This window comes from Rhodococcus sp. OK302, assembly GCF_002245895.1.
Lineage (GTDB): Bacteria > Actinomycetota > Actinomycetes > Mycobacteriales > Mycobacteriaceae > Rhodococcus_F.
In genome coordinates this window covers 3,594,912-3,652,582 of sequence record NZ_NPJZ01000001.1, presented here as the reverse complement: position 1 = coordinate 3,652,582, position 57,671 = coordinate 3,594,912, and the positions used below count along the sequence as shown (strand labels likewise).

Genomic DNA, 57,671 nt, shown 5'->3' with positions numbered 1-57,671 from the left:
TACAATCCCCCCACCAATGTCGGGATGAAGATGATCGAAGGACCGTGGTTTCTCGAGAATCTAGCTGCCGGATGGCGCTTCGTACCGGTGGACGGCGACAACAACAGGACTGTGGCGACCTGGCGTTACAGCTTCACCTGCCGACCGGCGTGGCTCGCTCCCATCGCCGAACGGATTGGAGTGCACATTCTCGGCCGCGATATCGAAAGGCGTATCAGCGGATTCGCGAAAGGATGCTCGAATCCCGAAGTGCTGGCTGCACTCGAACGCTAACGTAGCGAACACCCTCGACTTCAGACGATTCCCGCCAGACGTAGCAAGGCCGTCAGTGCTGCCGCACCCACGACAACTACCACGAAAGGCGCACGGCGCCAGATCAATACACCGGCCACCGCTACGCCGAGAACCCGCGCCCACCCGGCAAAGCCCTCGCCCGAGTACACCGTTTGAGTTGCGGCCAACGAGACCAGTAGCGCAGTAGCACCCAACCCGAGCATTCGCACCGACCGTGGACTGAGATGTATCCGCTCACGCAACAACGGACCGGCGACGCGAAAACCGAACGTGCCCAAAGCAATCAGACCGATAATCCACCAACTCACCGGCCACGTCCCGCTGCGATCAGGCCCAGCAATCCGGCGATGACGCCGAGTCCGGCCGGCAGTACGGGCGTGGCTACCACCGCGACGGCTGCCCCCAGCAACGCAACACGGCGATCCACCCGAGTGCGCCACGCCCCTGCTGTGAGTGCGAGGAGTGCTGCGGGAAAGGCCGCGTCGATACCGAGCGCGTTGGGATCACCGAGAAAATTCCCTCCCACTGCACCTATCGCGGTGCCGACATTCCAGGCCAGGAACAGCGTTATCCCGGCCGCGAAGAACGTCTTTCGGGCGCGGGCAACGTCACCATGGGACGCAAGTTCTGCTGTGGTGAAGGCGGTGGCCTCATCGGTCATCAGGTGTGCGCCGAAAATACGTGAGGGCCAGCTGCCTCGCAGAACGTCGGCGAGCACCAGACCGTACGGCAGGTGGCGGGCATTGAGAAGTAGCCCACCGAAGACAACGGCGGCGGGGGCTGCCCCTGCAACCACCGCCGCCACTACCAGAAACTGAGCTCCGCCCGCGTACACGACAACGGAGAGAGCGAGAACCTGCGGCAGCGACACCCCCGCCGCGACCGCAACCGCTCCGAACGACGCACCGACCAATGCCATCGCCAACCCCAACGGAAGTAGAGCAGCTAGGGATTGACGATCAGGCACCGAGACAGATTACCGCCTCGGGAAAATCACCAGCCGCGCTCAGCGAGACGGTGACCAACCGGCAGCTCGTCGACGTTGATGCCGACCATGGCTTCGCCCAGTCCGCGGGAAACCTTGGCAAGCACGTCCGGGTCGTCGAAGAAGGTGGTGGCCTTGACGATTGCCTCGGCGCGCTGCTGCGGGTTACCCGACTTGAAGATTCCCGAGCCGACGAAAACGCCTTCGGCGCCGAGCTGCATCATCATCGCAGCGTCGGCGGGGGTGGCGATGCCACCGGCGGTGAACATGGTGACGGGGAGCTTTCCGGCCTTGGCAACCTCGACGACCAACTCGTACGGAGCCTGCAGTTCCTTTGCCGCAACGTACAGTTCGTCTTCGCTCATCGAGGTGAGACGACGGATCTCGCCGCGGATGGTCCGCATGTGAGTGGTGGCGTTGGAGACGTCGCCGGTGCCGGCCTCACCCTTGGAGCGGATCATGGCCGCGCCTTCGTTGATACGACGCAGTGCTTCACCCAAGTTGGTGGCGCCACAAACGAAGGGAGCGGTGAACTTCCACTTGTCGATGTGGTTGGCATAGTCGGCCGGGGTGAGAACCTCGGACTCGTCGATGTAGTCGACGCCGAGGCTCTGCAGGATCTGCGCTTCGACGAAGTGACCGATACGTGCCTTGGCCATGACCGGGATACTGACGGTGGCAATGATGCTGTCGATCATGTCGGGGTCACTCATGCGCGAGACGCCGCCCTGAGCACGGATGTCTGCGGGGACCCGCTCGAGTGCCATGACGGCAACGGCGCCGGCGTCTTCGGCGATCTTGGCCTGCTCAGCGGTGACCACGTCCATGATCACACCGCCCTTGAGCATTTCAGCCATGCCGCGCTTGACGCGCGCAGTGCCGACGGCAGTTACGGGGGCAGAACTGGGGGTGCTCACAGCAAACTCCTGCAGTAGTGGCGTGATGATCGAACGCCAAAACTCTAGAACGAACCGGACCTTAAATCCGTAGCCAATTTCGCTTTGCTGGCCTTAAATCGCCGGAGCGGTGAGATCAACGAATAGAACGTACGGCCGGGTCTTCGGTTCCGTCTGCAATAGTCGCAGCTTCTGCAAGCAGATTTGCCAGGTCAAGCGGGTAAACAGGTTCCCCGGATTTGGAAAGTTCCCGGATGTCATCGGCGCTGCACCAACGGAAGCCGGAAATTGCTCGCTGCTCCAACTCGGTGTGGCCCTTGAATACGGGTGTGAAACCGTGTGTGCGCGTGGTGAAGAAGAGTTCTTCGCTCCGGATCAGCTCCCCGTCGAACGGGAAGATCGCAACACGGCGCCACAGTGGACCCCGGAGGTCCTCCCCCGTCACAACCAATCCGGTTTCCTCGGCGATCTCACGAACTGCGGCCGCGCGGAGGTGCTCACCACGCTCCAATCCCCCGCCGACTGTGAACCAGAAATGCGAGTTCGGGATCTGCGGATCGTGTCCGCGAAGCAGCAGCACCCGATCCTGCTCGTCGAGCAGAACGACGCGCGCCGACGTTCGTGACGTGTCGACGGTAATTCCCTCAGGCACCGCAGCCGCCGTCGTCCGCTCGGAGATCTCGAAATACTGTGGCAGCGGTGCTGTTCCACCAAGGTGGAGCCAGCGGACGAGCCTGCGGGTTCGAAGCGCGAGAGTATCGCGGACGGCATCGTTGTGGAATCGACGTGCAATCAGTACCCGAGCCTCGGCGTCGGCCAACTCAGCAACAAGCTGGGGCCGCAGAGACGTAGTTCCATAGGCAGCCAGAGCGTTGGAGAGCTTGTTCTCGGCCAACTCTCGGTCAGGTCGATCAGCCCGCTCGGCGGCATCAGCCAAGGTCACGAACCTTCGGGCGTCATCAGCGCTCATGTCGACAGCTGCGGCACGAACCACGGCGGCACGCCGCGACAATGCCGCGTCGAGCGCCAGCCACGACTGGTCCGAGCGAACGTGCAGTCGGTCCAGCCGGTTAGCCGTCCCGTAGGCCCACAGCCCGATGACCAGAACAATGGAGGCAACGAGTCCGAGGACAAAAATTGTGAGTGCAGAGAAAGTCACGATCCCACCACACGCACGCCGCTGCCGCCCACTGTCACTGTCTCGTACACACGAAGAATCTGCTCCGCAACAACCGGCCAGTCATATTCGGCTACAACAGCGGTCGCCGTATTGACCAATGCCCGCCGCCGGTCCGGATCACCGAGAACCGAGTCGATCGCCTCAGCCAGGGCATCGGAATTCCCGATCGGAACCAACAACCCGGCTTGGCCGTCACGCAGTACCCGGCGGAATGCGTCGAGTTCGCTGGCTACTACGGCAGTACCGGCGGCCATTGCCTCGACCAACACAATTCCGAAGCTCTCCCCACCCAGGTTCGGTGCGCAGTACACATCGGCGCTACGTAGCGCCGACGCCTTCTCCTCGTCACTGACCTGGCCGAGGAGACGCAAATGCTTGAAGTACTTACCCGCATCCTTGCGGAGTTTTTCCTCGTCCCCGCGCCCCACCACAATGACTTCGAGGCCGGGATAGCGCTCGACCAGCGCCGGCAATGCGCCGAGCAGCACGTCCATCCCCTTGCGTGGTTCGTCGTAGCGACCCAGAAACAGGACCGTCCCACCCTCGCGCGGATAACCCGGTAGGAGTGCCGCGTCGGCAAACGCGGAAACGTCGACACCGTTCGGGATCTCCACCGCGTCGGATCCGAGAGATTCGACCTGCCACCGACGCGCCAACTCCGAGACTGCGATGCGTCCGCTGATCTTTTCCAGATACGGCGCCAGAACACCTTGAAAGGTACTCAGGGCCAATGATTTTGTCGTCGACGTGTGGAACGTGGCGACGATGGGCCCTTCGGCGATACGCAACGCCAGCATCGACAAGCTGGGTGCGTTCGGTTCATGAATGTGCAGGACGTCGAAGTCACCGTCGGCAATGAACTTACGCAGGCGCGCATTGGCTGTAGGACCGAAGGACAAACGAGCGACCGAACCGTTGTACGGAATCGCGACGGCCTTACCGGCGGAGACGACGAAGTCCGGCAGTTCGTCGTCGTCCGACGACGGCGCCAGGACGCTCACCTTGTGGCCACGTTCGATCAGAACCTCGGCCAGGTCCACCACGTGCGCCTGCACCCCACCGGGCACGTCGAACGAATACGGGCAGATCATGCCGATTTTCATTCACCCTCCATGCGGGCGAGCCGCGATTCGGAGAGGTCGGAACGCCAGAGCGGTTGCAGCATGTGCCAATCCGCCGGGTGGGCCGCAATATTGATCGCAAACTGGTCTGCGAGCGCCTGAGTAGCCGGGCCGACTCCGCCGGACACGTCGATGGGCGGATCGACCTTGAATCCCCAACCGTCGGGCGTGAACCAGCAGTGCACGGGAAGTAGATGGGCACCGGTGTCGATGGCCAATTTTGCCGGACCCGCCGGCATCCGGGTCGGTTCACCGAAGAAATTGACGGGCACACCGTGCTTCGCCAGGTCCCGCTCACCGAGCAGGCAGACGATCCGATTGTCCCGCAACCGCTTCGAGAGCTCCACAATCGGCGGCTGCTCGCCACCACTGAGCGGAAACACCTCGAAACCGAGACTCTCGCGGTAATCGACAAATCGTTGATACAGCGATTCCGGCTTCAAACGTTCTGCGACGGTAGAGAAACCGTTCCAGTGCTGGGCGCACCACACCCCCGCCATGTCCCAGTTTCCGCTGTGCGGCAAGGCCAGAATGGCGCCGTTGCCGGCGGCCATCGCGGCGTCAAGGTATTCCTGCCCCTCGATGAGCGAATCCAGTGCCTTACCCGTCTCCACCAAATCCATCGAGGGTAGACGGAAAGCCTCACGCCAATACCGTGCGTACGAGCGCATCGAGTCCTTGATCAACTGATCCGGGACATTCTCGGGAGTTGTGCCGAGCACGCGCGCCAAGTTACGACGCAACTGTTCCGGTCCACCCTTGCGGACCGCAAAATCAGCGCCGGCGTCAAAAAGCTTGACTGCCACCGACTCCGGAAGACTGCGAACCAGACGCCAACCGGCGGCGTAACCCAGATCAGTAGCGCGCTCGGCAACACTCACTTGTCGGACTCACCTTCAGTCTTGGGTGTCGGCGGTGTGATCGGCAGAAGCTCCCGAGCTCCCGGCGAATTTCGCACCGCGAGCACCCGTTGGAAAACTGTCACGATACTGCCCGCAGCGAGAACCCACATGGCGATGTGGATTGCCCAGGGCAATCCGAGTCCCGTGAGACCGGCACCCGCGAGCACGATGACCAGCCGGTCCGGACGCTCGATCCAGCCGCCGTCGGCGGTCAGTCCACTCGCTTCGGCGCGAGCCTTCGCGTAGGAAATGACCTGCGACGTGACGAGGCAGATGAGCGTCGCCACCAACAGCCATTTGTTGTTTTCGTGGTACACCGCCCACCACGCCAAGCCAGCGAAGATCGCGCCATCGGCAACTCGGTCACACGTGGCGTCGAGAACCGCGCCGTAACGCGTTCCGCCGCCACGCGCACGGGCCATCGCACCGTCCAACATGTCGAACATGACAAAGAACCAGATGAAGATAGTTCCCCAGAACAAGTGCCCGGACGGGAACAGCGTCACCGCACCGGCAACCGTCGCGACCGTTCCGATGATTGTCACGGCATCGGGAGTCAAACCGGTCTTGATCAGCGCTTGACCCATCGGTGCCGTTACCTTGGACACCGATGCGCGTCCGAAGATACTCAGCACCGAACAACCCCTTCTTGCGACAAATTGTCAGTCATTCCAGGCCCGCGCCAGTAGCCCTCGGGTGTCACGCAACAGCTGCGGCATGACCTTCACACCACTCAGAACGGTGATGAAGTTGGCGTCGCCGCCCCAGCGAGGAACCACATGCTGATGCAGATGCTCGGCCAGCGAGCCACCGGCCGCGGCACCGAGGTTGAGGCCGACGTTGAAACCATGCGGGTTGGACACCCGCTTGATCACACGCAGCGCCTGCTGGGTGAAGGCCATCAACTCGGCGCTTTCCTCCGGCGTCAAATCCTCGAGTGCTGCGACCTTGCGGTACGGAACCACCATCAGGTGGCCGGGGTTGTACGGGTACAGGTTCAGTACCGCATACACGTATTCGCCTCGCGCGACGATCAAACCCTCTTCGTCGGCCATCTTGGGAATCTCGATGAACGGCTCGTTGGGTACGCCCGGCGTCTTAGGCGCCTCCGCGATGTAAGACATGCGGTGCGGCGACCAAATGCGCTGCAGATGATCGGGATCGCCGACGCCGTGGTCGATCAACGAACCCGGGCCATCGTCATCCGGCGTTGTCATGGCGCCACACTTGGCTGCACCAGTTCGGCAGTCGGAGAAGCATTTTCGCGGCGCGCGATCCATTCGGTGATGATTCGAACTGCGTCGTCGACGGGGATGCCGTTGATCTGGGTGCCGTCGCGGAAACGGAAGCTGACAGCGCCGGCTTCCACGTCACGCTCGCCCGCGAGGAGCATGAACGGAACCTTCTGCGTGGTGTGGTTGCGGATCTTCTTCTGCATCCGGTCGTCGCTGAAATCGACCTCGGCGCGCACGCCGGCCGACTTGAGCTTCTTGGTGACGTCGAAAAGATGATCGGCGAAGGCCTCGGCCACCGGGATTCCGACAACCTGAACGGGAGCCAGCCATGCTGGGAAAGCACCGGCGTAATGCTCGGTCAGCACACCGAAGAACCGCTCGATCGAGCCGAACAGCGCACGGTGAATCATGACCGGACGGGTCTTGACGCCGTCATTGCCGGTGTATTCGAGGTCGAATCGCTCCGGCAAGTTGAAGTCGAGCTGAATGGTGGACATCTGCCAGGTGCGTCCGAGCGCGTCCTTGACCTGAACCGAGATCTTGGGGCCGTAGAACGCAGCTCCGCCCGGGTCCGGAACCAACGTCAAACCGGAAGCCTCGCCGACCTCGGCCAGTGTCGCGGTTGCTTCTTCCCAAACCTCGTCGCTGCCGACGAACTTGTCCGGGTTCTTGGTGGACAGCTCGAGGTAGAAGTCGTCGAGACCGTAGTCCTTGAGCAGTGCGAGAACGAACTGCAGTGTGGTGGTGAGCTCGTCGCGCATCTGCTCACGGGTGCAGTAGATGTGGGCGTCGTCCTGAGTCATGCCGCGCACGCGAGTCAGACCGTGAATGACACCGGACTTCTCGTAGCGGTACACGGAACCGAATTCGAAGAGCCGCAACGGCAATTCGCGGTACGAGCGGCCACGCGCACGGAAGATCAGGTTGTGCATCGGGCAGTTCATCGGCTTGAGGTAGTAATCCTGGCCCGGCTTGCGCACGGTGCCGTCCTCGTTCAATTCCTCGTCGACGTGCATCGCCGGGAACATTCCGTCCTTGTACCAGTCCAGGTGACCGGAAACCTCGTACAGGTGTCCCTTGGTGATGTGCGGGGTGTTGACGAACTCGTAGCCGGCCTCGATATGGCGGCTACGTGAGTAGTTCTCCATCTCGGTGCGGATGATGCCGCCCTTGGGGTGGAAGACCGGTAGGCCGGAACCCAACTCGTCAGGGAAGCTGAAGAGATCAAGCTCGGTACCGAGCTTGCGGTGGTCACGACGCTCGGCCTCGGCGAGGAGCTCGAGGTACTGATCCTGCGCCTCGGTGGACTCCCAGGCGGTGCCGTAGACACGCTGGAGATCAGCGTTGTCCTGGTTGCCGCGCCAGTAGGCAGCGGAACTGCGGGTCAGCTTGAAAGCCGGGATGTGCTTGGTGGTCGGGATGTGCGGACCACGGCACAGATCGGACCAGATGGTGTCACCGGTACGCGGATCGAGGTTGTCGTAAATGGTCAGCTCGTTGCCGCCCACCTCCATGACCTCGGGATCGTCGATGCCGGACTTGTCGTTGATGAGCTCGAGCTTGAACGGCTCGTTCGCCAGCTCGGCCTGCGCGTCCTCGATCGAGTCGACAACACGACGCGAGAATCGCTGCGATCCCTTGATGATCTGCTTCATCCGCTTTTCGAGCTTGGTCAGATCTTCCGGGGTGAACGGACGCTCGACTGCGAAGTCGTAGTAGAAGCCGTCGGTGATCGGCGGGCCGATGCCCAGCTTCGCATCGGGGAATTCCTTCTGCACTGCCTGTGCCAGAACGTGAGCAGCCGAGTGGCGGATAACGCTGCGGCCGTCCTCGGTGGACGCGGCAACCGGTTCGACCAGGGCATCGACGTCAGGAGTCCACGAAAGGTCCTTGAGCGTGCCTTCGCTGTCACGAACAACAACGATGACGTCCGGGCCCTTGGTGGGGAATCCTGCTTCACGTACCGCTGTCCCGGCGGTCGTCCCCGCGGGCACCCGAAGTGGGGCGGCTGAGTGCTCTGGCGCGGGACTGGTCACGGCGATGTGCTCCTAATGTATTTGCGGCAAGTAAGACGTGCGTATCGCTCGATGAGGACGCACGCACGATCATGTTATCGGCCCCGCCGTACCGGCGAGTCAACCGAGTGAAGTTAACAAGCGACTTTCACATCAGAGAGGTGACTCGAGCCACGAGTAGTCCAGACCGACCCACGTTCCGAGCAGGTGGAAGGTGCCGAGAACCCACAGAGTCGCCATCACGACCACGGTGGTGAACAAAACACCCAGACCCTTGACGATCAACGACTGCGTGCCGAACCACGTCATGAATCGGTCGTAGCGCGCTTTGGCGAAATGCAGGAGCCTGTGGGCCCAGGCGAACTCCGACGCGAGTATTCCGAGGCCGGCAAAGACTATGAGCCAGCCCGGCCCCGGGTACGGAATGGTGACGACGCCGACGGCGAGCACGATCAGGCCGATGACTCCCACGCCGATTCGGTACGGGAGGTTCAAACTGGGACGAGCTGCGATATGCGCTCGCCACCGATGCCAGCGAGACTCGGCTTCCCGGAACGGCGACAGATCGGAATCGTCGACGTGAGTGTCGACCTCTTCGGTACTCAACGTCCCTCACCTATTTCCGTCACGTATGTGTGTGTCAGCAACCAGGCTACCGAAACGTCCACCGCGGCTCGCAGTCGAAAGAACACCCGGAGACGACTGAAGGCGTCCCCGTAATCGGGAACGCCTTCAGTGTCTTCCTGTGGTCCCGGCTGGGATCGAACCAGCGACCTTCCCGGTGTGAACGGGACGCTCTTCCACTGAGCCACGGGACCTTTTGAAGCATCCGAACGCATGCGCTCGAACGAGTTGGAACATTAACACGACCCAGCGATGAATACGAATCACCGGGTTGTCATTCACTTCGGCGGCATTCCGGCTCAAATTCTCCGATTCAAGACTTCGACATTCGGGCTCTGCGGCACGTTCAGGACAGCATTTTGCTTCATTTCGTACTCAAAATTGCCTCTGAACTGGTGATTTGTATGTTTCGGATGCCGTCGGCTAATGTTTTCAACGCACCGAGGAGAGCAACCCGCTCCCCAAGCAACACGGTGCAATGCGGACGTGGCGCAGCTGGTAGCGCACAACCTTGCCAAGGTTGGGGTCGCGGGTTCGAATCCCGTCGTCCGCTCGAGAGGTGTGACTCAACCTTTTACGGTGGAGTGGCCGAGTGGTGAGGCAACGGCCTGCAAAGCCGTGCACACGGGTTCGATTCCCGTCTCCACCTCGCGCGATTAGCTCAGCGGGAGAGCGCTTCCCTGACACGGAAGAGGTCACTGGTTCAATCCCAGTATCGCGCACCACGTCAGGCCCTCGGGCCTGATGGTAAAAACCCGCTTGCGGGTCTGATAGGTTAGACAAGCACTGAGCGCCGGTAACGGAGTTCATTGCAAATGCGGACGTGGCGCAGCTGGTAGCGCACAACCTTGCCAAGGTTGGGGTCGCGGGTTCGAATCCCGTCGTCCGCTCCATTTTTCTCTCAAGATCCCGCGCGATTAGCTCAGCGGGAGAGCGCTTCCCTGACACGGAAGAGGTCACTGGTTCAATCCCAGTATCGCGCACCAAGGCAGTACAAAAGTCCGGAATCCCATTGGGGTTCCGGACTTTTGCGTTGCCTGTCAAGAATTGCGCAACGAGATTGAGGCGGGACCCCTCTCGGGATCCCGCCTCAACGTATCTGGATGTTCCGGTATCTCAGTGGGAGAAGCGGTTCGCAGCCGACGTCATCGCCCGGAGCGAGGATTCTGTCGCGGACTCACCGATGCCCATAGCCCAGCTGCGACGGCCGCTGCACTCGGTGAAGATGAATGTGGCCGTACGGTGGCCGATCTGGTGTTGATGGAACGACAGGATTTCCAGGGAGATTCCCGCGTCGTACAGCATCGACGTCATAGCCGAGATCGCGCCGGTTGCGGTGGCGGAGGCTTTGGCAATGCGCTCCCCCAGGCCGAGAGTCGCCTCGAACGTCCAACGGCCGGGTGCAATCTTCTCGGTTGACCACGCGCCGAGACGGATCGGGCCGTTCATTGCGGCGTACGTGGATTCGAATTCATTCCACGACATCGCGGAGCATTCGGAACGCAGGCCGGCCGGCAAGGATTTTCCGTGGCGCGCCGCAAATGGATCGGCAGCGAAGGCGGTCGAAGAATCAGAAGCGAAAGCAAAGTTGAAAGTCATGATCGTGGTCTTCCTGGAATGAAGCGGAGGACCAACTGGTAGCACAACGACCCGCAGCGGGGGGTCGGTCCGATTCAGACCCCGCTACGGCGGTGTACTACGAGAATGCGCTTCATGAGAGTCGAGGCTAGGCGGCCGGGCCACAGAACGCAACCCGGCCGCCTCCGTCGGCAAACTAGACCCGCGCCGCCTTGTGAGCTGAGATCAACTCGCGATACCACTCGAACGAGTCTTTCGGCGTCCGCTTCTGCGTCTCGAAATCAACGTGGACCAGGCCGAACCGCTCCTTGTAGCCGGCCGCCCATTCGAAGTTGTCGAGCATCGACCACACAAAGTAACCCTGCACGTCGACGCCGTCGTCCATGGCGGATCGCAGCGAACGCAGATGCGCGTCGTGGTAGTCGATGCGAGCGGGATCGTGGACCTCGCCGGCCTCATTCGGAGCGTCGTGGAACGAGCACCCGCTTTCGGTGATGTAGATCGGGGGCAGCGCGTCACCGAATCGGGACTTGAAGGTTCGCAGAATCTCACCGAGACCCTCGGGAATGATCGGCCAGCCGAAATCTGTTGTCGGATAACCGGTTATCGCAACCGGAGCGAACGGCAATCCCGGCGGCAGATCGATCTCGAGAACACCCGCGGTGCCCTCACCCTCGACCGGTGCCGCAATCATCGTGGGCTCGTAATAGTTGATCCCGTACCAGTCCAGTGGCGCGGCAATGATTTTCAGATCCTCGTCGATCGGCCCACTGAGAAGCTGAGCGAACTCGTCGGCCGGGTATTTTCCGACCAGCACCGGATCCGCGAACATCCAGTTGACGACGTGGTCGTAAATGTCGGCTGCCATGACGTCTTCGGGTGACTCCGACGCGGCACGCACCGGAGCGTGATTCGACGCGATGCCGATGTTGGAGCAACCGGCCGAACGCAGCGCGTTGACCGCGAGTCCGTGTCCGAGCAGTTGGTGGTGTGCAGCTTGGAACGCCTCGAATCCGAGTGCAAGGCCGGGAGCGTGAACGCCGAGTGCATGCCCGTACAGGGTGTGAACCACCGGTTCGTTGAGCGGCATCCACATTCCGACGCGATCCGCGAACTTCTCGCCCACGATCTGCGCGTACTCCCCCAACCGAAAAGCCGTGTCACGGTTCATCCAACCGCCCTGCTCTTGCAGCGCCGACGGCAGATCCCAGTGATAAAGCGTGACCGCGGGTGTAATTCCGGCGTCGCACAGTCGATCGATAATCCGGTCGTAGAAGTCGAGACCCTTGACGTTCACCTGACCCGTTCCGGTCGGAAGGATCCGCGACCAGGACAGGGACAGTCGATACGCGTCGAGGCCGAGTGTGGCCATCAGGTCTACATCGGATTCCCAGCGGTGATAGTGATCAGCGGCGACGACGCCGGTCTCACCACCGATAATCGCTCCGGGACGGTCACAGAAGTCGTCCCAAATCGAGCGTCCGCGACCGTCTTCGGCCACAGCTCCCTCGATTTGGTACGCCGCAGTGGCGGTCCCCCATACGAAAGCGGGCGGAAATTCTGGTACAGGTTGCAAACTCATGTGGGTCAGTTAATCAAAGAACGCTGCAAAACTCTCACCTTTGTTGGACACTCGACCAGTACGACGATCAAGTACCGTTCAGCCATCCCGACCGAACGAGACAGACGAGACAAAGGCCGCGCTTCATGACGGATCTTCCCCGCACCCTGACCAGGGCACGGATCGCCACATCAGTGGCGTTCGCACTCCAAGGATTTCTGCTCGCCACGATCTTGACGCAGCTTCCCAAATTTCGGGATCTTCTCGAACTCAGCGACAGCCTCGTCGTTGTCGCTGTCGTTATCGTGTCGGTCATCGCAGGCCTCGGCAGTGTCCTCGCCGAAGTGATCGCAGTACGGACATCGAGCAAGACGACACTGCGCGCGGGCCTCGCCGTCATCGCGATCTTCGGCGGAGCTATCGGAATTGCCCCGAACCAGATTGCCTTCTTCGTCTTCCTCGCGATCTACGGCATCGGACTCGGTATGGTCGATGCTGCCGCGAACATGCAAGCCGTCTCGATCCAACACGCCAAGGGACGCTTCATTCTGAGCTCGTTCCACGCCTCGTGGAGTGTCGGCGCCATTGTCGGAGCCCTGTTCGTCTCTGCCGCATCAGAACTCGATCTTTCGGTACGAACAATCCAGTTGTGCGCGGGAATCCTTGTCGGACTTCTACTTCTGGCCTTCGGCCCGCAGTTCCTCAATCGTTCCGAAACCAAGTCCGTCGACGCCGGCACATCCGGCAAGATCGACCTCACGGTTCCGATGCGAGTCTTCATCCTTCTCGGCGTCGCGATGGCCCTCTTCTATGCCGTCGACTTCAGCGTGGGCAACTGGTCCACCATGTTCCTCGAAGACGACCTGCTGGCAGACACCAGCACTGCTGCACTCTCGGTCGCGGCGTACCAGATTGCCGCACTCGTCGCCCGATTGACGGGCGACTACTGGGTGAGCAAATTCGGGGAAATCACCGTCGTTCGAATCGGTTCGCTGATCGGTGTCGCCGGCATGGCCGTTGTCGTGACTTCGCAGTCCCCCGTCGTTGCCATCATCGGCTTCACGATCGTCGGTATCGGTGTCCCGGTCATCGCCCCGATCTGCTTCAGCGCCGCCGGACGTATGGCTGCGCCCGGTCAGGTCGACGCCGTCATCGCACGCATCAACCTCTTCAACTATGTCGGAACGGTAGTCGGCGGCGGAATTGTCGGAGCCGTGGCCGCAGTCAGCGACTTGCGGGTCGGATTCCTGATTCCGCTGGTCTTCTGCGGAATTCTGATCGCCTTGGCCCCCGTCTTCGCCGTGAAGCAATTGACAGCCGAGGTACCCGAGAAAGCCTGACAGTCGTGTGCGGTGCGGCAAGTGATGTACTTGTCGCACCAATGCACGTGCACGAAGGGCAGAATTTACGTGACGATCACCGTTGACCGAGCTGGAATCTGGGACTCCGAAGCCATCGCCGATGTGGCGGCGGTGACATTCCCCCTCGCCTGTCCACCAGACGCTTCCGACGATGACATCAGTGCATTCATCGACAACGTTCTGTCCGTCGACAAGTTCTCCGAATACCTGACGGACCCGACGCGCACTGTCCTCAAGGTCATCTCCGGCGACGCCATCGTCGGATACGCGATGCTGATCGACGATGAGCCCACCGATCCAGATGTGCAGGCCGCGCTGACCCTGCGACCGACCACCGAACTGAGCAAGCTGTACGTTCTGCCCGGAAATCACGGAAGCGGTGCTGCCGCAGCGCTTATGGACGCGGCTATTTCACACGCACAGAAGTGTGGCAGCGCGGGAATCTGGCTCGGAGTGAACCAGGAGAACGTGCGCGCGCAGAAGTTCTACACAAAAAGGGGTTCACGCAGGTCGGTACCAAGACGTTTGTCGTCGGCGCCCAACTCCATCACGATTTCGTGATGGAGCGAGCGGTCTAACTAGTTGGCTGCAACCTCGAAGCGCGACAGAGCGAGCAGACGCGACGTCGCACGGAGGTACTTCTTCTTGTAACCGCCGGCCAGCATCTCCGGGGTGAAGATTTCGTCGAGACGTGCACCGGAAACGGTGACCGGGATGCTCGCGTCGTAGAGGCGGTCGGCAAGAACCACGAAACGCAGAGCCACCGACTGGTCTGTTGCGGGGTGAACGCCGTCGATGAAGACAGCGCGAACGCCCTCGACCAGCTTGTTGTACCGCGACGGATGCAACGTGCTGAGGTGCTTGCACAGCTCGTCGAAGTTATCGAGTGTTGCGCCGTCGATGGACGCCGCACGCGTCACCAGCTCATCCGAGGAAATCGGATCGGGGGCCGGCGGCAGGTCGCGGTGACGGTAGTCGGGACCGTCGACACGAATGGTCTCGAAGATCGATCCGAGCTTCTTGATCTCGCGCAAGAAGTCCTGCGCTGCGAAACGGCCCTCACCCAACTGGCCCGGCAACGTGTTGGATGTCGCGATGATCGACACGCCGCGTGCCGAAAGCTCCGAGAGCAACCGCGAGACGAGCATGGTGTCGCCCGGATCGTCGAGCTCGAATTCGTCGATGCACAGAACGCTGTGCTCGGAGAACGCCTCGACGGCCTTGTTGAAGCCGAGCGCGCCCACAACATGGGTCAACTCGACGAAGGTGCCGAAGGCTTTGGGCGAAGGAACACTGTGGAAAATCGACGCCAGAAGGTGCGTCTTACCGACACCGAAACCGCCGTCGAGGTACAGACCAGCACCGGTCGACGGAGTCTTCTTGCCGAACAATCCGCGACGTCCACCGCCACGAATCTTGGCTACGCGCTTGGAGAATTCCTCGGCCTTGGCGACAGCAGCCGACTGGCTCGGTTCCTTGGGATCAGGAATGTAGGAAGCGAAACTCACCTCGTCGAACATTGCGGGTGGGACCATTTGAGCTACCAATTGATCGGCGGGTACCACCGGGCTGCGATCGACAAGACGTTCATGCATCCCTCAAGCGTATCTACGTGGTGTGATCTCTCCTATGCACCGTACGCATATTGCGACCTACTTCACACCGGAGGATCCGGACGGCCTCCGTGCGCTCTACGCCTACCCGGAAAATCTCACGCACCCCTGGCTGCGCGTGAATTTTGTATCGAGCATCGACGGGGCCGTCTCCGTCAGCGGCGTGAGCGGTGGCCTGGGCACCCCGGCTGACAAGACTGTGTTCGGAATTTTGCGGGAACTCTGCGACGTCGTGGTTGTCGGAGCCGGTACTGCTCGCTCCGAAAATTACGGCGGAGCTGTGATGAGCGACGACGCTCAGGAACGCCGCGTCGACGCGGGCCTGGCACCCGTGCCGCCAATTCTGATCGTCTCGGCACGTGCATCGGTCGACCCGGACAGTCGATTGTTCCGAGACACCACGGTTCCTCCGATCCTCCTCGTCGGCCGCGACGCAGACCCCGTCGCCGTCGCGAACCTTCGCGCAGCCGGTGCCGACATTCACCGGAGCGACAATCCCGCGGTGCGGAGCATCGATATCGAGAAGGCAGTCTCCCAGTTGAATCTGCCTCGAATCCTTTGTGAGGGTGGACCTTCCCTGTTCGGCCAACTGATCGCAGACGACGCGGTCGACGAACTGTGCATCACCACCTCACCGCAACTCGTCGGCGGCGCGGCCGGACGAATTGCAACCTCCCCCCACGCCCTACCCACCCCGATGACACCCGCACACATCCTCACCGACGCCGACGGCACGATTCTCTCGCGGTGGGTTCGTCGCCGCCCGCGGCACTGAACCTGGCACTCTGGTCGGCATGCGCAGAGCGGCTTTGATTGCAGTAGTCCTGGCGACGTGTTGTGCCTGCGGAGCGGGCCCCTCACTTCGCCCTGTCGTAGCGGTCGAAGGTCACACCGGTGGAACCCCGGCCACAACCGACGCGTCGGGCACCGTGAGTCCGCCTGTCCCCGAACCTGCTGTCCCGAGCAACGACCTCCCCTGGCGCGACTGCAGCGGAACATCGCTGAGCGATCGGGCGTTGACCGCTGCAACCGCCGGCGTCATCCTCGAATGCGCCGAGTTCAGCGCGCCCATCGATGTCAGCGGCCAGATCGACGGAACATTCACGGCCGCCGCCACCCGCGCCCGAACGTCCTCGACGCCGGCTGACGCCTATCCCGTCGTATTTACATCCGGAACCGATCGCTCGTCCGGAAGCACCCTGGCGATGCTGGGATCGTCCGGTCTGACAGCCGTACTTGCCGCCCACCCGGTCGTCGCACTCGATCGCCGCGGAATCGACCGCTCGACGCCCATCGAATGCATGGAACCGGACATCCGCCGCGGGCTCGCCGACCTCGGTCAATTCGAACCGAGCACTTCGGGCGATGCCGCCGACGCCGTCTCCGAACTCGGCCACGACGCCACCATTGCGTGCACCGACTACCTGGAACCGCAGGAACTGAAGTTCGGCGCCGACGCGGCCGCCCAAGACATCGAGGCACTGCGCTCGCGCTGGGGCGTCGACACGATTGCACTCTGGGCCGCCGGTTCCGGATCCGACATTGCGTTGAGCTACGCCGCAGCCCATCCCGACAACCTTGCCCGGCTGATACTCGACTCACCGGCCCCGGTTGCCACTGACGCGGCTACCGAGGCCGAAAGCCACGTCCGAGGACAGGAAGCCGCTCTCACAGCGTTCGCCACGCGTTGCGCCGCACTCTCGTGCTCCCTCGGGCCCGATCCACACGCCGCCGTCGTCACACTGATGGAACGAGCCCGGAAGGGAGAGTTCCGCCCGTTGTCGGCGTCGTCGCTCGCGAACGCCATCTCCGCGAGCCTCGGGATCTCCGGACAGAACCGGCAGCTCGACACCACGGCCCTCGCCGACGCCCTGAGCGCGCTCGGTACCGGGAATCCGGTGCCGATGCGTGAACGCGCCGCCGCGGCCGAGAAGGATCTGGGCAGCGACGGTCAGTTTGTCGGACGCTGCACCGACGGTGGGCAGTGGCCGGGCGTCGGACGTGCACGCGAATTGCAGCAGACGTGGGGCGGCGCCTATCCGGTGTTCGGGAACGAAGCCGCCCTTGGGCTGTTGGCGTGCGCCAGCTGGCCGACCACCACCCCGACTCCCCTACCGACCACTCTGAAACCGACGGTCCTCGTGTTGAGCGGCCAGGCAGATCCCGCCGTCGGCAACAGCGGACTGGCCAGCGTCACCGGAGTGGTCACCAATGCGGGAACCCGGTTCGCCACCCTCGACTGGCAAGGCGCCGGTCACCCCGCGATGCAATCCAACTGCGCACAGAAGGCCGCCGTGTCCTACCTCGACAATCAAGCCTTGCCGTCCAACGGAAGTGTCTGCCCCGCCTGACACGTTGCGACGCTCCCCACTTCGCAAATTAGGGTGCATCCCCTATTACGGTCACCCTTCGGTGTACCGTTCCGAAGTGTTCCTTAGACAGCTCGAGCCTCGTACAGGGCGGACAACCCAACAAGTCGTCAACTACGTTTTGTGGCCGATCGCCGTGATGACCGTGATCAATCGCGTCGTCGTCAAAGCCGTCAACGGGGCGATCACCGATGACTTCCGGCCGGTTTACAACGCAGCTCTGGCGTTCTGGAACGGCCGACCGGTGTACACCGCCGACTTCAATTCGGTAGATCCGCATTACCTCTACCCACCATCCGGTTCGCTGTTGATGGCACCACTCTCCATCCTGGATCCGGAACGGTCCCGCTGGCTTTTCATCGGTGTCAACGCAGTTGCCGTCCTGGTCGCGTTGTATCTACTGCTGCGCCTGTTCGATCTGAAGATCAGCTCCATCGCCGCACCGATCGTCGTTCTGGCTGCGTTCACGTCGGAGACGGTCACCAACACTCTGATCTTCACCAATATCAACGGCATCGTGCTACTCAGCGAAATGGCATTCCTGCTGTTCCTGATGCGCCGAAAAGACCTGTGGGCAGGCGCCGCAATCGGTATCACCCTCGCCATCAAGCCCACACTGGCCCCACTTCTGTTGCTGCCGTTGGTCCGTGGGCAGTGGAAGGTATTTGTCACCGCACTCGGAATCCCGTTCATCCTCACCGTCGTCGCAGTACCGCTTTCTGCCGATCCGATGGCGTTTGTCGAACGCACCGTCCCGTATCTGCTGGAATCTCGCGACTACTTCAACAGTTCGATCGTGGGGAACGGCGCCTACTTCGGCCTGCCCGAGTGGCTGATCCTGTCGCTCCGAGCGATGTTCGCCGTCATGGTCCTCGTATCGCTGTGGCTGCTGTACCGCTACTACCGCAACGACGAACTGTTCTTCCTCACCACCACAACCGGCTTGATCATGACGGCGTCGTTCCTGCTGCCGTCACTGGGCCAGATGTACTACTCGATGATGCTGTTCCCGCTCCTCATGTCGGTGATGCTCAAGAACTCGGTGATGCGAAACTGGCCGGCCTGGCTTGCCGTCTACGGTTGCATGACCTTCGACGACTGGTGGTCACTGCGATGGCCCGCCTTCGGCCGAGCAGCCGAGTACATGAAGAGCACTCTCGGCTGGAGTTTGCTCCTGATCGTGATCTTCTGCGTCTTGGGCTACCGGTACCTCGTTGCACGACGGGAAGGCCGACTGGACCGCGGAATCGACCCCGCCTATCTACTGGATCCACCACTCGAAGCGCCTTCACCTGCGCGCGAAGCCGAACCTGCAGTGAAGGATTAGCGTAGAGATATGAGTTCTCCAGACAGCGTCCCCGAAGTCACCCTCACCGAGAGCGAGTGGCGAGAGAAACTGACCCCGGCCGAGTACGCGGTCCTGCGTCAAGCGGGTACCGAGCGACCCAATGTCGGTGAGTACACCAACACCACTACTGAAGGTGTGTACTCCTGTCGGGCTTGCGGCGCCGAACTGTTCCGCAGCACCGAGAAGTTCGAATCGCACTGCGGTTGGCCGTCATTCTTCGATCCGGCCAACTCCGACGCCGTGATCCTCAAAGAAGATGTGAGCCTGGGCATGCGCCGCGTCGAGGTTGTGTGCAAAAAATGCCACAGCCACCTCGGCCACGTCTTCGAAGGCGAGGGGTACCCCACCCCGACAGATCAGCGGTACTGCATCAACTCGATTTCCCTGGTTTTGCATCCCGCGCAGTAACCGATCATGAGTTGATTGTGAAGAATTCTGTTCGCTGAGCGAGCTGAATCCTTCACAATCAGCGGTCCTAGCCGGGTAATTTTGTCCACAACTCGATGCGATGTGCGGGATCCCGTCGAAATAGCGAACTAATGTGCACTCAGGCACGGCTCAGGTCACTCCGCGCAGAAGAACGCGTCCGATCGCCACATACAGTGCAGCGGCCATTCGATTCGGCGGCACAACCCGGGCAGACGGTCACGTCCTCACCGTAATCCCTGGTAAGCCGTCTCATTCAGAAATTCCAGTTCAGAAGGTTCGACGTCACACCCACCGCAGCAAGATCGTCGGTGCGGGCAATCAATCCGTCTTTCACCGATCCCGTTGCTCCACCGACGGCGCCGGACGTGATGTCCGTGATTGAGGCATCACCGCCGGTGACCTCCTTGGTGACGACGGCGGCGGATGCTCCGCTCACTGCGTCATCCATCCCGTTACGGGCGATCCGCTGATAGGGAGTTGTGGCCGCGCCTGTAACGGGATGGGCAACATTGCTGGTGGCCGAGGTGGTTTTCAGGACGCCATTCGCGGCTCCTTTCACAAACGCGTCGCGCCCCTCGGTTACGACCTTCCCGACGTCGACGGACTGCCGATGATCCATCGTCATCTGCCCCAATTGAATGACAAGGCCGGAAAAGACGGCCGACGCAGCTTCTACGGCAGCGGCCTCGAGTACCCGGATCAGTAATTGTCGCAACAACATTCGAACAGTCAGCGCAGTCGCCACTTCAGCGGCAGCGGCTCCCACGGTGCTCAGACCCAAAGTCGGTATCGCGGCGGCGGCCATACTCGCAAGCTCAATTGCGAGGGCAATCAAAGCCGCAATGATCGACAGCTTGGTGTATTCGATGTCGGTTGCAGTCGAGTCACAGGATTCCCCCAGTTCTTTTGCCGCTGAGATCAACCGATCAAAGACGTCTGCAACGCCACCGGAATCGCCCCAGAATGCGGCCAGTGAATCATGCATCTCGCCGTCGATCGCAGAAAGCGCTCCCCGAGCGGCCGCATCACCAAATTCAGAGGCGGTTCCCAACGCCGCTGCCATCTCCGCCCAGGCATCCCCCAGACGCCACAAGGACGTCTCATCGCCGTCGGGCCAGTCGCTGCCCACCGCTACGCTCGCAACTGCTTGCAGATATCCCGGAATCTCGATTCCCATCAGAGCCCACCCGCCAGATTGTCGGCTAGTCGTGCGTCGATGCTCTCGAAGTTCGCTGTTGTCCGAAATAACGCGTCGGTGAGATTGCGCAATGCACCGGCCGTCATCGTGACACCGGCAAGGACCGATTCAGAACCCGGCAGGTAAGCAGAAGCGAAGGTGACCCCGAAAGTGTCGGTGCCCCAACTCGGCCCCTCGGCAGCCATCACTTCTTCGATTTTGAGCCGAGCTTCCTCGAGGTCCCGTGAAATGCTCGCGAATCTCGGCGCAACCGAACGCATCTCCTCGACATCAATCCAGAATTCAGGCATTGCCGGCGCTCCTCAGAACAGTACGGTTCCAGATCGATCGGTCGTCAACCGTGACCGCCGGCGCCTCATCACGCAAACTCGGCGCTCCCGGAATCAGATCCGGCAGATCCACCTGTGCTGCGGCTATGAACGGCCTCAGTATCTCGGCGTTCTGTCGGCGCATGTCCGCCGCGGCCAATCCTGCGGTCGCCAGAACGGCAGCGGCGAGTTTCCGCGGTGTCGTCCGGGAGAACGCGTCAGGAGAAAATTTGACGCCGACAACCGCGCCCGAAGCATTGACGACAATCTCCACGGAACCGTCCGCAGATCGGGCATGCGCCGTGGAGAGAGCGATCGCCTCTTGAGCTTCGGCCAGCCGCGCAGTCCGGGTTCGCAGATCATCCATCATCGAATCGATCTGTCCCCGAAGGACTTCGGATCTCCCCCGCACCGAATCCATGTCAGCTGTACTCACGATGGCCCCCACCTCGCTCGACGTACTCGCCTGAAATTCAGGCGCTCACCAAGTTCGACGCGATCAGTGGCCGATCGGTTCCGCTAGTAGTTGATTGTGGTAGCCGCGCCGGGGAATCCTGTGACAGGCTCGAAGAGATCTCGTCGCCAAGACGACGACGGGCGACCCAGCGACACACCACACTGCGGGAGCTTGGCATGGGACTCATTCACATCGACCTGTTCACCACACTCGACGGCGTCGCGCAAGCGCCCGGCGGTCCGGACGAGGACACCGACAGCGGGTTTACGTTCGGCGGCTGGCAGGCGCCTCTCCTCGACGAGGTCGTCGGTGAGCAGGTCGAGTCCGGTATGGCCGGGATGGACGCACTGCTGCTCGGCCGTCGGACCTACGACATCTTCGCCGCCTACTGGCCAGACGCGGGGGGCGACATCGCGCGACGGTTCAACAGCGTCCCGAAATACGTGGCTTCGCGCCGCGCGCAGACTCTCGAATGGGCCGACTCCACACTGCTGGTTCGGGATACCGCGGCCGCTGTCCGCGAGCTTCGCAACCGCCACTCGAACACCCACGTCATCGGCAGTCTCGACTTCGTTCAGACCCTGTTCGCGGAGCGACTCTTCGATCGGCTGACCCTGTGGGTGTACCCGATCCTGCTCGGCGATGGAAAGAAGGTCTTCGCCGACGGGGTTGTTCCGACGAATCTCACCCTCGTCGAACCTGCCGTCACCTCACCGAAGGGCGTGGTGCGTGCGCGCTACATGCTCGCCGACGGGACGCCCGGCGTCGGTGACATGTCGGTCAGCGCGTAAGCAGGACCGGAGGATCGAACGCGCGGATCGGCGGAAGGTCCCCGTCGAACTTCTCGATCTGCACCAGCACATGCTGACCGGTGCAACCGTGGGACAGCGAGGACGTACCGACATCCGGCGTCAGAACATTCGGGTTTCCGTGAACACACATTGCGTCGGGATCAGCGGGGTCGAGAGGGTCGTACCAAGCGCCGGTGGAAAGCTGAACGACATCGGGATGCATCCCCGAATCGATCACCACACCCGCCAGACACGCACCGCGGTCGTTGAACACTCGCACGACATCGCGCGCGACGAGACCTCGCTCGGCCGCCGCAGCGGGGTGCAGACGAATCGGTTCACGACCGAAAATCTTCGACGCCTGACTTACGGCGCCATGGTCGAGCTGACCGTGGAGGCGTGTCTTGGGCTGGTTGGCGATGAGGTGGAGCGGAAACTGCTCCGCGCGTTGACCGTTCAACCACTCTTCGGGTTCGTACCAACGAGGGTGCCCTTGGCAGTCGTCGTAGCCGAACGATTCGATGGTCTCGGAGAAGATCTCGATCTTCCCGCTGGGTGTCCCCAGCGGATTCTCCTCGGGGTCCTCGCGGAACTCTCCGAACAGGATCAAACTGTCCTGTGTGCGCATCCGGTAGTGACCGTCGGCCCAGAAATCCTCGAACGCCGGGGTGTTGCCGCCGTCGGCGTCCACAGCGGGCCGCCACTGACTGTAGAGATGCTCGATCCATTGCTGCGACGATCGCCCTTCGGTGAACTCCTCACCGAATCCGAGCGCGTGGGCGAGCGCTGCAAAGGTCTCGTAGTCGTCGCGGGCATCCGCAAACGGCGGAACGACCTGATGCATCGCGACCAGTACCGCGTCATTTCTGGTGCAGCTGAGATCGTTTCGCTCGAGAGACGTCGTCGACGGCACCACGATATCGGCGTTCTTGGCCATCGGAGTCCAGTACGGCTCGTGAACGACGATGGTGTCGGGCCTGGCGAAGGCGCGTCGCAGACGCGACAGTTCCTGATGATGATGGAACGGATTTCCGCCCGCCCAATAGACCAACCGGATATCGGGATAGGTGAGACGTCTGCCGTCGTAGTCGAATTCTTCACCCGGCGAGAGCAACAAATCGGAGATTGCGGCAACGGGGATGAAGTCGGCGACTGGGTTACGCCCCTGCGGAAACGTGGGCAGCGGGTACGGGACCGGAGCCATCCCCGGTTCGTTCATCGAGCCGTAGCCGTGCCCGAAACCGCCTCCCGGAAGCCCGATCTGACCGAGCATCGCCGCGAGAGTGACGCCCATCCACGGGGCTTGTTCACCGTGCTTGATGCGTTGCAACGACCACGTGACCGACACCAATGTGCGGCCGGACGCCATCCTCCGGGCCAGACTCGCGATCGTGGCCGCCGGTACACCCGAAATCTCCTGCGCCCACTGCGAATCCTTCGGAACACCGTCGGAGCGTCCGAGCAGGTAGTCCTCGAAACGTTCGTAGCCGACGCAGTAACGATCCAAGAAGGCACGATCGTGAAGACCTTCCGACGCGAGCACGTAGGCCAACGCCAGCATGATCGCCACGTCGGTTCCGGGAATCGGTGAGATCCAGTCACATTCGCCGTCGAGGTCGTCGCGCAACGGGCTGAAGGAGACGATCTTGCCACCGCGGTCACGGAACGAATTCAATGCACCACTTGTCGGATGATCGCTGCTACCACCAGCATTGACGCCGGTGTTCTTGATCGGAACGCCACCGAAGCACACCAGTAGGTCGGAGTGTTCCGCAATGACGTCCCATGACGTGGAGCGTTCGAACAACTGGCTGTGGGTGCCGACTACGTGGGGCATGATGACGCCCGTCGCGCCGAGCGAGTAGCTGTGAACCGACTTGGTGTAGCCGCCGAGTTGATTCAGAAATCGGTGAACTTGGCTCTGCGCGTGATGGAATCGACCGGCGCTGGCCCAACCGTACGAGCCACCGAAGATCGCATTATTGCCATGGGTATCGACTACCCGGCGCAATTCACGTGAGAGCAGTTCGGTCAGTTCTTCCCACGACACCGAGACGAACTCGTCGGATCCCCGGCGTTCGGTGGGACCCGGACCGTTCTCGAGCCACCCTCGGCGCACTGCCGGGCCGGTTACCCGGCTCCGACTGCGCACCGAACCGGCGAAGTTTCCGAGCATCGGCGAGGGATCGGAATCGCCCTCGTGCGGATGCACAGCGGTTACTTCGCCGGCCACTGATTCGGCGGTGAACATGCCCCAATGAGAGGTGTGCTGAAAACGCCGATTCGGTGTGGTGGTCACAGAAACTACTTTCAGGGAAGCGAGAGAACCAGCTTCTCGATGTCGACGCGCGGTCCCGTGAAGAACGGAACTTCTTCACGCACGTGCAGACGAGCCTCGGTGGCACGCAGGTCACGCATGAGATCGACGATACGGATCAGTTCCGGTGCCTCGAACGCAAGAATCCACTCGTAGTCGCCGAGGGCGAAGGCCGGCACCGTGTTGGCGCGGACATCCTTGTACGCACGCGCAGCCATGCCGTGATCGGCGAGCATCTTGCGACGATCCTCGTCGGGAAGCAAGTACCACTCGAGTGAACGCACAAACGGGTAGACGCAGATGTAGTCGCCCGGCTCCTCGCCCGCGATGAATGCCGGGACGTGGCTCTTGTTGAACTCCGCCGGACGGTGAACAGCCGAGTTGCTCCACACCGGAGCACTGATCTTGCCCAGCGTCGTGGTGCGACGGAAGTCCGAGTACGCAGCCTGCAACTGTTCGATGCTGGCCGCGTGGGTCCAGATCATGAAGTCCGCGTCGGCGCGCATTCCGGCGATGTCGTAGATACCGCGAACTTCGACGCCCTTGTCTTCGAGACCCTCGAAGAACAAGCGAGCGTCCTTGACCGCAGCTTCCCGATCATCGCCCAACACACCGGGTTCCACCTGGAACACGGAGAACATGAGGTAACGAATTTCAGAGTTCAGTTTGTCGAAATCAAGGCGTGCCATGGCTCTATGGTGCCACCCCGTCGCAGATCTGTGCAGCCGCCGTCGTAGCGACTGCAACACACGCCGGAACTCCGACGCCGCGGAGCCAGGACCCGGCCACTTCCACGCCCGCGAGTTCCGCGACGCCGTGCTCGATTTCGGCCACCATCGCCGTGTGACCTGGGGCGTACTGAGGAAGTCCGCCGTGCCACCTCTGAACAAACGCCGCTGCCGGATCGTCAGTGATTCCCGTCACGCTCGACAGATCTTCGCGTGCGAGCGCAATCAGTTCCTCATCCGGGCTCTCGACGATCTCGGCTGCGCCGAACCGGCCGAACGACGCCCGCACCAGGTGATCGCCGCGCTGCGCCAGGTGTGTCCACTTCCGACTGGACAGGGTGAAAGCTTTAGCCGTGAGGTTGGCATCGGTCGCAACCAGGATCCCGGAATTCTGCGGTAGATCGATGTCACCAGCGAACCGCAGTGCCACGACGGCCGACGACGCGAGTTGGATCTGTGCCGCGGTACGCGCGGCTTCCGGCGCTACCTCGGCCAAGAGCGCCGCGGCTGCCGGCGCCGGCACCGCCAAAATTACGGCGTCAACAGTTCCGACCGGGTCGACAAACCATCGTGTGCTGTCTCGTCGCAAACCGGAGGCCGCCCCCGTGATCACCTTCGCACCGGATGCGCCGAGCAACGCGTCGAGCAGAACCCCGTAACCGTCCTTCAGTGCCCCGAAAACCGGCCCGGGGGCGGGCGTCGGCAAAGCCGCTGCGACGGCGTCGGAAAGGCTCGTGGCGCCCGCGTCGAGAGCTGCAGCAAGGGTGGGCAAGGCAGCGCGGACGCCGATGGTTTCAGCCAACCCCGAGTACACGCCACCCAGTAAGGGGTCCACGCTGCGACGCACCACTTGATCGCCGAATCTTTCCGAGACCAAGTGGGCGACACTGCAATCCGATCCACGTTCCCACTGGAACGGAACATCCCGCTCGGCGGCGATCCGGGACAGCGTGTCCGGAGATACAAGATCCGCGACTGCGTCGCCACCGGCCGGGATACCCATCAGGGTTCCAACCGGAAGGCGATGCAATGACCCTTGCGACCAGATCAACGGACTCAGGCCCGCCGGATACACAATCTGATCCGAAAGCCCGAGCTCAGCCAACAGCGCGGGGACCTCGGGCCGACGCGCAATGAACGCCTCGGCTCCGATGTCTACCGGGCCACTGCCGAGATCGACTGTGCGCAGCTTGCCGCCCAGACGGGGACTGGTCTCGACAATCGTGATGTCGGCATCAGGACCCAACCGAGAGCGAAGCCGGTAGGCGGCAACCAAACCGGAAATCCCACCGCCGATCACCGCCACCGAAACGCTCACAGCGAATGCACCAGCTCCACCGCCGCCGTGATCGCCGCGGGATCGGTGTCGGGGAGAACACCGTGTCCGAGGTTGAAGATGTGTCCGATCGCGCCGGCTTCGATCGCGCGATCGCCTTCAGCGGCAATGCGCCTGACCTCACGGTTGATCGCCTCAGGACCGGCAAACAGCACCGCCGGATCAAGGTTGCCCTGCAAAGCCTTGCCCGGACCGACACGCGTCGCGGCAACGTCGAGCGGAATACGCCAGTCGACGCCCACGACGTCGGCCCCGGCTTCACCCATCGCGCCGAGTAGTTCACCCGTCCCCACACCGAAGTGGATGCGCGGCACTCCGGCGCCGGCTACCTCGGCCAACACGCGCTCGGAATGCGGCAGCACGAACTCGCGGTACTCGGCCAAGGACAGTGCACCGGCCCAGGAGTCGAACAACTGCACTGCGTCGACGCCGGCATGAAGCTGCGCCTGCAGGAAGCAGATAGTGATGTCTGCGATCTTCCCCAGCAGCTGGTGCCACGTCTGCGGGTCCGAAAGCATGAGCGCCTTGGTCTTCTCGTGGTTCCGGCTGGGACCACCCTCGACCAGATACGACGCCAAGGTGAAGGGCGCGCCGGCGAAGCCGATCAGCGGCACCGTGCCCAACTCTGCGGTGAGCAGTCGCACGGCCTGCGAGATCGCGCCGACCTCTTCCGGTACCAATCGCGGCAAAGCAGCGACATCGGCGATCGAGCGCACGGGATCGGCCACCACGGGGCCGACGCCGGCAACGATGTCGAGATCGATACCCGCGGCCTTCAGCGGGACCACGATGTCGGAGAACAGGATTGCTGCGTCGACGTCATGACGACGGACGGGTTGCATCGTGATCTCACAAACCAATGCCGGATCGAAGCACGATTCCAGCATTCCGACTCCGGCGCGAATCTTTCGGTACTCCGGAAGCGAACGGCCGGCCTGTCGCATGAACCACACCGGACGCCGACTCGGAGTCCGACCGGTGGCCGCAGCCAACAACGGTGCGTCCGGAAGTACTCGCCGGGCGCTGTATTCCGCCGACCCGATGGTGCCTGAATTCAAGTTGTCCAACCCGCTCATCAATCCTCGCGCTCTCCGCCAACGTGTGTCTTCGACCGACCTCAATGCTGCCATGTTCGCCGCAGTAGGAAGGCCACGTCATCTTTAGTGAGCCCCGACACATACCGACTGTTGAGTCTTCCTTTACTATTTCGGGAGCCACATCGCACTCGGTCGGCGCGCCTCCACCCCGGCAGCGATTTCCGCGACTAACGTCCTGACCTGTGACGACTTCCGGATCGACCGCCGACCCGGCCGAGTTTCGTGCCGCAATTGCCGCAATGGCTTCCGCGCAGGTCCGGCCAGAGATCGAAGTCGGGCCCATCCGTCCGCCGCAGCGACTCGCCCCGTACAGCCATGCCGTCGGCGCCGAGGTACTTCATCCCGAATCGGACACGATTTCGGAACAGTCCGAAGGCGACGCGTTCGGCCGACTCATCCTCCTGTTCGATCCGGACGGCGATGAAGCCTGGAACGGGACGATGCGCCTGGTGGCCTACATTCAGGCCGATCTCGACGAGTCCCTCGCCTCCGATCCACTACTTCCCGAGGTTGCGTGGAGTTGGCTGGTGGACGCCCTCGAAGCCGGATCGGAACCTTATGTGGCTCTTGGCGGGACAGTGACGGCAACTACGTCGGTCCGCTACGGCGATATCGCGGGACCTCCGCGAGCGCATCAACTGGAGCTTCGAGCGTCGTGGACTGCAACGTCGACAGAATTGTCACACCACGTGGAGGCGTTCTGCGAAGTGCTGGCGTATGCCGCGGGCTTACCTCCCACGGGGATAACCACATTGTCGCGGAAGAATGACTGAGACCACACACCGCGTTTGGGCATTCTCCATAATCTCGACTAGAACCCGTTCTAAAGTGGGTAGATGCAACGTCTCAGCGGACTCGACGCAACCTTCCTCTACTTGGAAACCTCGACACAACTCCTCCACGTCTGTGGCCTAGTCGTACTGGACCCGTCGACAATTCCCGGCGGATACGACTTTCGGACCCTCATGGGTGAGTTGGACTCCCGAATGGCAGGGATGCCGACATTCCGGCGCAAGCTGAAAGATTCGCGACTCAACCTCGATTACCCGGTGTGGGTCGACGATCACGATTTCGACATCGAACGCCATTGCCATCGCACGTCGGTTCCCGCTCCCGGTGGCCATGACGAATTGGCGGAACTTGCCGGACACATCGCCAGCCAACCGCTGGATCGCTCTCGCCCGCTGTGGGAGATGTGGGTCATCGAGGGCCTCGCCGACGGCCGTGTTGCCGTCATGTCGAAGATTCATCACAGTGCCGCTGACGGCATCACCGGCGCAAATCTGCTGGCGCAACTGTGCAGCTTGGAACCGGAGTCCCAGTCGTTGGTGGACACGACGGCCGAGAGTGCCGGCGATGCGAGCACACTCGATATCGCCGTCGGAGGCTTGCTCGCCGTGATCGCTCGGCCTGCTCGCATCGCCAGACTTGTCCCCGGCGGCATCGCCATGCTCCCCAAATGGGTGACGCGTGCCCGCAAGGGCGAGGCCATGCCGGCGCCGTTCACTGCCCCGCGCACGTCGTTCAACGGAGCAATCACCGGACACCGCAACGTAGCTTTCGCCCAACTCGACCTTGCCAAGGTGAAGGCCGTCAAGGACCGATACGGCGTCAAGGTCAACGACGTCGTGCTGGCGCTGTGCGCCGGAGCGTTGCGGAGCTACCTCCAAAGCCGCGACGAACTTCCGACCGATCCGCTGGTCGCGATGGTTCCCGTGTCCGTTCACGGCAAATCCGACCGGGCCGGCACCAACCAGATCTCGGGCATGTTCACCCAGCTCAGCACCCAGATCGCCGACCCTGTCGAGCGCCTCCTCGCCATCAGTGACTACAACGTGACCTCGAAGAATCACAATGAGGCGTTGGGCGCGAACATGCTTCAGGACTGGTCACAGTTCGCGTCACCCGCAGTCTTCGGCGCGGCGATGCGCGTCTACTCGTCACTCAAGCTCGCTGAGCGTCACCCCGTCGTGTCGAATCTGGTGGTCTCCAATGTTCCCGGACCGCCGGTTCCGCTGTACTTCCTGGGCGCGCAGATCAAGGGAATGTTCCCGCTGGGTCCCATCTTTCACGGCGCCGGACTCAACGTGACGGTCATGTCGCTCGACGGCAATCTCGACGTGGGAATTGTCAGTTGCACGGATCTGGCGCCCCAATTGCACGAGCTCGCGCAGGGATTCGGCACGGCGCTCGACGAACTCTTCGAGGCAGACCCGATATCCGAGGCAGACGATCAAGGCGAGCAACGCGACGGGGAACGGGACGTAACTACCCTGCCCTCTGCGACGTAGAGTCATTGATCATGTCCGAAGTCACCGATGATGCAGCCGAGCCCACCTCCGATGTAGAACCCTTGCTGGTACCACGCGACGGTGTGCCGGACGTTATCGCCACCGCTGCGGGACTCGCCCACGCCGCAGCGGCGCTGGCAGCAGGAACCGGACCGTTGGCCGTCGATGCCGAGCGGGCATCAGGCTTCCGCTATTCGGCACGGGCGTACCTGATTCAGCTTCGCCGTGCGGGTGCAGGATCGTTCCTGATCGATCCGATTCCCATTGCAGCGGACATGGCACCTCTCGCAGAGGCGATCAATCCGTTGGAATGGGTCCTGCATTCCGCCGATCAAGACCTTCCCGGACTCGCGGAACTGGGCCTGTATCCGGCCGTACTTTTCGACACCGAACTGGCAGGCCGACTCGCCGGATTCGAACGAGTCGGCCTTGCCGCGATCGTCGAACGCACCCTGCGCGTAGAACTTCGCAAGGGGCACGGTGCCGCCGATTGGTCCACGCGTCCGTTGCCGGCGCCGTGGCTCAACTATGCGGCTCTTGATGTCGAGGTACTGCTCGAACTTCGCGACGCCATGGAAGAGGAACTGCGCTCGCAAGGAAAACTCGAGTGGGCGAAAGAGGAATTCGAGTACATCCGCCTGGCCGGCCCGTCGAAGCCGAAGCCGGATCGCTGGCGTCGGACGTCGCACATCACGTCTCTCAAGACCACTCGACAACTGGCTGCGGTGCGGGCACTCTGGCAAGCACGCGAAAATCTCGCCCGCAAGCGCGACGTGTCCCCCAGCCGGGTGCTTCCGGATTCGGCAATTATCGACGCCGCACTCAAGGATCCCCGGTCGATGGACGCACTGCGTTCGCTTCCCGTCTTCGGTGGTCCGCGGCAGCGACGCTATTCACGAATCTGGATGGATGCCCTGGAGTCAGCGCGGGCTCTGCCCGAGAGCGAACTTCCGTCCAAGACTCCCGCGATCATCGGCCCGCCCGCCGCCGGACGTTGGGCTCGTCAGGATCCCGCGGCTGCCGATCGGCTGACTGCGGCCCGCGCCGCTTTGTCGGACGTCAGTGCCGAAGTTTCCGTTCCCGTCGAAAACTTGCTGCAACCGGACCTGGTACGACGCTTGTGCTGGGACTGGAAGCTGGAACCCGGTTCCGACATCGACGTCGTCACGGACGCGGTCGAGACCAAACTCACTTCCGGTGGCGCACGAGACTGGCAACGCACTTTGACGGTTCCCGTCCTTGCCGAAGCTCTGAACTCCGTGGTTCCGAGCGAACCGGAAGAGGTCGCAGCAGAATCCTGAGGTGATGCGCGCGTAGGTGGTGGAGCAATTCGGCACGTTAAGTTACCGGCCAGTAACGGGCAGTAGTACGCTTGTTGCAAGGCCGGACGCTTGGCCGTGATCGCCGAACCGTAAGTCTCACCCGCTTTACGCGTGGTGGGCATCTCCATCAGGAGGAATTCGCGTGGCTCCATCCACACACAACCAACGCAACGTCGTCTTTGTCGACGGCATTCGCACCCCGTTCGGCAAAGCAGGCCCCAAGGGCATGTACGCCGAGACGCGTGCCGACGACCTCGTCGTCAAAGCCATCCGCGAACTGCTTCGCCGTAACCCCCAGCTGGATCCGGCACGGATCGACGAAGTAGCGATTGCAGCCACCACGCAGACCGGTGACCAGGGTCTGACCATCGGCCGCACCGCCGCGATCCTCGCGGGCCTGCCCGAGTCGGTCCCCGGATTTGCCATCGACCGCATGTGTGCCGGCGCAATGACCGCCGTGACCACCACCGCGTCGGGCATCGGCTTCGGTCAGTACGACGTCGTCGTCGCCGGCGGCGTCGAGCACATGGGCCACCACCCGATGGGTGAGGGCGCAGACCCCAACCCGCGTTTCCTCGCCGACCGCCTGGTCGACCCGAGCGCCCTCGTGATGGGTAACACCGCCGAGAACCTGCACGACCGGTTCCCGACCATCACCAAGGAACGTACCGACGCGTACGCCGTGAACAGCCAGAACAAGTACGACGCAGCCAAGAAAGCCGGCTTCCTCGCCGACACCCTGGTTCCTGTCGCCACCCGCAGCGCCACCGGCTGGGGCCTCGCCACCGAGGACGAGCCGCCGCGTCCCGGAACGACCGTCGAAGATCTTGCAAAGCTCAAGGCTCCGTTCCGTCCCGCCGGCCGCATCACCGCCGGTAACGCCGCCGGACTCAACGACGGCGCCACCGCAGCCCTGCTCGCCGGTGAAGACACCGCAGCAGAGCTCGGCCTGCCCGTCGGCATGCGCATGGTCGGCTTCGCCTACCAGGGCGTCGACCCCGCAGTCATGGGCATCGGCCCGGTTCCGGCCACCGAGAAGCTTCTCGCTCGCACCGGCCTGAAGATCGAAGACATCGGACTCTTCGAGATCAACGAGGCATTCGCCGTTCAGGTCCTCGCGTTCCTCGAGCACTACGGAATCGCCGACGACGACGCGCGCGTCAACCAGTGGGGCGGCGCCATCGCGTGCGGCCACCCCCTCGCTTCGACGGGCGTGCGCCTCATGACGCAGCTCTCGCGCCAGTTCGCGACGCGTCCCGACGTGCGCTACGGCTTGACCACCATGTGCATCGGTCTCGGAATGGGTGGCACCGTCATCTGGGAAAACCCGAACCACGCTGATTACCAGGCAGGAGTCTAAGAGATGTCTGATATTGCAACAGCATTCGCCGACGAGGTCGTGACGAACGCGTACACCAAGATCATCTCGGTCCCCGGCATCGAGGGTCCGTTCGCGTTGATCACCCTGGACAACGGGTTCGATCACACCAAGCCGTCGTCCTTCGGTCCCGGCGGACTCGCGGCATTCGACGCGGCTCTCGACGAAGCCTTCGCAGCCAACCCGGTTGCCATCGCCGTCACCGGCAAGCCGTTCATCTTCGCTGCCGGCGCAGACCTCAAGGGTGTCCCCGCGATCACCTCGCGTGAGCAGGGTCTCGAGCTGGGACGCTTGGGCCACAAGGTTTTCCGACGCCTTCGTGAATCCTCCGTTCCTACCTTCGCCTTCATCAACGGCGTGGCGCTGGGCGGCGGTCTCGAAGTGGGCCTGCACAGCCACTACCGCACCGTTGCCGCCAATGCGGGCGCTCTCGGCCTGCCCGAAGCCTTCCTCGGCCTCGTACCCGGTTGGGGCGGAACACAATTGCTCCCCAACCTCGTCGGTCCCGCGAACGCTGTCACGGTGGTCATCGAGAATTCGTTGAACCAGAACAAGGTGCTCTCCCCGAAGAAGGCACTCGAGCTCGGCGTCGTCGATATCGTTCTCGATTCCGCCGATTTCATCGAGCAGTCTCTCGCGTGGGCCGCTCAGGTTCTCGCCGGAACCATCACCCCCGCTCGCCCCGAGATCGATCGCGGTCAGGGCTGGGACGACGCCATCGCCCGCGCGAAGGCGATTGTCGACGGCAAGACCAAGGGCAACGCTCCCGGCGCGGTCAAGTCCGTCGAGCTGCTCGAATTGGCTCGCACCACTGACATCACCGATCCGGCTTCGCTGGACAAGGGCTTCGCGGCCGAGGACGAGGCTCTGGCCGAACTCCTTCTGACCGACGAACTTCGCGCCGGCCTGTACGCCTTCGACCTGGTGAACAAGCGCGCCAAGCGTCCCGCCGGAGCTCCGGATCGTTCGCTGGCCCGCAAGGTCAACGGCGTCGGCATCGTCGGTGCCGGCCTGATGGCCAGCCAGCTCGCACTGCTGTTCGTCCGCCAGCTCAAGGTGCCGGTCATCTTGACCGACATCGATCAGGAACGCATCGACAAGGGTGTCGGCTACGTCCACACCGAGATCGACAAGCTCCAGGGCAAGGGACGCCTGTCCCCCGACGCCGCGAACCGCCTCAAGGCACTCGTGTCCGGCTCGCTCGACAAGGCTGCATTCGCGAAGACCGACTTCGTCATCGAAGCCGTCTTCGAGAACATGGACGTCAAGAAGAAGGTCTTCGCGGAACTCGAGCAGTTCATCGCTCCCGAGACCATCCTCGCGACCAACACCTCTTCGCTCTCCATCACGGAGATGGCCGAGGGTCTCGCTCATCCCGAGCGTGTTGTGGGATTCCACTTCTTCAACCCTGTCGCAGTTCTTCCCCTCCTCGAGATCATCAAGGGCGAGAAGACCGACGACGCAACGCTCGCAACAGCATTCGCGACCGCAAAGTCACTGAAGAAGTCCGCTGTGCTCTGCGGCGACAAGGCCGGCTTCGTCTTCAACCGCCTGGTCACCCGCACCCTCGGTGAGGTCATGTCCGCCGTCGACGAAGGCACCCCCTTCGACGTCGCCGACAACGCCATCGCCGAACTGGGCATGCCGATGTCGCCGTTCATGCTCCTCGCTCTCGTCGGACCCGCAGTCGCGCTGCACACCGGCGAGACCTTGCAGGCGTCGTACCCGGAGCGGTTCACGTCCAGCCCCGGCCTCGAGGCTCTGGTCGAGGCTCGCAAGCCCGGCGTCTGGACCTGGGGCGAGAACGGCCAGACCGTCGACCCCGAGGTTGCAGCACTGTGGCCCCAGGGCGACAAGGTCTCCACCTCGGAAGAGGTACTCGAACGCACGCGCCGCGCTATGGCCGAGGAAATCTCGATCATGCTCGACGAAGGTGTAGTCGCAGCAGCTGAGGACATCGACCTCTGCCTGCTTCTCGGCGGCGGTTTCGGTTTCTGGAACGGTGGCATCACGCCGTACCTGGATCGCACCGGCACCTCGGAGGCCGTCAACGGCAAGCGCTTCCTGGCGCCTGGTGTTGCCAGCGTCTAAATAGCTGTTTTACCTGCAGGAACTTCGCACCCGGTTTGCTTCGGCAAGCCGGGTGCGTCGTCGTATCAGGATTCACGATCACGGCAACCAACAGCATCGGCGAGCCAGTACTGCCGGCAACCCTCGAGATTGCCGACGCCCCGATCTCCTCCGGATCACCCGGATCCCGGGAAAACTTCGGCAGCTTCGACTACTGACAGACACTCTTCACCGAACGTCCGAACTGTTGCCGCCTCCTCCCTGGGTTCAAGCTGCAGGCAGCAACAGCCACTCGCGATCATATGGACATAACTGACCCTCGTGACCAAATGTCCGCTATGTTCGTCGTTGGCAGTTGCTGTGGCTGCTACGCACCTCCAACATTGTGCGGACAACCCGGAAGGGCATATACCTGTGACTGTTCGCCATCTGCTCCACCAACCCTCGAGACGGTCCCGAACCGCCGCGCTATTCGGCGTCGCGGCCCTCGCTGTCGCCATGACCCTGGGCACCGCAGTCGGCACCGCATCAGCGGACACTGTCCTCACCCCACCAATCGATGTCGGCACGGAAAACTGGTATGGCACTGCGGCGTACGGGGTGGCGATCACCCCCAACGGGCAGTATGCCTACGTCACCAACTACGGCGACAGCACGATATCCGTCATCGACACCAGCGATAACACCGTCGTCGCGGCCCTCGCCGACACCGCCGTCAATCAGCCGAGTGCAGTGGCAATTACCCCCGACGGAAAACACGTCTACGTCACCAACCAGTGGGGTAGAGACACCGTGTCCGTCATCGACACCGCCCTCGGCGATACCCCCAACACCGTCACCTCCAACGTCGCAGTCGGTGCTAATCCGACCGCGGTAGCGATCACCCCCGACGGGAAGTACGCCTACGTCGCCAGTTCCGGCAGCAGCACGGTTTCCGTCATCAACACCGAAACCGACCCCCAGCCGTCATCGCCACCGTCACCGACACCATCTACGCGCCGCGTGATGTGGCGATCACCCCCGACGGACAACGCGTCTACGTCACTAACGGCAACGGAACGGCGTCCGTCATCGACACTGCGCTCAACGCCCTCGGCGTCCCCGCCAACACCGTCATCGGCACCGTCTCTGTCGGTACCACTCCGATCGGGATCGCGATCACCCCCGACGGGAAGTACGCCTACGTCGCCAACTACAGCAGCAGCACGGTGTCCGTCGTCAAGATCAGCGACAACACTGTCACGACCGTGACAGACACCGCCACCACCTTCAGCAATCCGAACAAGGTGGCAATCACCCCCGACGGACTACGCGCCTACGTCACCAACAGCAATTACCAGTACGGCGGCCAGACAGTGTCCGTCATCGACACCACCACCAACACCGTCATCAACGCCCTCACCGTCGGCCGGGGCCCGACCGGGGTAGCGATCACCCCCGACGGAAACCACGCCTACATCGCCAACATGGGCGACGACAACGTGTCCGTCATCAAGATCGAGCAAGCACCCACCCTCACCGGAAACCCGCCCCCCGCCGTCGTCGGCAAACCCTACGACTACGCGTTCACCGTCACCGGACACCCCACCGCCACGGTGACCGTCGCCCCCGACAGCACCCCCGCCGGGCTCACTCTCAGCCCGGCCGGCATCTTGACCGGAACACCCACTACCAGTGGAATATTCGAGTTCACGATCACAGCAACCAACGGCATCGGCGACCCCGTCGCATTGCCGGTGACCCTCGAGATTGCCGACGCCCCGACCTCCACCGGATCACTCGGAAATTTCGGCTCCTGACACGCCCGTCAGTCCAGCGCTGAAGACCACGTCAACGGGCCGACCCTCCCTGGCTTCGCTCGGACAATGGCGAACGGCGCCCTCGGTTATCCGTGGGTGTCGTTCGCGATTGTGCAGCAGCAGCTCAAAACACCTTTCCGACATCCTCTTTCACGATGTAGTCGAGCGCCCGTTCGCAAACAGCGGCAATGGTCATCGACGGGTTGCAGGCGGCCGAGTTGCCCGGCATCAGTGCGCCGTCGAGAACGTACAGGCCGCGCTGACCGTGAACTCGGCCCTCGAGGTCGCACACCGATTCCATGCACGCTCCGCCGAGCGGATGCCACGTCGACGACAACAACAGATTGGTATCCGTGAGCAGTCCTGTTGCCCCGGCAATCTTTTGGACCGCAGGCGCGATGTGACCTCGCTGTATTGCGGAGTCACCGTCCTTGGGCCAGCGCAACACCGCCTCACCTCGGGCCGAGTCCCACACAAAACGGCCTCGATCTTCGCTGACACCGAATCCGACCATCACGGTGCTGTGCGCGTCGAACGGCACCGGCGGGAACGATGCCTGGATGACCGTGAACGCACTGTCGGGGTTGTCCCAGTTCCGGCTGCCGTAGACAACGGGTCCGCCTTGAGTGCTGCCGAAGTTCTCGGTGGGGTCCGACCAGATGTAGATCCGGTCGGCGTTGGTTCCCCAGCCACCACCCAACTCGTCCGGGAGGTCGGGAATCCTGCCCTGCGCCCCAGCGCGCACGAGCAGCTTTGTCGTGTTGGCACTGCCGGCGGCCATGACCAAGGCTTTGGTTGTCAGGATCTTGTTCTCGAGTACACGTCCCGTAACGTCGGTCCGGTCCACATAAACCCGCCATCGCCCGTCCGGCGCACGTTCGACGTCGGTAACCTGGTGCAGGGTCTCGACTTTCACCAGTCCCGTGGCTTCAGCAGCTGCAATGTAGGTGACGTCAACCGAGTATTTTCCGCCGTTGTTGACACCCAGGGCTCCATCACCGTTGGTGTACGACGGTTTCATTTCACCGCGCAGTTCGGCCAATGCAAAGTTCCAGTCGATAGGCATCGGAATCTTCGACACCGGAAGCCCGGAACGGCTCGCGTTTCGGGCAAATATGCGGGCGGCCTCATAGTTGGGGCTGTTGACCAACTCGTCAGGAGCAACGGCAATTTGAAGCATCTTCGCCACCCGCGGGTAGTGGACACGATCCATCACCGCGTAATCCAACTGCTCGGGGAAGTGCGTATTGAACACAGACTCCGCCGGTTGCAATGTCATTCCCTGATACACCAGGGATCCACCGCCGACGCCTGCCGCACACACAGTGGTCATGTTGTCGCCGACCACCGTCTCGAGAAGGCCCGCGTAGGGCTCGAAGATCGCCGGTTTGCCGAACAACTGCGGATTCGACTGGTGCCACAGGATTCGTTTGTCTGGATTGGCAGGCTGGGGAAAGGTATCCGCGTCAGGCCCTGAAGGCCACCGGATCCCCCTCTCCAACAAAGTAACCGGAACCCCCGCCTCAGCTAGCCGAAGGGCGGTTACACCCCCACCGAACCCCGAGCCGATAACAACGATGCGGTGTTCTTCCCGGACGAGAGGAACTCCCCCGACTCGCGCGGCGATACCGATTTCCGCACGAGCGAGAGTCGGCGCCGCTACTGCGGCCATCGCGGCCACCGCGCCGGACAGTAGGGTCCGCCTCTTCATTCTGGACATAGATGTACTCCATTGGTAAATCACCGAACTAGCCGGCGGCGAAAAACGCACGGGGCACCAGAATTTCAGGGGGAGTGCCGTTCCGCATGGACGTGACAACTGAGCGAACCCAAAACTAGACACTTAACCCCTAAAGTGTCAAGAAGAATTGAATTCAGAACTACACATCAGGAGGGCGGAGCCATCGCAGGTTGCAACCAACGGGTGAGAAAAGAGCGCAAGTTCTCGTCGCCGTGAATCGAATGACTGTCGAAAGCGATGACGGACAGTCCCAACCGGACGGAGATCTCGAGAATGTCGTCCAACTCCTCCGACGTCGCGAGATTTCGCTCGACAATCGGCGAAAGAAAGCCGTGTGCAACAGGTTTCGCTCGATCCATCATCTCCATGGAGAAGACGGGGTCACCCCGCTCGGTGAGCAGCAAGGTCGCGAGAACCGGATGTGCACGCACTGCCGCGCGGGCGGCCACGATGAATTCGACGACATATTCACAGGCACTGTTCACCGCAAGAAGCCGGGCATTGATTCCACTGAGCGCTTCGACGGTGAGATCCGCCATCGCCTTGGACACTACTTCTTCGCGGGACCCGAAATTGGAATAGACGGTCTGTCGCGATACTCCGGCCTCGTGTGCGATCGCCGCCATGTTGACCGCCTCGAAACCGCCGGTTTCGATCAGTCGAACAGTGGCACTGAGGATTTTCTGCTGGGACCGCACCTGCAAATTATCGCCTACCCGATCCCCACTACCCTCGTCGGGACTGATTACGTCGCAGGTCACGACGTTGCACAATCGACCCTGCGAAAGAAATTCGACAGAAACCCGCCTTTCGTGACCCACTTCACGAAATTGTGAGCTATGTTGTTACTCGCCGGTAGCTCATAGGGGTGAGCTCGGCACCAGACTTCTGAGCAACGCCGAGATCGATTGCCGCACCTACAAGTCCGGCTCAGCGATACGGCAGACGGCGCTCTTTCGAGAACCGTTTTCCACACTTCCGCCATTCGATCATCGCTTGCCGCGTACCTACATCGGCGAGCATCGAGAGGTACCCATGAATCAGATGTCCGTGATGTTCCGACGCTTTTCGACCCGCACATTCGCAGTCGCCGCATTGTTAGCCGCGAGCACCTTGACAACGTCGTTGAGCACAATCAGCCCGGCGGCCGCCGAACCGGTCGTTCCGGTTGACACCGGGATCGATGCCGCGATTCCCGCGTTCTATCACCCTCCCACCTCCATCCCGACAACACCCGGCACTCTCATCCGCACAGAACCGATGACCCTGACTGCCGCATTGCCCGAGTTCGATGGCTCGTGGCCGGCCCAGGCGCAACGGGTCATGTACGCGTCGAAATTGCAGGATGGCGATGCCACCGCCGTCACCGGCACCTTTATCGATTCTTCACGACCGTGGCACGGCAACGGGGAACGGCCCACCGTCGTTATCGGACCGGGCACGATGGGCCAAGGCGACCAATGCGCAGCCTCCCGCGCATTTCCCAGCGCACTGATGATCCAAACCGATCCGCCGTCATTGTCCGCAAATCAGGAACTCTTCTCCGCCGGAACCTGGAATGCGTTGGGCGCCCGCGTCTTCGTGACCGACTACATCGGATTAGGCACGCCGGGAATCCACACGTACGTCAATCGGATCGAAGAGGCCCACGCGATGATCGACGCGGCCCGCGCAGCAAACGCTCTCAGCGGGACGGGCGCCGGCACACCTCTCGCGTTCTGGGGATACTCCCAGGGCGGCGGAGCGGCGGCCGCAGCAGCCGAACTGCAGCCCAGTTACGCCCCGGAGCTCAATCTCGAGGGAACCTGGGCCGGCGCTCCCCCCGCCGATCTGCGATCGGTGCTGGAGCAGATCGACGGCAATTTGATCGGTGGCGTCGTCGGTTTCAATATCAACGGCCTACTCGCGCGTTACCCGGAACTGGATGCGTCGTTGGACAAACGAATCACCCCCGAAGGCCGCGCGGTTCTCGACCAGTTGTCTACCGAATGCGTCGGCGACATCATCATCAAACACCCCTTCCTGCGCACAGATGCACTCACTGTCGACGGCCGGCCACTTCTTGATCACCTGGACGAGATCCCCGAAGCCGCAGCAGTACTCGACGAACAACGCATCGGAAACCTGACACCCACGTCTCCGGTCCTCATCACCAGTGGCATCAACGACGACACCATTCCCTACCGTCAGGCTCGTCGCCTCGCCGAAGACTGGTGCGCCGGCGGCGCGACGGTCACGTTCCGCACCAACCACCTCCCACCGGTGGCGCCGGGTACGACCTTCGTCAACCACTTCGGGCCGGAGATAATCGACGGCTTGGGTCCGAACGGTGCGTTCGAGTACCTCACCGACCGCTTCAACGGCCTACCCGTCAGCGGCTGCCAATTCGATTGAACCGCAGCGGTCGAATGATCAGCGCATCGAGAGTAGGTTAGGCTTCCCTGCATGAAATCTTCTCTTCGTGGATTGGCTGCACTGGGACTGGCTGCCATCACCGCCGCAGCGCTTGTGTCCTGCTCCTCCGATTCGGAATCCTCGACAGCGTCGACAAGTGCAGACGGATTCCCCGTCAGTATCGAGAATGTCTTCGGCACCACCACCATCGAGTCACAGCCCGAGCGATTGGTGACACTCGGCTGGAATGCCCAGGACATCCTCTACGCGCTCGGACTCGCCCCCGTCGGACAGCCCAAGTACACCTACGGTGCCGACGACAACGGCGTGATGCCTTGGGCTCAGAAGTATTTCGACGCCGACAAGACCACACTGTTCGACATGGCCGCCACCGGTGAACCGCCCGTCGAAATCGTCGCTTCCCTGGCACCCGACGTCATCCTCGCGCCGTACGAGGGATTCGAGAAGTCCGTCTACGACCAACTGAGCAAGATCGCCCCGACCGCCGCCTACCCAGCTGCCGCCTGGCAGACGTCCTGGCAGGATCAGACCCGCATCGTCGGAAAGGCCGTCGGCAAGAGCGCCGAGGCCGACAAGCTTGTCGACGGTTTGGGTACGACGCTCACCGAAACCGCTTCTGCTCACCCCGAATACGCGGGTAAGACCATTGCCGTCGTCAATTTCGACACCGATGCCAGCAACATCAACGTGTACCTGCCCACCGACCCCCGCGTGCAGGTTCTCACCGAGCTCGGATTCGTCAACGCACCCGGTGTCGAAAAGTTGGCGGCCGACAACTCCGGTGGCACCTTCTTCAAGACCATTTCGTACGAGAACATCAACGACATCGACGCCGATGTCATCGTCGGCTTCACCGATGGATCCGGTGACCCGTCGAGCATTCCCGCAGTCGGCGGACTCGACGCGGTGAAGCGCGGATCGACGGTCTTTCTCAGCGACACCAAGGTGATCGGCGGCTTGAGCAACGTCAACGTTCTGAGCGTCCCGTGGGTTCTGGGCCAGATCACCCCCGCACTGACGGACGCTGCCAATCGCGTCGGTTAGAGAACACTGCCACTGTCGGTCCCCGGTTCTATGCTCAGCACATGCCTGAACTGTCGGTCTCAGTGACCAAGCACGTCAACGCTCCCCTCGACACCGTCTGGAAGGTTGTCACCGACCTCGACGGCGCTGTCGACACCCTCGCCGGCGTCACCCGTATCGAACGGCTCGCCGGCGAGGGATACGCCGTCGGAACCAAGTGGCGCGAGACCCGAAAGATGATGGGCAAGGAAGCTTCCGAAGAAATGTGGGTCACCGAAGTGGAAGCGCCCACTCGTACCGTCGTCAAAGCGCATTCGAATGGGATGGACTACACGTCCGGATTCACGCTCGAGCCTGACTCCGACGGCACGCTGCTCACCATGAACTTTGCCGGCGTATCCACGTCCACCTCCATGGCGACCAAGATCCTCGGCGCGGTGTTCGGACGCCTCGGACTGCGGGTCACCAAGAAGATGATGGCCAAGGACCTCGACGATTTGCCACCAAGGCCGAACGAATCGCGTCGGCGTGACCGGCCGGTGAACAACTCAGCCCGATAACGACTTCCGAGTAACCGCCGAATCGGGCGCACAGCGCGTAGCGTCCAGAGTGTTCACTGATGGATCGACTTGGCCCGAAGGGGGCAGGCATGGCATTCAGCGGTACGGCAGACAGCGGCGGAACCGGGGTAACACGCGCCGACGTCGGACATGCAGTTCTCTTTGCCGGCGCCGCTGCGCTCGGCGGTTTTCTCTTCGGTTACGACACAGCAGTTATCAACGGGGCAGTCGGAGCGATCCGCGACAAATACGACATCGGGGCCGGTGCGACCGGCCTCACCGTCTCTCTGACACTTCTCGGTGCCGCCTTGGGCGCCTGGATGGCAGGGTCACTCGCTGACCGTCTCGGCCGAATCCGCGTCATGCAGATGGCCGCCGTCCTGTTTGTTGTCGGCGCTGTCGGATCGGCAATACCGTTCAGCGTCTACGACCTCACCTTCTGGCGCATTGTCGGCGGCGTCGCTGTCGGTTTTGCATCGGTGATCGCGCCGGCCTACATTGCTGAAATCTCACCCGCAGCGATCCGCGGACGCCTCGGTTCGATGTACCAATTGGCAATCGTGCTGGGAATTGCCGTGTCCCAGTTGGTGAACTACGCACTCCAAGCAGCGGCGGGTGGCGCTCGCAATCAGATTGCCGGCCTCGAAGCGTGGCAGTGGATGCTGATGCTCGAAGCCGTCCCCGCCCTTCTTTATCTCGTCATGACCACGACGATCCCCGAGTCTCCCCGCTACCTCGTCGCTCAGGGTAACGACGACCGCGCCCGGAAGATCATCTCCGACCTCGAGGGCGGCGATCACGACGCCGTCACCGCGAGAATGGACGAAATTCGGGATTCCCTCAAGCTCAAACAAGCAAAAACTACTGTGCGTGAGCTCTTTTCGAAGCCGCTCGGAGTATCCAAGCTGGTCTGGGTCGGTATCGCGTTGGCAGCGCTGCAACAACTGGTCGGCATCAACGTGATCTTCTACTACTCGAGCACCCTCTGGCAGGCCGTCGGCTTCGGCCCCGATCGCTCACTCCTGATCAGCGTCGTCAGTGCGCTCGTCAACATCGTCGGCACCTTCGTCGCCATTGCCGTCATCGACCGCGTCGGGCGTAAACCGTTGTTGCTGGTCGGTTCTGCCGGCATGGCGATCTCACTCGGGACGGCAGCAATCTGTTTCCATTCGGCAACAGTGACCAAGAATGAGATCGGTGAATCCGTCGCCACCCTCAGCGGCGCCAACGCGACGATTGCGCTGATCGGCGCCAACGCGTTTGTCTTCTTCTTTGCTCTCTCATGGGGACCGGTGGTCTGGGTCCTCATCTCCGAGATGTTCCCCAACCGAGTCCGCGCCGCCGCAGTCGGAATCGCCACCGCCGCCAACTGGGTCGCCAACTTCTTCGTCTCGTGGACCTTCCCGTCGCTGGCCGACTGGAACCTGTCCCTCACCTACGGCGGCTATGCCGTCATGGCATTGCTGTCGCTGTTCGTGGTGCTGAAATTCGTGAAGGAGACACGCGGCAGCACCCTCGAATCAGTGCAGTAACAGGCGATCCGTCAGGTTCAGCCCTGCGCGACTTCACCCTGTACGGGCGCGTCGGCCTGAACCTGAACAACCGAACCACCCATGCCCGCAACCCAACCCGTGATCTTGCGTGAGAGATCCTGCGCCGTCAGGCCCAGTTCCTTGTGAATGGCCTCACGCGACGCATGATCGAGGAACTGCTGCGGCACACCCAAATCGCGGCACGAGGTGTGAACTCCCGCAGCGCGCAAAGCCGCCGACACCGTCGAACCGATACCGCCGTGTACTCCACCATCTTCGAGAGTGACAACAAGTGCGTACTTGTCGGCCAACTTCACCAACGCATCCGACACCGGCAGCACCCAACGCGGATCCACGACAGCAACCGAGATGCCCTGCTTGTCGAGGCCCGCGGCAATCTCGAGTCCCAATGCTGCAAACGGGCCCACCGCGACCAGAAGAACGTCGCCGCGCTCACCCTCGCTGGCACGCAGCACGTCAACCATGCCGTCAAGGCGCTTGACCGCCGGAATTGCCTCGGGGACAGCGCCCTTCGGGAACCGTACGACGGTCGGACCATCGTCGACAAGGAGTGCCTCGCCGAGTTCCTCGCGGAGAGTGTCCGCGTCACGCGGAGCGGCGACGCGAATGCCGGGGATGATTCCGAGCAGCGACAGATCCCAGACTCCGTTGTGACTGGCACCGTCGACGCCCGTGACACCCGCGCGATCCAGAACCACCGTGACGGGTTGTTTGAGCAGCGCGACATCCATCAGCAATTGATCGAAGGCGCGGTTGAGGAATGTTGCGTAGATCGCGACAACAGGATGCAGACCACCCAGAGCAAGGCCGGCGGCAGACGTCATCGCATGCTGCTCGGCGATGCCCACGTCGAACATGCGGTCCGGGAACTTGTCCGCGAACGCAGCCAGACCGGTCGGGCCGGCCATCGCCGCGGTGATTGCCACGATGTCTTCGCGGCGCGACGCTTGGGCGATCAACTCGTCGGAGAAGACCGATGTCCAGTCGAGTACCGGGGTCTTGTCGGAGCGACCGGTGACGGGGTCGATGACGCCGGTGGCGTGCATCTGATCCGCGACGTCGTTCTCGGCGTGGGCGTAACCGTTGCCCTTACGGGTAACCGCGTGCACGATCACCGGACCGCCGTACGACTTGGCGCGGCGCAGTGCGGATTCCATCGCAACCTCGTCGTGTCCGTCGACGGGGCCGAGGTATTTGATACCGAGGTCGGTGAACATGACCTGCGGGCTGACGGCGTCTTTGAGACCGGCCTTCATGCCGTGAAGTACGGAGTACGCGGTGCGTCCGACCCACGGAAGTTTCTTGACCAGCCGGCGGCCGTTGTCGAGGACGCGCTCGTAGCTGGGAGCCGTGCGTAGCGCCGAAAGGTGATCGGCGAGGCCGCCGATGGTGGGCGCGTACGAGCGACCGTTGTCGTTGACGACGATCACCACGGAACGGTCTTTACCGGCCGCAATGTTGTTGAGGGCTTCCCAGCACATTCCACCGGTAAGTGCGCCGTCACCGACGACGGCAACAACGTGGCGGTTCTGGCCGGTCAACGCAAAGGCCTTGGCCAGTCCGTCGGCGTACGACAATGCTGCCGACGCGTGCGACGACTCGACCCAGTCGTGTTCACTCTCGGCCCGGCACGGGTAACCCGACAGTCCGCCCTGCTTACGCAGGGTGTCGAACTGATCTTTGCGACCCGTGAGGATCTTGTGGACATACGCCTGATGCCCGGTGTCGAAGATGATCGGATCCTGCGGCGAATCGAAAATACGATGCAGCGCGATCGTCAGTTCGACGACTCCGAGGTTGGGGCCGAGGTGACCCCCGGTGGCCGCGACCTTCTGCACCAGGAACTCACGAATCTCGTCGGCCAACTCCGATACCTCGGCGTGGCTCAACTGACGTAGATCGTCAGGACCCTGAATGCGGGCAAGAACACCCAACGAGATCGCTCCCTCCGTGCTTCACAGCTGCACCGGTGCGCGCCGCGGCTGTCTGTGCGACAGTGCTGTCAGTCTACGGAGCGTTGCGCCGAACCGACACGCGGACTCCGCGTGATTCACCTGTGACTTCGAGTTACAGGGCGACTACCGCCGTCGATCGTGAGCGCAATCACAGACAAATCGGATTGCAGATCTCTCACGCGGATACTTTCGGTCCCCGAAATCAGCGTCGAAGCCGCCTAGAGTCGATCCATGGGAAACGTGGTCAACGATCTGATAACCCGAATATTCAACGACGTCCGCACTCTCGACGCCGGCACGTTGGCCGATTACATTCCCGAACTTGCTTCCGTTGCCCCCGACTCTTTCGGTATCGCCGTCGCGACCGTCGACGGCTACGTATACGAGATCGGCGATACCGGACTCCCCTTCACCATCCAATCGATCTCCAAGCCGTTCACCTACGCCTTGGCCCTCGCCGATCACGGCCCGGACGCCGTCGCCGACAAGATCGACGTCGAACCGTCGGGTGAGCCGTTCAACGAGATCAGTCTGGATCCGCTGACCGAGCGCCCCCGGAACCCGATGATCAACGCGGGAGCCATCACTGCGGCATCGATGGTCGACGGCGCGGATCCCGCCGCACGCTTCGAACGCATTCGCAGCGCCTACTCCCGGTATGCCGGACGCGAACTGTCCTTCAACGAGTCGGTCTACACATCCGAATCGCGTACCGGACACCGCAATCGCGCCATCGGCCACATGCTGCGCTCGTTCGACGTGATCTCCGGCAACCCCGACGACGCCGTCGACCTCTACTTTCGACAATGCTCCATTGACGTGACGTGCCGCGACCTGAGCCTGATGGCCGCGACGATGGCCAACAACGGCGTCAACCCCGTGACACACGAGCGCGCCCTCACGGCCATCGGAGTCGAGCAGGTCCTCAGTGTCATGGCTACCTGCGGGATGTACGACGGCGCCGGAAAATGGCTGGTCGAAGTGGGTTTGCCGGCCAAGAGTGGCGTCGGCGGCGGGGTGCTTGCCGTTCTGCCGGGGCAGATCGGCATTGCCGTCTACTCCCCCAGACTCGATATCCACGGAAACAGTGTTCGCGGTGTCGCCGCAACGAGGGCACTGTCGAAGGAATTAGAACTTCACTTCCTGCATGTGACTCGCGCGTCGAGGTCCTCGATCCGTGCCCGCTACAACGTCACCGATGCACCATCACGGATGCGCCGCACACCCACCGAGCAAGCCGTTCTCGACGACGTCGGCAAGCAGAGCCGAGTGTACGAACTGCACGGCGACCTCCTGTTCGCCGGCGCGGAGTCCGCGGTGCGTGAAATCGGTTCGCTGGATGAGGGACTCGAAGTTGTCGTGATCGATGTCCGGCGGGTCGACGACGCCAGCGTCGCTGCAATTCGCATGATCACAGCGCTGCGGGCCCAACTCGGCGAACAAGGGTGCGGGGTTGCGCTTGTTGATCCGAAAGGACTTCTCGGACAGCGCACTTCGAGCATCGACCCCGAGCAGCGCAGTGGGCGCGTCTTCGCAGACCTCGACTCCGCCTTGCAGTGGTGCGAGGACACCTTGCTCGCGGCGCATTGCCCGCAGCAACGCCAGCCGTCGACGGTCACGATCGAAGATCACCCCGTGCTCGACGCATTGTCTTCGAATCAGGTGTCGGCCTTTGCATCTCAGCTGGAACAGCGGACCTATGCCCGCGGTGACATGATCGCCCGGCGCGGCGATCCGGCGTCAGGGTTCTATCTGATTCTGCAAGGCCAGGTCAGCACCATGTTCACCGACAGCCAGAATATCGAGCACCGCATCACCACTTTGTCCGCGGGAATGACGTTCGGCGAGATGACGATGTTCCTGAACACCCGGTTCCTCAACGACATTCGCGCTGACACCACGGTCGTGGTTGCCGTCCTCACCTCGGAGAAATACGGCGCCCTGACCGCGCACGCCCCGGAACTCAAACTTGCTCTCCTCGAACGTCTGGCCGCCGGAGCCTACGAACAACTCGACATGACTTTGCGTAGTGTCATCGCTGCAGGCCCGATCGGATAGGACTCTGCTGACCCTTCGCGTTACGAGGCGCCGACCGTGGAGATCGCCACCATTGCACGGAAAACCGGAAGGCATTGCTCGTGCAATACGCCCTGATCGATGATCAATCCCAGATGGCCGGCCTTCGCCAATTTCCGCGTGATCTGCGCACTCGGGGTCGACACGGCTCGCTCGAGCGCCCACAGTTGCTGTGGCGGCGCTATCCGATCGGCACTTCCGGCAATCAGAAACAGTGGGCTGGTGATCGCGCTGAGTTCTACTGAACGAGAACCGATCACAAGATCTCCCGAGATAAGACGGTTCGAGACGAACAGTTGCTCGATCATCCAGGTCTCGAATGCAACCGGTACGGCTTGCTTCCATTCAAACCACTTCTTCGCCTCGCGATAGCGGTTTACGTACTCGGCGTCGTCGATGTGCCCGAGCAACCGCATAGCCCGTTCGAAGTCACCGGCCGGACGGCCCATCGGAGCTCCGAATGCCTCGCCGATCTCGCGTTGCCACTCCCAGGTCGCCGCGACAATCGACCGCAGCGTTTCCGAGTCCCGGCCCGCAGGCGATGCCTTGATCCAGTCCCCCACCAGCGGACGGCCGGCATGAAAATCAATCGGTGCGCCGATCAGAACGAGGGATCCGACCATGGACGGATGAAGTGCAGCAATGATCGTGGCCAGCCAGCCGCCCTGGCTGTATCCCACCAGATTCACTCGGCCACCCAGTTGCCGGATCATCTCCTCCAGCAACAGTGCGTAGTCTTCGATCGAGAGCTGTGCCGTTGCGTCGGTAGCCTCATTCCAATCGATGCAGTAGAGGCTTACTGCACCGGCGTCGAGAAGAGTGCCCACCAGGCTGCGATCCTCGGCGGCGTCGACGATCGTTGACGCTCGTCCCGATTGCGGAGGCACTACCAGCGTCGGCGTCGGAGTGCTACTGATCCCCGGTGAAAAGTCCCGTAAGTCTGCGAGCGGCCATTGTCCGACAATGTCGTTGCGATGAGTCCATTGTGGGCGTTCGCGCGACGTCACCGCACCCCAGAATTCTGCGAAATCCGTTGCCACATCGATAATGTCCGCTCGCCGGCGGCACAACCCGGACACGTATCCGGACCACCCGACGACTGCCGCCTCACACGTGTCGAATGCCGCCGACGGCAACTGGGTCCACAATTCGATCCCTCGCACTGCCATACCTTCCCCCCTACTTACAGTTCACCAAAACAAAAAGACCGGGGGTCGGCATGACTTGTCACGCCGACCCCCGATGTCCCTTGCTTTACTTCAACGCATCACGAGCGGCCGAGGTGAAAGCACCACTGACTCCGGAAACGAACGATGCCTGAGCCTTCGCCAACTCACCGACCCAACTCGGGCCACTGACAGCGGTAACCTTTTCCTGAAACTCGAGAGTGCTGGTCAGAGCCTTCTCGTAGGTGTCCAGCGACACGTTGCCAGTCTGCTTCGCCGCGTCGACCAGCTTGCCGTTGAGAGACTCGATCCGGCCGGCAACGTTGCCGAGTACAGAGACGAATCCTGCACCAGCCGACGGAGATTCCGAGGAGGTAGCAGATGCCGTGACTGTGTCGTTTACGGCGGCAGTCGGCTTGGTCGTCGTCATATCGCACTCCTTCGAGGTTGGCTGCACACACCGTGCAACTGTTAGCAAGTTAGCAGGTTGAATGCTAACGGGCAATGGTCAGCCCAGAACGTACGTCCCCGGACCGTCACAGAGCACCGGATTCTTGTCACTACCCATCGATGGCGGCTCGACCTGATCCCCGCCGCGATGCGCCGACCACAGTGCCCAATCCTCCCACCAAGACCCGGAATTCTTGTCTGCCAACTCTTTCCACTCCGCCGGATCCTCCGGCAGTCTGCTGGTGTCGGCAGAGTCCGGCGCATTGACAGACCAAAAACTACTCTTGGGATTAGGCGGGTTCACCGCGCCGGCAATGTGCCCACCGTTGGTGAGAACAAATCGGACGTTGCCACCGAGCAGATGCACACTCTTGTACGACGACTCCCACGGCACAATATGGTCGTTGGCTGCACCCACGATGTAGGCGTCACAGGTGACTGCACTCAGATCCAATTTCCGACCTGCCAGAACGTACTCGCCTCGCGCCAATTCATCACGGCCGTAAAGCGATCGGAGATACTGCGAATGCATCTTCGCCGGCATCCGGGTGTTGTCCTCATTCCACGCCAGAATGTCGAACACCGGCGGCTTCTCACCCTTCATCCACCGCGATACCCAGTAACTGAAGATGAGGTCCTTCGCCTTGATCACGTCGAAGGTGTCCGCCATCTCGGCGCCGGAAAGGAAACCCTGCTTGTTCATCCGGTACTCGATCCTGTCGAGCGTATCCGGATCGACCATCGAGCCCAGTTCGCCGACCTCGCTGTAATCGAGCAACGTGTTCAGCATCGTCAGTGCGCTGATCCGCGTGTCACCGGTCGCCGCGAAACGCGCAGCCGACATCGCCGCCATCGCACCGCCGAGGCAGATCGACAGTACCTCGACCTTCTCGGAGCCGGTGATCTCTTCAACCACGTCCATCGCGCTGGCAAACCCGGTAGTGAAGTAGTCGTCCATCTCGATGTCCATCATGGACTCGTCAGGATTTCGATACGACACGACGAAGACGGTCCGCCCATGGTTGACTGCCCATTCGATGAGGCTGCGTCCCGGCGCAAGATCGAGAATGTAGTACTTGTTGATCCACGGCGGTGCCGCAAGAATCGGAATCGCGTGAACTGTCGGCGTTTGCGGAACGTACTGGATCACTTCGATCAGTTCGTTGCGAAACACGACCTTGCCAGGCGTGGCTGCCAGGTTCTCACCCACGGTGAAGGCGGCGCGGTCGACCTTGACCGGCTGCCCCTTTCGCTTGACGAGATCGTGCACGGCATAACGCGCGCCCCGCACCAGGCTGGCCCCGCCGGTATCGAAAGCCCGGGTGATCACGCCCGGATTGGCGGGAGCAAAGTTGGTGGGCGCCACCGCATCGAGAACCAGATTGACGAACTGGCGTGCCTTGGCATCCTGGAGTGGGTTGCCCGTGCCTGCGGCTGTCACATCGTCGACAAGCCCTCGGGTTGCGAAATAGCCTTGATTGAGCGCAAAGAAGGCCGGATTCTCGCGCCAGGCGCAATCAGTGAACCGCTTGTCCAAAAGCCCTTCCGGCAGTGGCGGATTCGACTGCTCGGCAGTGTAAACCCGGACCGCTGCGCCAGGAATTCGAGCGATACGGGCAGCGTAGGTTGTCGATGCTGCAGCCAACGCCTGAGGATTCTTGATCGCTCGACCCGCCACGGACGCAACCGCCGGAGCCCAGCCGATCGGATCGACCTTGGACGCAATCTTCTTCGAAAGATTCTCAAGCATCGATACGCCCCAGGTAACGAACGATCATTTCGGCGACACACACCGGGCGTTCGGAATTTTCCACCGAGAAAGTCAGCTCCGCCTTCACCTGATACCCGCCCCGGCAGGGCTCCACCGTCGTGATGTCGGCCGAGAGCGCAAGGTGCGAATCAACAGGTACCGGAGCGGTGAACCTGGCCTTGTCGATGCCGCAGTTGATCACCTGATCGGTGCCGCTCACGTCGAGAAGCGTGAAGAACAAGCTGGGGGCATACGACAACGTCAGAAATCCGTGCGCGATGGTTGTTCCGAACGGGCCGTCCTTCGCCCGTTCCGGATCGACGTGAAGCCATTGATGGTCATTGGTCGCGTCGGCGAAGAGATTGATCTGCTGTTGCGTGATCTGTGTGTAGTCCGACGTACCCAGATTGGCACCTGCCAGTTCAGGCATGTCACACAATGCAACGGTTTTAGGCTTGAGCTCTGTCATCAGTGTTTTTCCTCGATCGGAAGGTCTAATTCGGTCGGGAATCCGCGGCTGGCCTGGCCGAAAACGCACCCCTGTTGGCCAAGCCGAACACTGACACAACCGAAGACCCCGCGCACCTTACCGAGCGGTACCCAACACCGAAAGTCATCTAACTGGAGGCCACAACATCGATGTTTAAAATGTTGGCGCACAACCTATCTGCGGGGACGCTCGGTCACAGATAAATGAAACAGTCCGATTGTGACGTACGCCGCAATCTTCGCCACGTCCCCGAATTCATCACTGCAATGCCGCTCTTGCTGATCACTCAATCGCGGTGCGTACGTTTCCGACGAGAAACAGTGACTTCACGAAAAGCCTGATACATCTCTTCGATGGCCGCCCGCTGCGCCTTCGTCAGGTCCGGATCTTCACGAATCGCCCGCATCACGGCAGAGATACCGTCGTCACCCGATTGCGCGGTTTGCGCAACGAGAGCGTCGGCCGACAACTGAAGGTTGTCGGCAATTGCGCGCAGAACACGGTCACTGGGTTCGCGCAGGTTTCGCTCGATTTGCGAAAGATAGGGGTTGGAGATTCCGACCATCGCAGCCAATTGCCGCATCGGAAGCTCCGCAAGTTCACGTTGACGCCTGATCAGTTCACCCATGGTCAGTCGATGCGTTTCCTGCTCGTCCATGGTCGAAGCATAGGTGCCGCGTCCGGAAGGGGCTTCCGCCACCAGTCGCGAGCACGGTGCTTGCTGCGAGAATAGAAGGCACCCGACTTCACCGTGGCGAATGCCGGCAAACTCACTGTCGATCTACAGAGGAATCACAATGGATCATGTCAGCACCGAACCCGCCAGCGTCACTGTCACCGCAAGTGCTCGCGCCACTGCGACTCCCGATATCGCACGCCTGACGATCGGAGTCTCCGAAACACACCTCACCGTCGCCGACGCCGTTGACGCCCTAGCACGCCATTCGGCCGCACTGACGGAGGCATTGCACAATCGCGGTGTCGCCGGACCCGATCTCGTGACGACGGGATTAAGCGTCCACCCGCAGAGCCAGTGGGTCGACGGCGGACGCCAGGAGACTACCGGTTTCACGGCGTCGACAACATTTCGAGTCGTCCTGCGCGATCTGGCACCCGACGCCGCCGGCTCCCCCGCCGCTGTGATCACGGCGTGCGTAGCCGCAGGCGGAGACGCGATCCGGTTGGACTCCCTGGAATTCGATCTCGAGGATCGAACCGACTTGGCGGTACATGCCCGCGAATCAGCGTGGACTGCAGCACTGTCCAAGGCCCGACAGTTCGCGGACCTGGCACAGAAAAATCTGGTCGACGTCCTCGAGATCACCGAGGGCGTCGACCAGATGAGCCCGGTCCGTGGGTTGATTTCCGCAGCCCGGGCGGTTTCTACTCCGATAGCCGTCGAACACGGAGAGATCGAGGAAACGATCTCGGTCCGTGTCCGATGGTCTCTGGAGTGATCAGTGAGAAACGCTCTTCTCGAGGTTGACGTCGGCTGCCTCGGGCTCCACGATGTCGATCGTGGTCCGCAGCGGCCGGTTCGGGATGAAGATGACCGCAATCAACGTGACGATGGCAACGAACCCCGCGACCAGGAAGATCCGGCCTGTTGCGTCGCCGTAGGCGAAGCGAACGATCTGCGCGACGAAGTCAGGCATCTTGCCCAGGTCCAGTCCGTCCATCAGGCTCTTGCCCGCTACGGCCTGCTGCTCGGGCGGCAAGGTTGAAACGGATTCCGTTGTCAGTGTTTTGACGCGCGTTGCCAGGATGGAACCCAACACCGAGACACCGATGGCGCCGCCGAAGGTCCGGAAGAAGGCGACGATACTGCTGGCTGCGCCGATGTCTTCGGCCTTGACCGTGTTCTGCACCGCGAGAACGATGTTCTGCATCAGCATGCCGGTACCCAAACCGACGATGGCGATGAAGACTCCGATGACCCACAGGCTGGTCGCGTGATCGATAGTGGATAGAAGACCGAAACCGATGACGAGCAGGACTGCACCGGAAACGATGAAGGGCTTCCACTTACCGAACTTGGTGATCAACAGACCGGAACCGACTGATGCGATCAACATGCCGGCCACCATCGGGATGGTGAGCATGCCGGCTGCGGTCGGGTCGAAACCTCGAGCCGTCTGGAAGTACTGCGTCAGGAACGTGGTGGCGCCGAACAGGCCGACACCGACTGCAACCGAAGCGACGATCGCCAGCGCGGTGGTGCGCTCGGTGATGATCTTGAGCGGCAGGATCGGGTCCTTGACCTTGGTTTCGACAAACATCATCAGACCTAGCAGTGCCAGTCCACCAGCGACGAAGTAGAAGGACTGCGTCGAGAACCACGCGTAGTAATCGTCCTGACCGGCGAAGGAAACCCAGATCAGCAAAACGCTGACGCCGGCGGTGAGCAGGGTGGCGCCCAACCAGTCGATGGAGACGTTGTCCTTCTTGACTGTCTCGACATGCAGAGTGCGCTGAAGGAGGAACAGTGCGATGACAGCGAGCGGCACGCACACATAGAAGCACCAGCGCCAGCCGACGGTGTCTACGATCACACCACCGAGGATCGGTCCACCGGACATCGAGACAGCCATTGCCGCGCCCATGTAACCGGAGTAGCGACCACGATCACGCGGCGGGATGATGGTGCCGATGATCGCCACGACGAGGGCGGTCAGACCACCCATGCCGATGCCCTGGATGACGCGGGCACCGAGCAGCAACGGGACGTTGTGCGCTGCGCCGGCGATAACCGAACCGACCACGAAGATGATGATCGAGGTCTGGACCAGCATCTTCTTGTTGAAGAGGTCGGCAAGTTTGCCCCAGATGGGCGTCGATGCTGCTGTCGCCAGCAAAGCTGACGTGATGATCCAGGCGTACTGCGTCTGCGTCCCGTGCAATTCCCCGATGATGGTCGGGAGGGCCGTCGCGACGATCGTGCTGCTCAGCAACGCGGTGAAGAGCGCTGCGATAAGTCCGGTGAGTGCTTCGAGAATCTCGCGGTGCGTCATTGCACCGCTCTCGGTACTTGCCCGAGTTTCCCCTACTGTGGCTGCCATGTTCGTTATCTCCCAATAGTTTCTACGCCTGCGATCGGCAATGCCGGGCGCAGAGATGCAGGTGAGGCCTCTCGATGGATCGTGGCGCTGAATGTCTCGTTGAGACGTTTCAGCGACGACAATGCAGCCGCGGCCTCTTCCTGGCTCCAGTCTTCGAGCATGCTGCGCAATCGCGCCGCACGCCGTTGTTTCGTTTCCTCGAGAACCTCATGGCCCGCTTCCGATACTCGGATGCGGAATGCCCGCTTATCCGCGGGGTCGGGGCTTCTCTCGACGTACCCGGCGTCCACGAGGTCCGACATCTGCCGGCTGAGTGAGGACTGACTGACACAGAGGTCCGCAGCCAACTCGTTCTGCCGGCACTCCCCTCGCACTGCCAGCATGAACAACACACTGACCAGCGCCGGGGGCAACACATTTTCAGCGCTTGCCGTGACCACTGCCCGTAATGACCTGCCGAACAGGAAAACTGTGTCGACAAGTGCTTGCGCCGTTTCGGGCTGTACAGACATCGCGTACCCCTGAGAATGTTCTACGAGAAAACTACTTGCAGAACGCAACTATACAATTAGTTGCGTAACGCAAGCAACGGCTGACGACGCGATAAGCGTCACAGCCGTTGCAGCGATACAGAAAAAGAGTGGTCAGCGCTCCAGCAGCGCGACGCACTCCACGTGATGAGTCTGCGGGAACGCGTCGAAAGCCCGCAGTCCACCGAGCCGGAAACCCTGTTCCAGATAGAGGCCGATGTCGCGGCCGAACGACGCCGGGTCACACCCGATATGGATTACCCGCTCGGTACCGGTCGACGCGATCGCCTCCACCACGGCGCGGCCCGCGCCGGCGCGCGGAGGGTCCAACACCACAACCCCCGGCGAGGGTGCCAACGGAGCAGCAGCGCCCACGATCTTCTCGACCCGCTCACTGTGGAATCGGACCTGCTCGAGATCGGACAACGCCGCCCGACCATCCTTGACGGCTTGCGCGGAAAACTCGACGGATTCCACGACGCCGGTCGGACCGACAAGATCAGCCAGAACCGCTGCGAACACACCGACTCCGCCGTACAGATCCCACGCCGTAGCTCCGGAATCCACGCCGGCCCAGTCCCGCACGACCTGTGAATACGCTTGGGCCGCACCACGATGCGCCTGCCAGAAACCGGTGGCGGACAGCGCCCACTCCCGGGATCCGACGCGCTCGAGCACCGTGTCACTGCCCAGAGCAACCCGGGTTTTCCGAGGCCCACTGCTAGCGGCGCGGCGTGCTGTCGCTCCGCGTCGACCCGGTGCGCCGCGCCCTGCCTTCGATACCCTCGGCGCGCTGATCTCGACAACATGCGTCGCGCCCGCAGAATCGAGAACCACCTGCAGTTCGCTGCCCGGCGTCCACTGCGGACCCGCCAAACCGTCGTACGCACGCTGCTCGATCTGCGTGCAGCGCAGATCCGTCACGATTTTGTTGCTGCGGTAACCGTGGTAACCGGCTTCACCGTTTCCGTCGACGGCCAGGCGAACGCGTGTCCGCCATCCGGTGCCGTCGCCGGTTCCGGGCAACTCCTCGACATCGACATCCGATTCGACGCCGGCCAGTCGCTGAAGTTGCTCGCGTACCACCGAAGACTTCATCTCTCGCTGGATCTGCAGGTCTGCATGCGAGTAGTCGCAGCAACCCGCGCCCCCCGGCCCCGCGATGGGACAGGTCGGATCAATTCGGTGCGGGGAAGCCTCGAGGATCGAGATTGCGTCGGCGCGGGCAAACGAACCGCCCTTGTCCTCCGTCACCCGAACCAGTGCCCGCTCCCCCGGCAAACCGTGGCGGACGAACACCACACGCCCCTCGTGGCGGGCGACGACAAACCCGCCGTGCCCGGGCTTTCCCAAATCAGCCTCGAAAGTCTGCCCGGTCCAATTCTCACTCAACGAACTACGCCTGCCGTTCCATATTCGAATCAATCATTTGTTCAGGGTTCTCCAGCGTCGAACCCGCGCCGGGTCGCTCCCGCTGTCTTTTCAAGGTCGAGAGGCTTCGCCTTCTCCGACGAGTTCAACTGCCACGGCACGCTCGTCACCATCACGCCGGGCTGGAAGAGCAAACGGCTCTTCAGTCGCAAAGCACTCTGGTTGTGCAGGATCTGCTCCCACCAATGCCCCACCACGTATTCCGGAATGAACACGGTCACGACATCGCGCGGTGAATCGCGTCGTACCCGGTTGACGTAGTCGAGAACCGGCTTCGTGATTTCGCGGTACGGCGATTCGATCACCTTGAGCGGCACAGTGACGTCGCTCTTCTCCCACTGACGCACCAAGGCTCGGGTGTCAGGTTCGTCGACGTTGACGGTGATTGCCTCCAACGTGTCCGGCCGAGTAGCGCGGGCATAGGCGAGAGCGCGCATGGTCGGCATGTGCAGCTTCGAGACGAGCACGATCGAATGCGTGCGGCTCGGCAGAACGCCGTCCCATTCCTGCTCTTCGAGTTCGGTTGCGACGCTGTCGTAGTGGCGCCGGATCATCTTCATGACACAGAAGATCGCGATCATGGCAACGATAGCGATCCAAGCGCCGGCTGCGAACTTGGTGATCAGCACGATGATCAGAACCGCACCGGTCATGGCGAGGCCGATCGAGTTGATCACGCGCGAGCGCTGCATCTTGGCGCGCTGAGACTTGTCCGTCTCGGACTTCAGATGACGCGTCCAGTGCTTGATCATGCCGGTCTGGCTGAGCACGAACGAGACGAACACACCGACGATGTAGAGCTGAATCAGTTTGGTGACCTCCGCGCCGAAAACCACCACGAATGCAATTGCAGCTCCGGACAGGAACAG

52 protein-coding genes, 6 tRNA genes and 3 pseudogenes (2 of these 61 cut by a window edge) are annotated in these 57,671 nt (G+C 62.0%); 28 read left to right on the top strand and 33 right to left on the bottom strand.

The window, feature by feature from the left end; all coding sequences use genetic code 11:
• Positions 1 to 273, top strand: the 3' portion of a protein-coding gene (locus BDB13_RS16740) for an SRPBCC family protein (RefSeq protein ID WP_094272624.1). 207 nt of this gene lie to the left of the window's left edge; only the last 273 of its 480 coding nucleotides appear in the window; the start codon falls outside the window, past its left edge; its stop codon occupies positions 271 to 273.
• Between the two features lie 20 nt (positions 274 to 293).
• On the opposite strand, the gene BDB13_RS16735 is transcribed toward BDB13_RS16740, so the two are convergent.
• The 11 genes from BDB13_RS16735 to BDB13_RS16685 all read right to left on the bottom strand — a co-directional run bounded on the left by BDB13_RS16735 (position 294) and on the right by BDB13_RS16685 (position 9,446).
• A complete protein-coding gene (locus BDB13_RS16735; protein ID WP_094272623.1) occupies positions 294 to 602 on the bottom strand; it encodes an AzlD domain-containing protein in 309 nt (102 codons plus the stop codon).
• A complete protein-coding gene (locus tag BDB13_RS16730) occupies positions 599 to 1,261 on the bottom strand; it encodes an AzlC family ABC transporter permease (protein WP_254922836.1) in 663 nt (220 codons plus the stop codon). The genes BDB13_RS16735 and BDB13_RS16730 overlap by 4 nt, the downstream gene beginning before the upstream one ends.
• A gap of 26 nt (positions 1,262 to 1,287) precedes the next feature.
• The gene (gene pdxS, locus BDB13_RS16725) at positions 1,288 to 2,196 is read right to left on the bottom strand and encodes a pyridoxal 5'-phosphate synthase lyase subunit PdxS (protein WP_094272621.1); all 909 of its coding nucleotides are present in this window, start codon (positions 2,194 to 2,196) and stop codon (positions 1,288 to 1,290) included.
• Between the two features lie 115 nt (positions 2,197 to 2,311).
• Entirely contained in the window at positions 2,312 to 3,334 is a 1,023-nt protein-coding gene (locus tag BDB13_RS16720; protein ID WP_094272620.1) for an NUDIX hydrolase, read from the bottom strand.
• Positions 3,331 to 4,458, bottom strand: a complete 1,128-nt coding sequence (locus BDB13_RS16715; RefSeq protein WP_094272619.1) for a glycosyltransferase family 4 protein — start codon at positions 4,456 to 4,458, stop codon at positions 3,331 to 3,333. Before BDB13_RS16715 ends, BDB13_RS16720 begins: the two co-directional genes overlap by 4 nt.
• Entirely contained in the window at positions 4,455 to 5,357 is a 903-nt protein-coding gene (locus BDB13_RS16710; protein ID WP_094272618.1) for a phosphatidylinositol mannoside acyltransferase, read from the bottom strand. The genes BDB13_RS16715 and BDB13_RS16710 overlap by 4 nt, the downstream gene beginning before the upstream one ends.
• On the bottom strand, positions 5,354 to 6,013 hold the full coding sequence (gene pgsA, locus BDB13_RS16705; RefSeq protein ID WP_094272617.1) for a phosphatidylinositol phosphate synthase: 660 nt from the start codon (positions 6,011 to 6,013) through the stop codon (positions 5,354 to 5,356). The genes BDB13_RS16710 and pgsA overlap by 4 nt, the downstream gene beginning before the upstream one ends.
• 27 nt (positions 6,014 to 6,040) lie before the next feature.
• Positions 6,041 to 6,595: an HIT family protein gene (locus BDB13_RS16700; RefSeq protein WP_094272616.1), complete on the bottom strand. Its 555-nt coding sequence runs from the start codon at positions 6,593 to 6,595 to the stop codon at positions 6,041 to 6,043.
• Positions 6,592 to 8,649, bottom strand: coding sequence for a threonine--tRNA ligase (gene thrS, locus BDB13_RS16695; protein WP_094272615.1), 2,058 nt, complete (start codon positions 8,647 to 8,649; stop codon positions 6,592 to 6,594). Before thrS ends, BDB13_RS16700 begins: the two co-directional genes overlap by 4 nt.
• Positions 8,650 to 8,781: 132 nt before the next feature.
• On the bottom strand, positions 8,782 to 9,192 hold the full coding sequence (locus BDB13_RS16690) for a TIGR02611 family protein (RefSeq protein WP_254923031.1): 411 nt from the start codon (positions 9,190 to 9,192) through the stop codon (positions 8,782 to 8,784).
• Between the two features lie 182 nt (positions 9,193 to 9,374).
• Positions 9,375 to 9,446, bottom strand: a tRNA-Val gene (locus tag BDB13_RS16685).
• Positions 9,447 to 9,732: 286 nt separating this feature from the next.
• Between BDB13_RS16685 and BDB13_RS16680 the strand changes: the two genes are divergently transcribed.
• From BDB13_RS16680 to BDB13_RS16660, 5 genes are all read left to right on the top strand, one after another.
• Positions 9,733 to 9,805 (top strand) — tRNA-Gly (locus BDB13_RS16680).
• A gap of 25 nt (positions 9,806 to 9,830) precedes the next feature.
• Positions 9,831 to 9,901, top strand: a tRNA-Cys gene (locus BDB13_RS16675).
• A gap of 1 nt (position 9,902) precedes the next feature.
• Positions 9,903 to 9,977 (top strand) — tRNA-Val (locus tag BDB13_RS16670).
• A gap of 92 nt (positions 9,978 to 10,069) precedes the next feature.
• A tRNA-Gly gene (locus BDB13_RS16665) sits at positions 10,070 to 10,145 on the top strand.
• 18 nt (positions 10,146 to 10,163) lie between these two features.
• Positions 10,164 to 10,238: transfer RNA gene (locus BDB13_RS16660), tRNA-Val, on the top strand.
• Positions 10,239 to 10,368: 130 nt separating this feature from the next.
• On the opposite strand, the gene BDB13_RS16655 is transcribed toward BDB13_RS16660, so the two are convergent.
• Together BDB13_RS16655 and BDB13_RS16650 are read right to left on the bottom strand one after the other, a co-directional pair.
• On the bottom strand, positions 10,369 to 10,851 hold the full coding sequence (locus BDB13_RS16655) for an alpha-isopropylmalate synthase regulatory domain-containing protein (protein WP_094272613.1): 483 nt from the start codon (positions 10,849 to 10,851) through the stop codon (positions 10,369 to 10,371).
• A 175-nt stretch (positions 10,852 to 11,026) separates the two neighbouring features.
• Positions 11,027 to 12,412 (bottom strand): GH1 family beta-glucosidase, encoded by a 1,386-nt coding sequence (locus tag BDB13_RS16650; protein WP_094272612.1) that lies wholly within the window; start codon positions 12,410 to 12,412, stop codon positions 11,027 to 11,029.
• Between the two features lie 125 nt (positions 12,413 to 12,537).
• On the opposite strand from BDB13_RS16650, the gene BDB13_RS16645 reads away from it, so the two are divergent.
• Together BDB13_RS16645 and BDB13_RS16640 are read left to right on the top strand one after the other, a co-directional pair.
• Positions 12,538 to 13,731: an MFS transporter gene (locus BDB13_RS16645; protein WP_094272611.1), complete on the top strand. Its 1,194-nt coding sequence runs from the start codon at positions 12,538 to 12,540 to the stop codon at positions 13,729 to 13,731.
• Positions 13,732 to 13,800: 69 nt separating this feature from the next.
• Positions 13,801 to 14,330, top strand: a pseudogene (locus tag BDB13_RS16640) (GNAT family N-acetyltransferase).
• Here BDB13_RS16640 and zapE read toward each other — a convergent pair.
• A complete protein-coding gene (gene zapE, locus BDB13_RS16635) occupies positions 14,331 to 15,347 on the bottom strand; it encodes a cell division protein ZapE (RefSeq protein WP_094272610.1) in 1,017 nt (338 codons plus the stop codon).
• Between the two features lie 34 nt (positions 15,348 to 15,381).
• Between zapE and BDB13_RS16630 the strand changes: the two genes are divergently transcribed.
• The 4 genes from BDB13_RS16630 (at position 15,382) to msrB (ending at position 19,490) form a co-directional block, all read left to right on the top strand.
• Positions 15,382 to 16,140 carry a pyrimidine reductase family protein gene (locus tag BDB13_RS16630; RefSeq protein WP_094272609.1) on the top strand — a complete coding sequence of 253 codons (759 nt, stop codon included), beginning with the start codon at positions 15,382 to 15,384 and terminating at the stop codon, positions 16,138 to 16,140.
• Between the two features lie 19 nt (positions 16,141 to 16,159).
• The gene (locus BDB13_RS16625) at positions 16,160 to 17,716 is read left to right on the top strand and encodes an alpha/beta hydrolase (protein WP_094272608.1); all 1,557 of its coding nucleotides are present in this window, start codon (positions 16,160 to 16,162) and stop codon (positions 17,714 to 17,716) included.
• A 61-nt stretch (positions 17,717 to 17,777) separates the two neighbouring features.
• Positions 17,778 to 19,061 carry a glycosyltransferase family 87 protein gene (locus BDB13_RS16620; protein WP_094272607.1) on the top strand — a complete coding sequence of 428 codons (1,284 nt, stop codon included), beginning with the start codon at positions 17,778 to 17,780 and terminating at the stop codon, positions 19,059 to 19,061.
• A gap of 9 nt (positions 19,062 to 19,070) precedes the next feature.
• Positions 19,071 to 19,490, top strand: coding sequence for a peptide-methionine (R)-S-oxide reductase MsrB (gene msrB, locus BDB13_RS16615; protein WP_094272606.1), 420 nt, complete (start codon positions 19,071 to 19,073; stop codon positions 19,488 to 19,490).
• A gap of 274 nt (positions 19,491 to 19,764) precedes the next feature.
• Here the strand turns inward: msrB and BDB13_RS16610 are convergent, their stop codons facing one another.
• Genes BDB13_RS16610 through BDB13_RS16600 form a run of 3 tightly spaced genes read right to left on the bottom strand, consistent with a single transcriptional unit; the run spans position 19,765 to position 21,453 of the window.
• The gene (locus tag BDB13_RS16610) at positions 19,765 to 20,688 is read right to left on the bottom strand and encodes a WXG100-like domain-containing protein (RefSeq protein ID WP_094272605.1); all 924 of its coding nucleotides are present in this window, start codon (positions 20,686 to 20,688) and stop codon (positions 19,765 to 19,767) included.
• Positions 20,688 to 20,999, bottom strand: coding sequence for a WXG100 family type VII secretion target (locus BDB13_RS16605; RefSeq protein ID WP_094272604.1), 312 nt, complete (start codon positions 20,997 to 20,999; stop codon positions 20,688 to 20,690). The genes BDB13_RS16610 and BDB13_RS16605 overlap by 1 nt, the downstream gene beginning before the upstream one ends.
• Positions 20,992 to 21,453, bottom strand: coding sequence for a YbaB/EbfC family nucleoid-associated protein (locus BDB13_RS16600; protein WP_254922835.1), 462 nt, complete (start codon positions 21,451 to 21,453; stop codon positions 20,992 to 20,994). The genes BDB13_RS16605 and BDB13_RS16600 overlap by 8 nt, the downstream gene beginning before the upstream one ends.
• A gap of 197 nt (positions 21,454 to 21,650) precedes the next feature.
• On the opposite strand from BDB13_RS16600, the gene BDB13_RS16595 reads away from it, so the two are divergent.
• Positions 21,651 to 22,265 (top strand): dihydrofolate reductase family protein, encoded by a 615-nt coding sequence (locus BDB13_RS16595; protein ID WP_094272602.1) that lies wholly within the window; start codon positions 21,651 to 21,653, stop codon positions 22,263 to 22,265.
• Here BDB13_RS16595 and BDB13_RS16590 read toward each other — a convergent pair.
• From BDB13_RS16590 to hemE, 4 genes are read right to left on the bottom strand one after another with little or no spacing between them, the layout of a single operon-like run.
• Positions 22,255 to 24,564, bottom strand: a complete 2,310-nt coding sequence (locus tag BDB13_RS16590; RefSeq protein ID WP_176459596.1) for a molybdopterin guanine dinucleotide-containing S/N-oxide reductase — start codon at positions 24,562 to 24,564, stop codon at positions 22,255 to 22,257. The genes BDB13_RS16595 and BDB13_RS16590 overlap by 11 nt on opposite strands.
• Positions 24,565 to 24,575: 11 nt before the next feature.
• On the bottom strand, positions 24,576 to 25,271 hold the full coding sequence (gene hemQ, locus BDB13_RS16585; protein WP_094272600.1) for a hydrogen peroxide-dependent heme synthase: 696 nt from the start codon (positions 25,269 to 25,271) through the stop codon (positions 24,576 to 24,578).
• 4 nt (positions 25,272 to 25,275) lie between these two features.
• Entirely contained in the window at positions 25,276 to 26,628 is a 1,353-nt protein-coding gene (locus tag BDB13_RS16580) for a protoporphyrinogen oxidase (protein ID WP_094272599.1), read from the bottom strand.
• A complete protein-coding gene (gene hemE, locus BDB13_RS16575; protein ID WP_094272598.1) occupies positions 26,625 to 27,722 on the bottom strand; it encodes a uroporphyrinogen decarboxylase in 1,098 nt (365 codons plus the stop codon). The genes BDB13_RS16580 and hemE overlap by 4 nt, the downstream gene beginning before the upstream one ends.
• A gap of 203 nt (positions 27,723 to 27,925) precedes the next feature.
• Here hemE and BDB13_RS16570 point away from each other — a divergent pair, with 203 nt between their 5' ends.
• The 9 genes and pseudogenes from BDB13_RS16570 (at position 27,926) to BDB13_RS16540 (ending at position 36,603) form a co-directional block, all read left to right on the top strand.
• Positions 27,926 to 28,516 (top strand): DUF3000 domain-containing protein, encoded by a 591-nt coding sequence (locus BDB13_RS16570; RefSeq protein ID WP_094272597.1) that lies wholly within the window; start codon positions 27,926 to 27,928, stop codon positions 28,514 to 28,516.
• Positions 28,517 to 28,579: 63 nt separating this feature from the next.
• Positions 28,580 to 30,034 (top strand): WS/DGAT/MGAT family O-acyltransferase, encoded by a 1,455-nt coding sequence (locus tag BDB13_RS16565; protein WP_176459595.1) that lies wholly within the window; start codon positions 28,580 to 28,582, stop codon positions 30,032 to 30,034.
• An 11-nt stretch (positions 30,035 to 30,045) separates the two neighbouring features.
• Positions 30,046 to 31,335 carry an HRDC domain-containing protein gene (locus BDB13_RS16560; RefSeq protein WP_094272596.1) on the top strand — a complete coding sequence of 430 codons (1,290 nt, stop codon included), beginning with the start codon at positions 30,046 to 30,048 and terminating at the stop codon, positions 31,333 to 31,335.
• Between the two features lie 163 nt (positions 31,336 to 31,498).
• Positions 31,499 to 32,716 (top strand): thiolase family protein, encoded by a 1,218-nt coding sequence (locus tag BDB13_RS16555; protein ID WP_094272595.1) that lies wholly within the window; start codon positions 31,499 to 31,501, stop codon positions 32,714 to 32,716.
• A 3-nt stretch (positions 32,717 to 32,719) separates the two neighbouring features.
• Entirely contained in the window at positions 32,720 to 34,825 is a 2,106-nt protein-coding gene (locus BDB13_RS16550; RefSeq protein ID WP_094272594.1) for a 3-hydroxyacyl-CoA dehydrogenase NAD-binding domain-containing protein, read from the top strand.
• 35 nt (positions 34,826 to 34,860) lie between these two features.
• Positions 34,861 to 35,022 carry a hypothetical protein gene (locus BDB13_RS32115; RefSeq protein ID WP_176459594.1) on the top strand — a complete coding sequence of 54 codons (162 nt, stop codon included), beginning with the start codon at positions 34,861 to 34,863 and terminating at the stop codon, positions 35,020 to 35,022.
• Between the two features lie 280 nt (positions 35,023 to 35,302).
• Positions 35,303 to 35,728, top strand: a pseudogene (locus tag BDB13_RS33575) (YncE family protein); the annotation flags it as partial.
• Positions 35,729 to 35,811: 83 nt separating this feature from the next.
• Positions 35,812 to 36,018, top strand: a pseudogene (locus tag BDB13_RS33570) (beta-propeller fold lactonase family protein); the annotation flags it as partial.
• 33 nt (positions 36,019 to 36,051) lie between these two features.
• A complete protein-coding gene (locus BDB13_RS16540; RefSeq protein WP_176459484.1) occupies positions 36,052 to 36,603 on the top strand; it encodes a YncE family protein in 552 nt (183 codons plus the stop codon).
• 124 nt (positions 36,604 to 36,727) lie between these two features.
• On the opposite strand, the gene BDB13_RS16535 is transcribed toward BDB13_RS16540, so the two are convergent.
• Entirely contained in the window at positions 36,728 to 38,323 is a 1,596-nt protein-coding gene (locus BDB13_RS16535) for a GMC oxidoreductase (RefSeq protein ID WP_094272591.1), read from the bottom strand.
• A 167-nt stretch (positions 38,324 to 38,490) separates the two neighbouring features.
• Positions 38,491 to 39,042, bottom strand: a complete 552-nt coding sequence (locus BDB13_RS16530; RefSeq protein WP_094274971.1) for a TetR/AcrR family transcriptional regulator — start codon at positions 39,040 to 39,042, stop codon at positions 38,491 to 38,493.
• 337 nt (positions 39,043 to 39,379) lie between these two features.
• Between BDB13_RS16530 and BDB13_RS16525 the strand changes: the two genes are divergently transcribed.
• The 4 genes from BDB13_RS16525 to BDB13_RS16510 all read left to right on the top strand — a co-directional run bounded on the left by BDB13_RS16525 (position 39,380) and on the right by BDB13_RS16510 (position 43,874).
• On the top strand, positions 39,380 to 40,738 hold the full coding sequence (locus BDB13_RS16525) for a lipase family protein (protein ID WP_254922834.1): 1,359 nt from the start codon (positions 39,380 to 39,382) through the stop codon (positions 40,736 to 40,738).
• A gap of 51 nt (positions 40,739 to 40,789) precedes the next feature.
• Positions 40,790 to 41,803, top strand: coding sequence for an iron-siderophore ABC transporter substrate-binding protein (locus BDB13_RS16520; protein ID WP_094272590.1), 1,014 nt, complete (start codon positions 40,790 to 40,792; stop codon positions 41,801 to 41,803).
• Positions 41,804 to 41,844: 41 nt separating this feature from the next.
• On the top strand, positions 41,845 to 42,342 hold the full coding sequence (locus BDB13_RS16515) for an SRPBCC family protein (protein ID WP_094272589.1): 498 nt from the start codon (positions 41,845 to 41,847) through the stop codon (positions 42,340 to 42,342).
• Positions 42,343 to 42,431: 89 nt separating this feature from the next.
• Positions 42,432 to 43,874 (top strand): sugar porter family MFS transporter, encoded by a 1,443-nt coding sequence (locus BDB13_RS16510; RefSeq protein WP_094272588.1) that lies wholly within the window; start codon positions 42,432 to 42,434, stop codon positions 43,872 to 43,874.
• A gap of 17 nt (positions 43,875 to 43,891) precedes the next feature.
• On the opposite strand, the gene dxs is transcribed toward BDB13_RS16510, so the two are convergent.
• On the bottom strand, positions 43,892 to 45,829 hold the full coding sequence (dxs, locus tag BDB13_RS16505) for a 1-deoxy-D-xylulose-5-phosphate synthase (RefSeq protein ID WP_094272587.1): 1,938 nt from the start codon (positions 45,827 to 45,829) through the stop codon (positions 43,892 to 43,894).
• 252 nt (positions 45,830 to 46,081) lie between these two features.
• Between dxs and glsA the strand changes: the two genes are divergently transcribed.
• The gene (glsA, locus tag BDB13_RS16500) at positions 46,082 to 47,908 is read left to right on the top strand and encodes a glutaminase A (RefSeq protein ID WP_094272586.1); all 1,827 of its coding nucleotides are present in this window, start codon (positions 46,082 to 46,084) and stop codon (positions 47,906 to 47,908) included.
• Between the two features lie 20 nt (positions 47,909 to 47,928).
• On the opposite strand, the gene BDB13_RS16495 is transcribed toward glsA, so the two are convergent.
• From BDB13_RS16495 to BDB13_RS16475, 5 genes are all read right to left on the bottom strand, one after another.
• A complete protein-coding gene (locus BDB13_RS16495) occupies positions 47,929 to 49,095 on the bottom strand; it encodes an alpha/beta fold hydrolase (RefSeq protein WP_094272585.1) in 1,167 nt (388 codons plus the stop codon).
• Positions 49,096 to 49,180: 85 nt separating this feature from the next.
• Positions 49,181 to 49,522 (bottom strand): hypothetical protein, encoded by a 342-nt coding sequence (locus BDB13_RS16490; protein ID WP_094272584.1) that lies wholly within the window; start codon positions 49,520 to 49,522, stop codon positions 49,181 to 49,183.
• A gap of 78 nt (positions 49,523 to 49,600) precedes the next feature.
• Complete coding sequence (locus BDB13_RS16485) at positions 49,601 to 51,292, bottom strand: PHA/PHB synthase family protein (RefSeq protein WP_094272583.1); 1,692 nt, start codon at positions 51,290 to 51,292, stop codon at positions 49,601 to 49,603.
• Positions 51,285 to 51,761 (bottom strand): MaoC family dehydratase, encoded by a 477-nt coding sequence (locus BDB13_RS16480; RefSeq protein WP_094272582.1) that lies wholly within the window; start codon positions 51,759 to 51,761, stop codon positions 51,285 to 51,287. Before BDB13_RS16480 ends, BDB13_RS16485 begins: the two co-directional genes overlap by 8 nt.
• Positions 51,762 to 52,068: 307 nt before the next feature.
• Positions 52,069 to 52,440, bottom strand: coding sequence for a helix-turn-helix domain-containing protein (locus BDB13_RS16475; RefSeq protein ID WP_094272581.1), 372 nt, complete (start codon positions 52,438 to 52,440; stop codon positions 52,069 to 52,071).
• Between the two features lie 139 nt (positions 52,441 to 52,579).
• Between BDB13_RS16475 and BDB13_RS16470 the strand changes: the two genes are divergently transcribed.
• A complete protein-coding gene (locus tag BDB13_RS16470; RefSeq protein WP_094274969.1) occupies positions 52,580 to 53,239 on the top strand; it encodes an SIMPL domain-containing protein in 660 nt (219 codons plus the stop codon).
• On the opposite strand, the gene BDB13_RS16465 is transcribed toward BDB13_RS16470, so the two are convergent.
• The 4 genes from BDB13_RS16465 to BDB13_RS16450 all read right to left on the bottom strand — a co-directional run.
• Positions 53,240 to 54,841, bottom strand: a complete 1,602-nt coding sequence (locus tag BDB13_RS16465; RefSeq protein WP_094272580.1) for an MDR family MFS transporter — start codon at positions 54,839 to 54,841, stop codon at positions 53,240 to 53,242.
• Between the two features lie 5 nt (positions 54,842 to 54,846).
• Positions 54,847 to 55,353, bottom strand: a complete 507-nt coding sequence (locus tag BDB13_RS16460) for a MarR family winged helix-turn-helix transcriptional regulator (protein WP_094272579.1) — start codon at positions 55,351 to 55,353, stop codon at positions 54,847 to 54,849.
• A gap of 132 nt (positions 55,354 to 55,485) precedes the next feature.
• Positions 55,486 to 56,763: a class I SAM-dependent RNA methyltransferase gene (locus BDB13_RS16455; protein ID WP_094272578.1), complete on the bottom strand. Its 1,278-nt coding sequence runs from the start codon at positions 56,761 to 56,763 to the stop codon at positions 55,486 to 55,488.
• 41 nt (positions 56,764 to 56,804) lie between these two features.
• On the bottom strand, positions 56,805 to 57,671 hold the 3' end of the coding sequence (locus BDB13_RS16450; protein WP_094274968.1) for an APC family permease. It continues 1,128 nt past the right edge of the window; only the last 867 of its 1,995 coding nucleotides appear in the window; its start codon lies beyond the right edge, outside the window; the stop codon is at positions 56,805 to 56,807.

Coding starts and splice junctions, on each gene's coding strand:
- BDB13_RS16655 (WP_094272613.1), bottom strand. CDS start 10,851: ATGACTTTCAACTTTGCTTTCGCTTCTGATTCTTCGACCGCCTTCGCT.
- BDB13_RS16510 (WP_094272588.1), top strand. CDS start 42,432: ATGGCATTCAGCGGTACGGCAGACAGCGGCGGAACCGGGGTAACACGC.
- BDB13_RS16700 (WP_094272616.1), bottom strand. CDS start 6,595: ATGACAACGCCGGATGACGATGGCCCGGGTTCGTTGATCGACCACGGC.
- BDB13_RS16715 (WP_094272619.1), bottom strand. CDS start 4,458: ATGAAAATCGGCATGATCTGCCCGTATTCGTTCGACGTGCCCGGTGGG.
- msrB (WP_094272606.1), top strand. CDS start 19,071: ATGAGTTCTCCAGACAGCGTCCCCGAAGTCACCCTCACCGAGAGCGAG.
- hemE (WP_094272598.1), bottom strand. CDS start 27,722: ATGAGCGGGTTGGACAACTTGAATTCAGGCACCATCGGGTCGGCGGAA.
- BDB13_RS16470 (WP_094274969.1), top strand. CDS start 52,580: ATGGATCATGTCAGCACCGAACCCGCCAGCGTCACTGTCACCGCAAGT.
- BDB13_RS16630 (WP_094272609.1), top strand. CDS start 15,382: ATGCACCGTACGCATATTGCGACCTACTTCACACCGGAGGATCCGGAC.
- BDB13_RS16525 (WP_254922834.1), top strand. CDS start 39,380: ATGAATCAGATGTCCGTGATGTTCCGACGCTTTTCGACCCGCACATTC.
- BDB13_RS16535 (WP_094272591.1), bottom strand. CDS start 38,323: ATGTCCAGAATGAAGAGGCGGACCCTACTGTCCGGCGCGGTGGCCGCG.
- BDB13_RS16550 (WP_094272594.1), top strand. CDS start 32,720: ATGTCTGATATTGCAACAGCATTCGCCGACGAGGTCGTGACGAACGCG.
- BDB13_RS16465 (WP_094272580.1), bottom strand. CDS start 54,841: ATGGCAGCCACAGTAGGGGAAACTCGGGCAAGTACCGAGAGCGGTGCA.
- BDB13_RS16565 (WP_176459595.1), top strand. CDS start 28,580: ATGCAACGTCTCAGCGGACTCGACGCAACCTTCCTCTACTTGGAAACC.
- BDB13_RS16605 (WP_094272604.1), bottom strand. CDS start 20,999: ATGCCTGAATTCTGGATTGATGTCGAGGAGATGCGTTCGGTTGCGCCG.
- BDB13_RS16520 (WP_094272590.1), top strand. CDS start 40,790: ATGAAATCTTCTCTTCGTGGATTGGCTGCACTGGGACTGGCTGCCATC.
- BDB13_RS16480 (WP_094272582.1), bottom strand. CDS start 51,761: ATGACAGAGCTCAAGCCTAAAACCGTTGCATTGTGTGACATGCCTGAA.
- BDB13_RS16650 (WP_094272612.1), bottom strand. CDS start 12,412: ATGAGTTTGCAACCTGTACCAGAATTTCCGCCCGCTTTCGTATGGGGG.
- BDB13_RS16490 (WP_094272584.1), bottom strand. CDS start 49,522: ATGACGACGACCAAGCCGACTGCCGCCGTAAACGACACAGTCACGGCA.
- BDB13_RS16625 (WP_094272608.1), top strand. CDS start 16,160: ATGCGCAGAGCGGCTTTGATTGCAGTAGTCCTGGCGACGTGTTGTGCC.
- BDB13_RS16515 (WP_094272589.1), top strand. CDS start 41,845: ATGCCTGAACTGTCGGTCTCAGTGACCAAGCACGTCAACGCTCCCCTC.
- BDB13_RS16475 (WP_094272581.1), bottom strand. CDS start 52,440: ATGGACGAGCAGGAAACGCATCGACTGACCATGGGTGAACTGATCAGG.
- BDB13_RS16610 (WP_094272605.1), bottom strand. CDS start 20,688: ATGGGAATCGAGATTCCGGGATATCTGCAAGCAGTTGCGAGCGTAGCG.
- BDB13_RS16595 (WP_094272602.1), top strand. CDS start 21,651: ATGGGACTCATTCACATCGACCTGTTCACCACACTCGACGGCGTCGCG.
- BDB13_RS16485 (WP_094272583.1), bottom strand. CDS start 51,292: ATGCTTGAGAATCTTTCGAAGAAGATTGCGTCCAAGGTCGATCCGATC.
- zapE (WP_094272610.1), bottom strand. CDS start 15,347: ATGCATGAACGTCTTGTCGATCGCAGCCCGGTGGTACCCGCCGATCAA.
- hemQ (WP_094272600.1), bottom strand. CDS start 25,271: ATGGCACGCCTTGATTTCGACAAACTGAACTCTGAAATTCGTTACCTC.
- BDB13_RS16560 (WP_094272596.1), top strand. CDS start 30,046: ATGTCCGAAGTCACCGATGATGCAGCCGAGCCCACCTCCGATGTAGAA.
- BDB13_RS16495 (WP_094272585.1), bottom strand. CDS start 49,095: ATGGCAGTGCGAGGGATCGAATTGTGGACCCAGTTGCCGTCGGCGGCA.
- glsA (WP_094272586.1), top strand. CDS start 46,082: ATGGGAAACGTGGTCAACGATCTGATAACCCGAATATTCAACGACGTC.
- BDB13_RS16460 (WP_094272579.1), bottom strand. CDS start 55,353: ATGTCTGTACAGCCCGAAACGGCGCAAGCACTTGTCGACACAGTTTTC.
- BDB13_RS16645 (WP_094272611.1), top strand. CDS start 12,538: ATGACGGATCTTCCCCGCACCCTGACCAGGGCACGGATCGCCACATCA.